This is a genomic window from Stenotrophomonas pavanii (genome assembly GCF_900101175.1).
Lineage (GTDB): Bacteria > Pseudomonadota > Gammaproteobacteria > Xanthomonadales > Xanthomonadaceae > Stenotrophomonas > Stenotrophomonas pavanii.
Window position 1 is genome coordinate 1 of the sequence record NZ_FNFQ01000007.1, and the last position, 53,779, is coordinate 53,779.

General features: G+C 66.6%; 61 protein-coding genes and 1 tRNA gene (1 of these 62 cut by a window edge). 36 read left to right on the plus strand and 26 right to left on the minus strand.

Annotation, left to right across the window (positions count from 1 at the left end; translation table 11 throughout):
* Nucleotides 1-13: 13 nt before the first annotated feature.
* The 4 genes from BLS66_RS12640 to BLS66_RS12655 all read right to left on the minus strand — a co-directional run bounded on the left by BLS66_RS12640 (nt 14) and on the right by BLS66_RS12655 (nt 3,616).
* Nucleotides 14-2,113, minus strand: a complete 2,100-nt coding sequence (locus BLS66_RS12640) for a hypothetical protein (RefSeq protein WP_074725986.1) — start codon at nt 2,111-2,113, stop codon at nt 14-16.
* A gap of 75 nt (nt 2,114-2,188) precedes the next feature.
* Nucleotides 2,189-2,776: a helix-turn-helix domain-containing protein gene (locus tag BLS66_RS12645; protein ID WP_244152990.1), complete on the minus strand. Its 588-nt coding sequence runs from the start codon at nt 2,774-2,776 to the stop codon at nt 2,189-2,191.
* A 1-nt stretch (nt 2,777) separates the two neighbouring features.
* The gene (locus BLS66_RS12650) at nt 2,778-3,089 is read right to left on the minus strand and encodes a winged helix-turn-helix domain-containing protein (protein ID WP_074725987.1); all 312 of its coding nucleotides are present in this window, start codon (nt 3,087-3,089) and stop codon (nt 2,778-2,780) included.
* A complete protein-coding gene (locus BLS66_RS12655) occupies nt 3,089-3,616 on the minus strand; it encodes a phage regulatory CII family protein (RefSeq protein ID WP_074725988.1) in 528 nt (175 codons plus the stop codon). The genes BLS66_RS12650 and BLS66_RS12655 overlap by 1 nt, the downstream gene beginning before the upstream one ends.
* 155 nt (nt 3,617-3,771) lie before the next feature.
* Between BLS66_RS12655 and BLS66_RS12660 the strand changes: the two genes are divergently transcribed.
* Nucleotides 3,772-4,002 carry a hypothetical protein gene (locus BLS66_RS12660; RefSeq protein ID WP_065179348.1) on the plus strand — a complete coding sequence of 77 codons (231 nt, stop codon included), beginning with the start codon at nt 3,772-3,774 and terminating at the stop codon, nt 4,000-4,002.
* A gap of 74 nt (nt 4,003-4,076) precedes the next feature.
* Here BLS66_RS12660 and BLS66_RS12665 read toward each other — a convergent pair whose 3' ends face one another.
* Complete coding sequence (locus BLS66_RS12665; RefSeq protein ID WP_074725989.1) at nt 4,077-4,583, minus strand: transcriptional regulator; 507 nt, start codon at nt 4,581-4,583, stop codon at nt 4,077-4,079.
* Nucleotides 4,584-4,639: 56 nt separating this feature from the next.
* Here BLS66_RS12665 and BLS66_RS12670 point away from each other — a divergent pair, with 56 nt between their 5' ends.
* The 12 genes from BLS66_RS12670 (at nt 4,640) to BLS66_RS12725 (ending at nt 10,926) form a co-directional block, all read left to right on the plus strand.
* Nucleotides 4,640-5,389 (plus strand): LexA family transcriptional regulator, encoded by a 750-nt coding sequence (locus BLS66_RS12670; protein ID WP_244152991.1) that lies wholly within the window; start codon nt 4,640-4,642, stop codon nt 5,387-5,389.
* Nucleotides 5,390-5,401: 12 nt separating this feature from the next.
* The gene (locus tag BLS66_RS20580; protein ID WP_143025160.1) at nt 5,402-5,917 is read left to right on the plus strand and encodes a hypothetical protein; all 516 of its coding nucleotides are present in this window, start codon (nt 5,402-5,404) and stop codon (nt 5,915-5,917) included.
* Complete coding sequence (locus BLS66_RS12680) at nt 5,914-6,666, plus strand: DUF1828 domain-containing protein (protein WP_074725992.1); 753 nt, start codon at nt 5,914-5,916, stop codon at nt 6,664-6,666. Before BLS66_RS20580 ends, BLS66_RS12680 begins: the two co-directional genes overlap by 4 nt.
* Nucleotides 6,667-6,849: 183 nt before the next feature.
* Nucleotides 6,850-7,038, plus strand: a complete 189-nt coding sequence (locus tag BLS66_RS12685) for a hypothetical protein (RefSeq protein WP_074725993.1) — start codon at nt 6,850-6,852, stop codon at nt 7,036-7,038.
* Complete coding sequence (locus BLS66_RS12690; RefSeq protein WP_074725994.1) at nt 7,035-7,250, plus strand: hypothetical protein; 216 nt, start codon at nt 7,035-7,037, stop codon at nt 7,248-7,250. Before BLS66_RS12685 ends, BLS66_RS12690 begins: the two co-directional genes overlap by 4 nt.
* Nucleotides 7,250-7,492 carry a hypothetical protein gene (locus BLS66_RS12695; protein ID WP_074725995.1) on the plus strand — a complete coding sequence of 81 codons (243 nt, stop codon included), beginning with the start codon at nt 7,250-7,252 and terminating at the stop codon, nt 7,490-7,492. Before BLS66_RS12690 ends, BLS66_RS12695 begins: the two co-directional genes overlap by 1 nt.
* A gap of 87 nt (nt 7,493-7,579) precedes the next feature.
* Nucleotides 7,580-7,789, plus strand: coding sequence for a hypothetical protein (locus BLS66_RS12700; RefSeq protein ID WP_074725996.1), 210 nt, complete (start codon nt 7,580-7,582; stop codon nt 7,787-7,789).
* A gap of 336 nt (nt 7,790-8,125) precedes the next feature.
* Complete coding sequence (locus tag BLS66_RS12710; RefSeq protein ID WP_074725998.1) at nt 8,126-8,845, plus strand: hypothetical protein; 720 nt, start codon at nt 8,126-8,128, stop codon at nt 8,843-8,845.
* Nucleotides 8,842-9,426 (plus strand): hypothetical protein, encoded by a 585-nt coding sequence (locus BLS66_RS12715; protein WP_074725999.1) that lies wholly within the window; start codon nt 8,842-8,844, stop codon nt 9,424-9,426. Before BLS66_RS12710 ends, BLS66_RS12715 begins: the two co-directional genes overlap by 4 nt.
* A complete protein-coding gene (locus BLS66_RS12720) occupies nt 9,423-9,731 on the plus strand; it encodes a hypothetical protein (RefSeq protein WP_074726000.1) in 309 nt (102 codons plus the stop codon). Before BLS66_RS12715 ends, BLS66_RS12720 begins: the two co-directional genes overlap by 4 nt.
* Before the next feature lie 11 nt (nt 9,732-9,742).
* Complete coding sequence (locus BLS66_RS20920) at nt 9,743-10,078, plus strand: hypothetical protein (RefSeq protein ID WP_244152992.1); 336 nt, start codon at nt 9,743-9,745, stop codon at nt 10,076-10,078.
* 8 nt (nt 10,079-10,086) lie between these two features.
* Nucleotides 10,087-10,926 (plus strand): tyrosine-type recombinase/integrase, encoded by an 840-nt coding sequence (locus BLS66_RS12725; protein WP_244152993.1) that lies wholly within the window; start codon nt 10,087-10,089, stop codon nt 10,924-10,926.
* Between the two features lie 93 nt (nt 10,927-11,019).
* Here BLS66_RS12725 and BLS66_RS12730 read toward each other — a convergent pair.
* Nucleotides 11,020-11,096 (minus strand) — tRNA-Arg (locus BLS66_RS12730).
* 183 nt (nt 11,097-11,279) lie between these two features.
* Here BLS66_RS12730 and amaB point away from each other — a divergent pair.
* From amaB to BLS66_RS12765, 7 genes are all read left to right on the plus strand, one after another.
* The gene (gene amaB / locus BLS66_RS12735; protein ID WP_014646923.1) at nt 11,280-12,812 is read left to right on the plus strand and encodes an L-piperidine-6-carboxylate dehydrogenase; all 1,533 of its coding nucleotides are present in this window, start codon (nt 11,280-11,282) and stop codon (nt 12,810-12,812) included.
* On the plus strand, nt 12,812-13,651 hold the full coding sequence (locus BLS66_RS12740) for an SDR family NAD(P)-dependent oxidoreductase (RefSeq protein ID WP_074726001.1): 840 nt from the start codon (nt 12,812-12,814) through the stop codon (nt 13,649-13,651). The genes amaB and BLS66_RS12740 overlap by 1 nt, the downstream gene beginning before the upstream one ends.
* 180 nt (nt 13,652-13,831) lie before the next feature.
* On the plus strand, nt 13,832-14,116 hold the full coding sequence (locus tag BLS66_RS12745) for a DUF4190 domain-containing protein (RefSeq protein ID WP_049471284.1): 285 nt from the start codon (nt 13,832-13,834) through the stop codon (nt 14,114-14,116).
* Between the two features lie 4 nt (nt 14,117-14,120).
* Nucleotides 14,121-14,891, plus strand: coding sequence for a class I SAM-dependent methyltransferase (locus tag BLS66_RS12750; RefSeq protein ID WP_074726002.1), 771 nt, complete (start codon nt 14,121-14,123; stop codon nt 14,889-14,891).
* An 8-nt stretch (nt 14,892-14,899) separates the two neighbouring features.
* Nucleotides 14,900-15,955 (plus strand): quinone-dependent dihydroorotate dehydrogenase, encoded by a 1,056-nt coding sequence (locus BLS66_RS12755; RefSeq protein ID WP_049471279.1) that lies wholly within the window; start codon nt 14,900-14,902, stop codon nt 15,953-15,955.
* 8 nt (nt 15,956-15,963) lie between these two features.
* Nucleotides 15,964-17,025: a UDP-N-acetylmuramate dehydrogenase gene (murB, locus tag BLS66_RS12760; protein ID WP_057494519.1), complete on the plus strand. Its 1,062-nt coding sequence runs from the start codon at nt 15,964-15,966 to the stop codon at nt 17,023-17,025.
* Between the two features lie 32 nt (nt 17,026-17,057).
* Nucleotides 17,058-17,945: a DMT family transporter gene (locus BLS66_RS12765; protein WP_074726003.1), complete on the plus strand. Its 888-nt coding sequence runs from the start codon at nt 17,058-17,060 to the stop codon at nt 17,943-17,945.
* A gap of 264 nt (nt 17,946-18,209) precedes the next feature.
* Here the strand turns inward: BLS66_RS12765 and BLS66_RS12770 are convergent, their stop codons facing one another.
* From BLS66_RS12770 to BLS66_RS12785, 4 genes are all read right to left on the minus strand, one after another.
* Nucleotides 18,210-19,217, minus strand: coding sequence for an aminoglycoside phosphotransferase family protein (locus tag BLS66_RS12770; RefSeq protein ID WP_057494507.1), 1,008 nt, complete (start codon nt 19,215-19,217; stop codon nt 18,210-18,212).
* A 99-nt stretch (nt 19,218-19,316) separates the two neighbouring features.
* Complete coding sequence (locus BLS66_RS12775; RefSeq protein WP_074726004.1) at nt 19,317-20,351, minus strand: DUF418 domain-containing protein; 1,035 nt, start codon at nt 20,349-20,351, stop codon at nt 19,317-19,319.
* Nucleotides 20,348-20,938, minus strand: coding sequence for a TetR/AcrR family transcriptional regulator (locus tag BLS66_RS12780; protein ID WP_053462777.1), 591 nt, complete (start codon nt 20,936-20,938; stop codon nt 20,348-20,350). The genes BLS66_RS12775 and BLS66_RS12780 overlap by 4 nt, the downstream gene beginning before the upstream one ends.
* A gap of 97 nt (nt 20,939-21,035) precedes the next feature.
* Nucleotides 21,036-21,818 (minus strand): APH(3')-II family aminoglycoside O-phosphotransferase, encoded by a 783-nt coding sequence (locus BLS66_RS12785; protein ID WP_425513293.1) that lies wholly within the window; start codon nt 21,816-21,818, stop codon nt 21,036-21,038.
* 343 nt (nt 21,819-22,161) lie between these two features.
* Between BLS66_RS12785 and BLS66_RS12790 the strand changes: the two genes are divergently transcribed.
* Nucleotides 22,162-24,108: an EAL domain-containing protein gene (locus BLS66_RS12790; protein ID WP_074726006.1), complete on the plus strand. Its 1,947-nt coding sequence runs from the start codon at nt 22,162-22,164 to the stop codon at nt 24,106-24,108.
* Here BLS66_RS12790 and BLS66_RS12795 read toward each other — a convergent pair.
* Entirely contained in the window at nt 24,105-24,716 is a 612-nt protein-coding gene (locus tag BLS66_RS12795) for a TetR/AcrR family transcriptional regulator (protein WP_053462774.1), read from the minus strand. The two genes, BLS66_RS12790 and BLS66_RS12795, sit on opposite strands and share 4 nt — an antisense overlap.
* Nucleotides 24,717-24,819: 103 nt before the next feature.
* On the opposite strand from BLS66_RS12795, the gene BLS66_RS12800 reads away from it, so the two are divergent.
* On the plus strand, nt 24,820-25,896 hold the full coding sequence (locus BLS66_RS12800; RefSeq protein WP_074726007.1) for an MBL fold metallo-hydrolase: 1,077 nt from the start codon (nt 24,820-24,822) through the stop codon (nt 25,894-25,896).
* Nucleotides 25,897-25,923: 27 nt separating this feature from the next.
* Here the strand turns inward: BLS66_RS12800 and BLS66_RS12805 are convergent, their stop codons facing one another.
* On the minus strand, nt 25,924-26,421 hold the full coding sequence (locus tag BLS66_RS12805; protein WP_049471261.1) for a helix-turn-helix transcriptional regulator: 498 nt from the start codon (nt 26,419-26,421) through the stop codon (nt 25,924-25,926).
* A gap of 513 nt (nt 26,422-26,934) precedes the next feature.
* Between BLS66_RS12805 and BLS66_RS12815 the strand changes: the two genes are divergently transcribed.
* Nucleotides 26,935-30,051, plus strand: coding sequence for a discoidin domain-containing protein (locus BLS66_RS12815; protein ID WP_074726009.1), 3,117 nt, complete (start codon nt 26,935-26,937; stop codon nt 30,049-30,051).
* Nucleotides 30,052-30,108: 57 nt separating this feature from the next.
* Here BLS66_RS12815 and BLS66_RS12820 read toward each other — a convergent pair whose 3' ends face one another.
* The 9 genes from BLS66_RS12820 to BLS66_RS12860 form a co-directional block, all read right to left on the minus strand.
* Nucleotides 30,109-31,086 (minus strand): ABC transporter substrate-binding protein, encoded by a 978-nt coding sequence (locus tag BLS66_RS12820; RefSeq protein WP_074726010.1) that lies wholly within the window; start codon nt 31,084-31,086, stop codon nt 30,109-30,111.
* A 16-nt stretch (nt 31,087-31,102) separates the two neighbouring features.
* The gene (locus BLS66_RS20995) at nt 31,103-32,848 is read right to left on the minus strand and encodes an amino acid ABC transporter permease/ATP-binding protein (RefSeq protein WP_074726011.1); all 1,746 of its coding nucleotides are present in this window, start codon (nt 32,846-32,848) and stop codon (nt 31,103-31,105) included.
* Complete coding sequence (locus tag BLS66_RS12830) at nt 32,845-33,396, minus strand: GNAT family N-acetyltransferase (protein WP_064238307.1); 552 nt, start codon at nt 33,394-33,396, stop codon at nt 32,845-32,847. Before BLS66_RS12830 ends, BLS66_RS20995 begins: the two co-directional genes overlap by 4 nt.
* Nucleotides 33,393-34,613, minus strand: coding sequence for a M20 aminoacylase family protein (locus BLS66_RS12835; RefSeq protein ID WP_083348163.1), 1,221 nt, complete (start codon nt 34,611-34,613; stop codon nt 33,393-33,395). Before BLS66_RS12835 ends, BLS66_RS12830 begins: the two co-directional genes overlap by 4 nt.
* Nucleotides 34,614-34,617: 4 nt before the next feature.
* Nucleotides 34,618-35,961 carry an LLM class flavin-dependent oxidoreductase gene (locus BLS66_RS12840; protein WP_074726013.1) on the minus strand — a complete coding sequence of 448 codons (1,344 nt, stop codon included), beginning with the start codon at nt 35,959-35,961 and terminating at the stop codon, nt 34,618-34,620.
* Between the two features lie 18 nt (nt 35,962-35,979).
* Nucleotides 35,980-36,957 carry an MsnO8 family LLM class oxidoreductase gene (locus BLS66_RS12845; protein WP_074726014.1) on the minus strand — a complete coding sequence of 326 codons (978 nt, stop codon included), beginning with the start codon at nt 36,955-36,957 and terminating at the stop codon, nt 35,980-35,982.
* Nucleotides 36,958-36,971: 14 nt separating this feature from the next.
* On the minus strand, nt 36,972-37,334 hold the full coding sequence (locus BLS66_RS12850) for a DUF3088 family protein (protein WP_053462765.1): 363 nt from the start codon (nt 37,332-37,334) through the stop codon (nt 36,972-36,974).
* A gap of 156 nt (nt 37,335-37,490) precedes the next feature.
* On the minus strand, nt 37,491-38,072 hold the full coding sequence (msuE, locus tag BLS66_RS12855) for an FMN reductase (RefSeq protein ID WP_049471246.1): 582 nt from the start codon (nt 38,070-38,072) through the stop codon (nt 37,491-37,493).
* Nucleotides 38,073-38,155: 83 nt separating this feature from the next.
* Complete coding sequence (locus BLS66_RS12860) at nt 38,156-40,732, minus strand: TonB-dependent receptor plug domain-containing protein (protein WP_074726015.1); 2,577 nt, start codon at nt 40,730-40,732, stop codon at nt 38,156-38,158.
* A gap of 428 nt (nt 40,733-41,160) precedes the next feature.
* Between BLS66_RS12860 and ftrA the strand changes: the two genes are divergently transcribed.
* The 3 genes from ftrA (at nt 41,161) to BLS66_RS12875 (ending at nt 43,266) form a co-directional block, all read left to right on the plus strand.
* On the plus strand, nt 41,161-42,162 hold the full coding sequence (gene ftrA / locus BLS66_RS12865; protein WP_074726016.1) for a transcriptional regulator FtrA: 1,002 nt from the start codon (nt 41,161-41,163) through the stop codon (nt 42,160-42,162).
* Between the two features lie 94 nt (nt 42,163-42,256).
* On the plus strand, nt 42,257-42,691 hold the full coding sequence (locus tag BLS66_RS12870; RefSeq protein ID WP_074726017.1) for a BLUF domain-containing protein: 435 nt from the start codon (nt 42,257-42,259) through the stop codon (nt 42,689-42,691).
* A gap of 107 nt (nt 42,692-42,798) precedes the next feature.
* Nucleotides 42,799-43,266 carry a chemotaxis protein CheW gene (locus BLS66_RS12875; protein WP_049471240.1) on the plus strand — a complete coding sequence of 156 codons (468 nt, stop codon included), beginning with the start codon at nt 42,799-42,801 and terminating at the stop codon, nt 43,264-43,266.
* Between the two features lie 11 nt (nt 43,267-43,277).
* Here the strand turns inward: BLS66_RS12875 and BLS66_RS12880 are convergent, their stop codons facing one another.
* From BLS66_RS12880 to BLS66_RS12890, 3 genes are all read right to left on the minus strand, one after another.
* On the minus strand, nt 43,278-43,778 hold the full coding sequence (locus BLS66_RS12880; protein WP_058982594.1) for a hypothetical protein: 501 nt from the start codon (nt 43,776-43,778) through the stop codon (nt 43,278-43,280).
* A gap of 92 nt (nt 43,779-43,870) precedes the next feature.
* Nucleotides 43,871-44,458 (minus strand): TetR/AcrR family transcriptional regulator, encoded by a 588-nt coding sequence (locus BLS66_RS12885; RefSeq protein WP_074726018.1) that lies wholly within the window; start codon nt 44,456-44,458, stop codon nt 43,871-43,873.
* 121 nt (nt 44,459-44,579) lie between these two features.
* Nucleotides 44,580-45,677: an FAD-dependent oxidoreductase gene (locus BLS66_RS12890; RefSeq protein WP_074726019.1), complete on the minus strand. Its 1,098-nt coding sequence runs from the start codon at nt 45,675-45,677 to the stop codon at nt 44,580-44,582.
* 80 nt (nt 45,678-45,757) lie between these two features.
* Here BLS66_RS12890 and BLS66_RS12895 point away from each other — a divergent pair, with 80 nt between their 5' ends.
* The 8 genes from BLS66_RS12895 to BLS66_RS12930 all read left to right on the plus strand — a co-directional run bounded on the left by BLS66_RS12895 (nt 45,758) and on the right by BLS66_RS12930 (nt 50,290).
* Nucleotides 45,758-46,213, plus strand: a complete 456-nt coding sequence (locus tag BLS66_RS12895) for a MarR family winged helix-turn-helix transcriptional regulator (RefSeq protein WP_049471232.1) — start codon at nt 45,758-45,760, stop codon at nt 46,211-46,213.
* Nucleotides 46,214-46,398: 185 nt separating this feature from the next.
* The gene (locus BLS66_RS12900; RefSeq protein ID WP_074726020.1) at nt 46,399-46,854 is read left to right on the plus strand and encodes an SRPBCC family protein; all 456 of its coding nucleotides are present in this window, start codon (nt 46,399-46,401) and stop codon (nt 46,852-46,854) included.
* Between the two features lie 11 nt (nt 46,855-46,865).
* Entirely contained in the window at nt 46,866-47,180 is a 315-nt protein-coding gene (locus BLS66_RS12905; protein WP_005416268.1) for an ArsR/SmtB family transcription factor, read from the plus strand.
* A gap of 2 nt (nt 47,181-47,182) precedes the next feature.
* Nucleotides 47,183-47,641, plus strand: a complete 459-nt coding sequence (locus BLS66_RS12910) for an SRPBCC family protein (RefSeq protein WP_074726021.1) — start codon at nt 47,183-47,185, stop codon at nt 47,639-47,641.
* 134 nt (nt 47,642-47,775) lie between these two features.
* Nucleotides 47,776-48,195 (plus strand): helix-turn-helix domain-containing protein, encoded by a 420-nt coding sequence (locus BLS66_RS12915; RefSeq protein WP_049471224.1) that lies wholly within the window; start codon nt 47,776-47,778, stop codon nt 48,193-48,195.
* A complete protein-coding gene (locus tag BLS66_RS12920; protein WP_057494065.1) occupies nt 48,192-49,058 on the plus strand; it encodes an alpha/beta fold hydrolase in 867 nt (288 codons plus the stop codon). The genes BLS66_RS12915 and BLS66_RS12920 overlap by 4 nt, the downstream gene beginning before the upstream one ends.
* On the plus strand, nt 49,051-49,428 hold the full coding sequence (locus BLS66_RS12925) for a DUF4180 domain-containing protein (protein WP_074726022.1): 378 nt from the start codon (nt 49,051-49,053) through the stop codon (nt 49,426-49,428). The genes BLS66_RS12920 and BLS66_RS12925 overlap by 8 nt, the downstream gene beginning before the upstream one ends.
* A gap of 97 nt (nt 49,429-49,525) precedes the next feature.
* Complete coding sequence (locus BLS66_RS12930) at nt 49,526-50,290, plus strand: COG4705 family protein (protein ID WP_074726023.1); 765 nt, start codon at nt 49,526-49,528, stop codon at nt 50,288-50,290.
* Here BLS66_RS12930 and BLS66_RS12935 read toward each other — a convergent pair.
* Nucleotides 50,287-51,069: a 3-hydroxybutyrate dehydrogenase gene (locus BLS66_RS12935; RefSeq protein ID WP_074726024.1), complete on the minus strand. Its 783-nt coding sequence runs from the start codon at nt 51,067-51,069 to the stop codon at nt 50,287-50,289. The genes BLS66_RS12930 and BLS66_RS12935 overlap by 4 nt on opposite strands.
* A 195-nt stretch (nt 51,070-51,264) precedes the next feature.
* Here BLS66_RS12935 and BLS66_RS12940 point away from each other — a divergent pair, with 195 nt between their 5' ends.
* Both BLS66_RS12940 and BLS66_RS12945 read left to right on the plus strand, forming a co-directional pair.
* Nucleotides 51,265-51,639, plus strand: a complete 375-nt coding sequence (locus tag BLS66_RS12940; protein WP_057494069.1) for a nucleotide pyrophosphohydrolase — start codon at nt 51,265-51,267, stop codon at nt 51,637-51,639.
* Entirely contained in the window at nt 51,636-53,513 is a 1,878-nt protein-coding gene (locus tag BLS66_RS12945; protein ID WP_074726025.1) for a DUF2075 domain-containing protein, read from the plus strand. Before BLS66_RS12940 ends, BLS66_RS12945 begins: the two co-directional genes overlap by 4 nt.
* 69 nt (nt 53,514-53,582) lie before the next feature.
* Here BLS66_RS12945 and BLS66_RS12950 read toward each other — a convergent pair whose 3' ends face one another.
* Nucleotides 53,583-53,779: the 3' end of a hypothetical protein gene (locus tag BLS66_RS12950; RefSeq protein ID WP_074726026.1), read on the minus strand. 538 nt of this gene lie beyond the right edge of the window; the window shows 197 of its 735 coding nt (coding positions 539-735); its start codon lies beyond the right edge, outside the window; it ends in the stop codon at nt 53,583-53,585.

The following is a 53,779-nucleotide window of genomic DNA, read 5'->3' on the forward strand; positions in this document are numbered from 1 at the left end:
GCCTTGTGCGGTTTCAGTTCTCGACCGAGATGATCGACAGGCTCTGCGTGATGGACTGCTGCTGGAAGGAGCCGGACTCGTGCCTAACGTCCTGTTCCGTGAAGCTGGTGATCACCGCGCGGTAGGTCATCGTCTGCGCGCTGGTGCTGGTGTCGTTTACGGTGAACGATCCACCCCAGGTGGAGGTGGCGCTGTCAGGGCCATCCTGTTCATTGAGGATCATCACCGAACCGCTGACGTTCAGGACCTGCCACAGCGATTCAGCGCCCTCACCGACCCGCCGATAGATTTCCACGCGCGCCGTGTTCTGGCCCGCGCCCGCGACAAAGCCGTCACTGCCGTAGGTGGTCTTGGTCCGGATATGCCGGCGGGAGAAGCTGACAGTGACGCTCCGCACGCGGCCGTTGGTGGCGAACGGGCCGTTGACCAGCTCCACGCCGACGGTCTGCGTGGTGGTCGTCTGGACCGCGTTGCGCAGGATGCCCGCCGACAGCTGGCCGCCAAAGTAGGCACTGCCGCTGGCGTCCATCCACATCACCGCGTTGGCCTTCGACGCGGCGCCGGCGCCGACGTTCGGCCCGAAGTAGTCGACCAGGTTGTCGCCGGCGGCTCCGAAGCTGGCGCCGATGATGCGCTGCGCCGCTCCCTTCCATACACGCAGGTAGCCGTTGCGCCACTCCATGCCCTCGCTGGCACCGTTGGGCGCGAGGATCTCCATGCTGTTGGTCAGGAACCGCAGGCTGACCACATTGCCGTCGTTGCCCAGCTCCATGCCACCAATCAGCGGACCATTCCCGGAGTCGGCGATCAGGTGCAGGAATGCCTTGGCCATGACCTGCGCCAGACCGCCTTCGGTTTGAGTGACCCGGGCCTCCATGCCCTGGACGACCTGCGCACTCGCCTTGCCGGCTACTTCAGCCTTTACCGAGGCGAGCTGGCCAGTAACCGCTTCGATGCCATGCTCGGTCACGTTGACCCGGGCGCTGATCTCCTCGACGTAGTCCGCCGATGCTTTCCCGTCCAGCTCGACGCCCAGGTGCTGGATCTGCACCGCCTGAGCGCTCTGCTCCGTTGCGATGACCTCGATGGAACGCGTGGCCGTGGCCTCAAATTCCCCCAGCTCGGCCCGGACCGAGTCCACCTGTTTGGCGACGGCGCGGTCGCCTTGGGCGATCACGGACTGCCAGGTTTTCACACCCGCGCGCACGTCGCGGTCACCGGCGTTCCAGTCCCGGTCGCCGGCGTGCTTGTACGTCACCTGAGCTTCCAGCGAGGACGTTCTGTCGCCGACCGCCCGGATCCCCTCCTCAGTTTCTTCCACACGGGTCGTGACAGCATCCAGCGCTTCCGCAGAGGCCACCTTGCCGTCGCCGGCGGGCATCCTCGCAGACACCCGCCCGATCGCCTCAGCGTTGGCGCTGTCGCCGTCTGCGCGCGCCTGGCGCTCCTCCGTGACGCTGGCCTCCGTGGCAACCGTGCCATCGCCAGTGGGCATTCGCGCTTGGATCACCTCGATGGCGCTGGCGTTGGCCTCATCGGCCGTGACCCGCGCATCGCGCTCCGCGGCAAACAGGCCGCTCGGAACCTGGGACAGGTCGCTGCCTTCGTAGTCGCCCCGCAGCTGCACGGCCAGCGTCTCACGCTTGCTGGCCTCGGCCACGTCCGCCGCTACGCGGGCGCGGGCTTCCTCTTGGACCAGCGCCCCACCGGCACCGGGCGTCGGACGCCCGATGGCCACCCAGTCGGTCATGAAGTAGCTGGCGACGGTCTGGGTCGCGCCGAACTGCAGCCGGATGGCGTCGACCTCACCCGGCCACCAGGCGATATCGGCCACGTCGACCGTGCCGACGCCATTATCGTCCCACCGCGGCTCCGGGATCGCCGCCCGCTTGTTCACGTCCCATGCCAGGTCGGCCAGCGTGATCCACTGCAGGAAGCCGTCCCACGCTGCATCGCCAACGCGCTTCACCCTCAGCTTGACGAAGCGGTAGGCGCTGCCGTCGACGGTCAGAGCAGCCGGCGATTGAACATACGGGTTCTCGGTGCCATTGGCCGGCCGCAGCCAGCCATCGACCACCGTCGGTGGCGCACCGTTGCCGGTCCACTCCTCCACGGCGGTGTCGAAGTACCAGATGCGCAGGCTGTCGAACTGGGTCCCACTGCCGTCGCCGTCGCCGGCGGCGCCGCGCTACTCGAACTGGTTCCCGGTCGTACTGGCGTAGGCCGCCCAGGTAGCACGGCACGCGGCCTGTAGGTCGGTCTCGGAAACCACCTCCAGCGGCGCGGCCGGCAGGCCCGCCGGAAATGACGGTTCTCCTGACGGTTCATTGAGGGCTATATGACGGTTAGGCGGCACGGGGCGCACCCCTAGACCTGCGCCCGGTGCATCCCCCCCTGCATGGGGCGCATCCCCTCCTGCAGCGGGCGCACCCCCTGCATGGGGCGCAGCCCCTGCGCCCGGTGCAGTACCTGCTTTTCCAGACTTGCGGCCGGCCTTCGACGGCGCAGCGGCCTTGTCGAAGCTGGCCGGAGTGACCCTGTAGACCGTGCTGCTGTTGAACCGGCGGTCACGGGTCAGCAGGCCGACGGCCTCCAGATGATCCATTGCCGTACGCACAGCGCGCGCCGACATGCAGCAGCGCGCGGCGATGGTGCCCACCGCCGGCCAGCACACACCGTCGTCGTTGGCCTGATCAGCCAGCGAGATCAGCACAGCCTTCTGCGTGACGCTCAGCCCCTGCAGCGGCCAGCACTGCGACATGATGATGGTCGACATGTCAAAGCCCCAGCGTCAGGTTCTCGCCCGGCGCAACCGGCCACCAGGTGCATGCGGGCTTGCCGGTGGTTGCGCACGGCGCGGTTGGGCCGCGCCAAATGCGTCCCTCGCGGGCCAGCTCAGGCAGTCGGCGACCCAACATGTGGCGATCAAGGCCAGTCACCGTCGACAAGTGCAGGCTGCTCTGGCCTGGATGGCGGATCACCGCAGCCTCGGCCTTGGCATGCTGGACACGAAGCGCGCCGCTTTCAGCGAGCGCGGCGGCGGCAATGTGACTGGACTGCGGATCAGTGGAGCGGGCCGGATGGTTCATTAGCGTGCCCTCCCCTTCGCTGCAGCGCGCGACACGTTACGGATCAGCCGGTGTGCCATCGTGATGAGCGAGTTGGCCTCCTCCACCATCAGCTTCGCTTCGTCACTGTCGATATGGTGATCGGCCATCGCGTCCACGGCGGTGCCAGACAAGCGCCCTACCCGTGTGGTGATCTCCAGCAGCTTGGTCTGGATGGCCCCGATCTCGTCCGACCAGCCACCCTCCGGCGGAGGCGGAACAGTGGCCACCGCCATACCGAACTGCCCGGCCAGCGCCTGCATCCAGTCCAGGGCGTAATCGCTGCCGCCTGCCTTCTCCTGCATCCACTCGGTCAGCAGTTCGGCTATCTCCATCGTGACGGACTCACCCTCCAGCCCGCGCAACTTCGCGCGCAGGGTCTCCGGGTGCATGGACTTGCCACGGCGGTCGGCCAAGAAAGCGGCTGCGTCCACGACACCGCCGGGCGTCTTGCGCACGGAGTTGTAGAGAACGTCGAGCCAGTAAAGTGCGGATGTACGGCAGGTCATGGGTCACCTTGGGGTGGACTGCGTTTCAAGGTTTCGGGCTGGGCCCGGGTGGCGCACGATGGGCGCCATGGAAATCAACAACTCACGGACGACGGGCGTCGCCCTCCTTGCGCTACGCTGGCGTTTCCACACGAACAGCCCGCAAGGAGGGCAACATGGAAGACACGGAAGCAACTGCTGCGCTGATGGCAATTGCGGCGCTCACCAACTGTTTGATCGAAGCTGGAGCGGTGGACCACCGCGAGCTGACCAGCGCGCTGCGGCTGGGTGTGACCAACCTTCGGGACGACGGGAAGCCAGTCGCAGCCGAAGCGCTGGAAGACTTTGTCGAGGGCGCCTCGCTGGCTTGGCGAGTAGCGAGCACGGCCGGCCAAGCGCCAAACTGAGGGCAAGCCAGAACCAGTTGTTGAAGGCGCGCTGGCGACGATGGATCGCCAAGCGCTGTTTCAGCGCGCGCATATCAGGCCACCTCAATTGGGGTGATGCGGTCTGCATCGGGATCATCGTTTGCCGGCTTGGCCGGCTCCTGCTGCTCGGAGTGCCCAAGCAGTTGCAGTACCTGGGGCAAGGCCGGGACCATGTCCTCGTCCGCCCAGGCGCTCACTTCTTCCACAGGCAGCTGCAGCACCTTTGCCAGCTGCTTGTCGGTGCTCAGGCCCAGCTTTGCGCGCAGCGCGCGCTTACTCATCCGGCTGTCAACAAGCGCCCCGAACCCGGTGGGAGCCGAATTTGCTCCAGTAAGCACAACGGGCGACGGGCCAAATACGTGAGGAAGGAGGTCGTAACGGGAAACCACTCCCCCGGTCGCAAGCTCGATCTGGATAGCGCGCTCTGCGCGAATAGCGGTAGTCCTGTTCTCCCACTGCGAGACCAGACCCTGCGTGGCGGCGGCGCCAGTGCCCGTCAGCAAGGCGGCGAACGCCGCCTGGGAGAGGCCCTTCTCTTTGCGATAGGTGACGATGTCCATAGATCCAGTATGAGCGCCCCTCATATTAGCGTCAATAGCGCCACTATTGGACTGCCATGAACGCGTTCATTAGCGTTCCTGATATGGAATCGTCTCGCAAAGCCAAGCCCACCAAAGCGGACGTCGCGGCGGCGGCCCGACTCAAATCCGTCTGGAACGCCAAGGCGAGGAAGTTGGGGATCACTCAGGAGAAGGTGGCACTGGAACTGGGCATCACCCAGGGCGCCGTGAGCCAGTACCTCAACGGAAAGATCCCAATGAACTTCAGAACGCTGAAGGTCTTTGCGGCTTCGTTAGGCATTGAGGACACGGAAATTAGGAACGACCTCCCAGAACAGCAATTCTCAGCAGCCAAAACCAAGGAAGACGACTACACCGATGTACTCGGCTACTCTCAGTCTGCCGGTCTAGGCTCAGGCGCTGAGGCTGTGGAGTACGCGGAGACTCACAGCCTTAAGTTCAAGAAGACAAGTCTTCGCCGGCGTGGGATCTATGGTCGAAACCTTGCCGTCTACTACGGTAAGGGCGATAGCATGGAGCCAACCATTAAAGACGGTGATGCCATCCTCTTCGATACGTCTGACACCCGAGTTGTGGATGGCGTTCTTTACGTCATTCAGGTGGATGGCTATGCCAACCCCGAGTTCTATGTAAAGCGAGCTTTGGTACTCGATGCTGGCATCTACTTCCAGAGTGACAACCCACGTGGCGATCACCAGTGGCAGAAGCCAAAGCCCATGGCGTCCAAGCGGCATCCGATCACGGTGATTGGCCGTGTCCACTGGATTGGCAGCTGGGCCGACTAAGGACCACATTGCATGGCAAGGAACGCGCCACCTGATCCGGATCAGGTCCTACAACTAACTGGGATGGTTCAGATTCCTAAGAGGTGGATCTCAGCCGGTGCGATCCCTTGGGTAGATGCTGGCGGCAAACCAAAGGGATGGAAGTTCCGCGAGCATTTAGCGCTTGAGGGAGGTATCCAGCCTGCTACGCTCTTCATAGAAGGGTACTTCAAGCCCGCGTCGGTGCCTGGCGCAGACGACAAGCTGAGCCTCTCTTTGTTCTACAAGAACGTGCGGATCCTCGGAATCGATGTAGACGGAAGCAGCCATCACAGGAACTCGGTGGGCATCGGCCGACAGTTCTATCAGCAACTGGTAGGCCATCCTCACCTGCATTCCATTAGTGACGATGCACTATACGGGTATGCCGAACCCATCCCTGCAAACGACCCCGCAGGGTACTGGGCACAGTTTATTGATCTTGCTTCGATCCACGGCGCGCCACAGTTCAACCTCCCACCTGCCCAGCAAGAGCTGCTTTTGCGATGAACCACAACGCCATTGCCCACGCTCTATGCGGTCGGTACACGCCCCTGACAGAGCACTCCGGCTACATTGAGTCCCCCTTTGAGTATCCCGTTGACGGGACACTCATCGGCGCTTACGTCGTCGACGCCGGAGGCGGAACGGTCCGCGTCACGGACGATGGTGATGTGGCATTCCACGCTGCTGTCGCGGGAGCGGAGATCACTTCGCCAAGAATTAAAGCTTACCGCTCAGTTGCGGAGATGTACGGTATCTCCATGAGTGACGATGGTGTGCTGGCGGCTGTTTGCAGAGAGGATGAACTGACTGAGGTTCTCGCTCGTTACATGCAAGCTGCCGCGATGATCGCCGAGAAGGGCGTCCGTCATAGACCCCGTGACGACGAGCGCTTCGAACGCATCGTCCACCAGGTGCTGTTGGCTCGCTATGGCGAGCGCTTGAGTCGCAGACCCGAAGTCGTGGGGCTGAGCGGGCACATTCTTCGATTCCCATTCGCGATAGCGACTCCCAACGGCCGACAAGCGTACATCCAGACCGTTGCCGCAGAAGCTGAGGTAATCCAGTGGAAGGCAGTGTACGAAGCTGGAGGCAAGTTCAAAGACGTGAGAGCTGCCCGGGGTGATGCCCCACTGGTTGCGATCTTGGAGCAATCTAGAGACGCGGACCGCGCGAGCCGCTTCTTCGCCGATACAGCCTCTGTAGTTGTGTACGAAGGAGGAGCATTGGACTTGGACTTCGCTCTGGCTGCATAGCGATCGCCCCAGCGTTAACGCAGACCCCCGCTACGGCGGGGTTTTCTTTGACCCGATGACACGGATGAACGCGTTCACTCATTTTATGAGCGGCCCTATTGACTAGGGATATTAGCGCCCCTAATCTTTCTCACGAGGCCCAATGCAAACCCCGTCCCGGGGCCGGGCGCAGGAGATCAAGCAATGGCAACCCTGTCCCTCGGCGTCAGCAAGGCGCCGCCTTCCGTAGTAGCAATGCCCGCAGTCGGCATGGTCGCCATCAAGGTGGGCGCCGCCAGCCTGTACGTTGAGCAGGAGGAGGCTGATCGCCTCGCCCTGGATATTCAGCAGGCTGCGCTGGAACTGCGCAGTAGTGCGGCGGTCGCCGCATGAGCGCCGTCGTCGCCCACCACTCCAGCGCTCAGCGCGCCGCTGCCGCCGCCGGCATCGTCGCCCGCGCTGGGCGCCGCTGGGGCCTCCTCCCCTATCAGGTCGTCATCGCCTCCAGCATCGCCGCCAATGCCGTCCTGCGGCAGGGCAAGAGCGCAGCCGGGGCTGTCGCTGCGGCTCGCCGCGCAGCGCGCGCACAAAGCGGAGCAGCCTAGTGCGCCACCTGGCCCTGCCCTTCTACTGCGCCGTCGTCGTCAGCCTGCTGCTGGCGCTGCTCGCGCGCGCCATCTACACCGGTGCCGGCTCCCTCCTCCCGCCCTTTGGTGCTGGCGTTGTCTTCTTCACCTGGTGCGTGGTGCGCGACCTGCGGCGCAACTGGCCCGCGTTCCGCGACGAGATGCGCCAGCGCTCGGCAGAGCGAGCGCGCACACAGCTGCCCGCCGACGACACCCACTGACCCCCTGCCCTGCGCTCTCCCCCTGTGGCGCAGGGAACCCGCGCCGGCCGGGTTCCAACAGCCGGCAACCCATTCCAGGAGTCCAGCGTGCGTAACCAGCTCGACATCTTCGATCACGACCCGGCCCGCATGGCAGCGGCCAATCGCGCCGCCGCCGAGCGCGCACTGCACGACGTGCAGTTCACCGCCACCGTCCGGCAGGAACGCCACGACTACTACGTGGGCGAGGCCGAACGCTGGGAACACCTCGCCGGGCACAGCGCGCGCTCCACCAACAGCAAGGACATGCAGGCATGAGCAATGCCAACAAGGCTGCGGCGCCGGCGAGCGCCACTTCAGTACCAGCTCGAGCCCATCAGATCGCTAAGCAGAGCTTCGGCTTTCTCCATGGCGTCCTTCTGCGAAGTCACCGGAATGGCCAGGCCGGTCTGGCTGGGACCGTAGATCACGTGGATAGCAGTCACCTCGCCCCTGCCAGGGCCATCGGTAGCGACACGGACCGTCACGTCTCTTCCCCTGATCTTGAAGTTCCAGTCCTCGTGCCACCGCGCTCGCTCGACCACTTAACTCCCCTGTCACAACGATCCCATTTCTCAGCATACAAGACCTCGTCGGCGTGGAGCGCGTCGTCCAATGACTAACCAGCTGCTCACCGCTGCACCAGGCAAAGGCGTCATCGATCAAGATCTGGCGTTCAAGGTCGCCGACGGTATCGTTTCGCGGAGACTGGTCAAGGGATGGTCGCGTCAAGCCATCCTATCCAGCATCGAGGGAGGTCCGTCGCCATGCGGGCGTGCGTTCTATCTGATGCGCGGTGGCGTCATCGTCGTCGCCCTCTTTCCGATGACGCAGCTGAGCGATATGAACGGTCGCGGGTACTGGTACTCAATCCGCGACCTGTTCCCGCCGCTTCCAGATCGCACCCATGCAGGTACTGAAGATCTGCAGCCGTTCCAGGTCGGTGACAAGGTCTGGGCTTGGTACAAGGACGAGCCCAGGGCTGATTATGGCCAACCCGATCAGCCGGGCGACGACACACGCTGGAGTCGGTGCTTTCCGCTGTTCACCGTCAAGAGCGTGACGGGTCCACACCTCGAACCGGCAAAGTTCGCCGGTCGATCGCACTACCAGGTGCAGCTCAGGTATCGCGAAGGGCCGCCCGCCACCCACTACGACGCGGGCTACCACGACGTTTGCCCGATCAAGGGGCGTCCCTGGCAGATGCGCGGAGACGGCGACTACCTGCAGTTGGTGCACCGTGCACCGCCTGCGGCAAAGCCACGCCGTGCTGCTGCGGTGCCAGCCCCCACCCTGCCGCCGCCGTTGCCGGCCCAACTGGATCTGTTCGCATGACCGCACCACTGCCCGTTTCCCCGGCCACAGTTGTCGAGGCCACCAAAGCATCGTCGCGTGTCGCAGCGGTCGTCACCACCATGCTCCGCCTGGGCGCCGCCGGCGCGCCAATCTCTGCCGACCAGGTTCGCGAGTGGGGCGAGACCCTCCTGCAGGAGCTGTACTCGCAACCGCCCGTGCGCTGGGAGTACCGCAACAAGAACGACCTGGGGCCCGGATGCTGGGTGACTGCCACCTCTGAGCACTTCTATCACGCCGCGAAGCGCGGCTGGGTCGTGCGAGCCCTGTGGGAAACCCCGCGTGTCATCCAGCCGGAGCGCGACCACGCGTTCAAGGCAGGCGTGTGCACCAGGTGCGGCGATTCCGAGGACTGGGCCGGCCCTGATTGTTCCCCGCTGGTCGAGAAGGTCGACCCGCGCACCCTGCTTCCGTTCGACCCGCAGTGGCTGGTCGAGCCGCTGGAATGGCTCAGGGATGCCCGTCCGAACCTCAACCCGTACGAACGCCGCAGGCGCGCCGAGCAAGCCGCCTTCCTGCTGGAAAAGCTGGTCGCCCACATCGAGGAGTGCAAGAAGCCATGACCCAGGAACATATCAGCCACCCGGAAGGGTTGCCGAACTGCGCCGCCGGCCACCGCGCGCGCCACATCCACGACAAGCGCTGCGCGTCCGCCGGCGGTGGCCATCTGGTCGAGTGCGCCTGCAGGTCGACCAGCAAGCATGCCAGCCCCGACGCGGCCATTGCGGCATGGCGCCGGCTCAACCGCCCGGCGCGCAGCGCGCGGCCAGCAACGGTGCCTGAGGCGAGCGACAACGTCCTGCAGTTCCAGCTCGGCCTAGCCGAGCGCAAACCGAAAGCCCAGCGCGCTGCGCTGGCGGCGAACTGAAGGAGGACCCGATGGGAGCTGCTGAAAAGCTGGACATCGTCGGAAAGGACTGGCTGACCGTGGACGAGGCCGCGCACTACTGCGGCGTATCACGAAGCCAGTTCGATTCGAACATCGCCGACTACGGCATCGAACCACGAAATTTCATGGGCAAGAAGCTCTACGAGAAGGCTGCCCTCTACTCCGCAATCTACGGCTCCAAGCAATGGTCAAGGTCACAGTCTTCTGGCGCGATGGCGCCGCGTACCTCAACTGGCGGGAAGGCGGTAAGCGAAGCCGTGTCGCCATTGGTCGCGTCAGCCCACGCGAGGCTGAGGGCGTACGAGCAGCGAAAGAAGCGGAACTGACCCATGGAGTGCGCATCCTTCCCCGCCTCCCCACGGTCCGCGACTTCCTGGAGCCGTACCTGGAGTGGTACAAGGCCGAGCATCCCACCACGCACGGCAAGGCCAAGAGCGAGGTTCGGTTGTTTATGGCCCGCTTCGGCCATCGCCCCATCGATACGCTGCGTCCGATGGAAATGGAGGCCTACAAGACGGACCGCCTGACCAAGGACAGGGTTTCACCGGAGACTGTGGGGAAGGAAGTGCGCAGGCTGCAGGCCGCGTTCCGGCGTGGGGTGCAGTGGAAGGAACTGGACTTCAACCCGCTGGAGGAAACCCGGGCACCGCGGGGCGTTCGTAGCGTGGCGGTGCGGTTCTACGACCGGGCCGCGATGCGCAAGCTGTACCGGGCGAACCCCGCCCGGGCACCGCTGTGGCTGTTCATGGCCCACACGGGTCTGCGCCGCGGTGAGCTGGTTGGACTGGGCAAAGATTCGGTGGCAGGGAGCAGACTCAGGGTCGAGAGCGAGCCAGACGAAGATGGCCAGGGACGCACGAAGTCGGGCAAGTGGCGCGAGGTGCCGTTGAACCGGTATGCGCGCTGGGCGCTGCGCCACCTTCCCGATCCGCTGGTGGCCGTGCACAAGGACACGGTATCCGACTGGTTCGCCTCGGATGCCAAGCGTGCGGGAATCGGCGGCAGCCTCCACCGGCTACGGCACACCTTCTGCGCCCACATGGTCATGGCCGGGGTGCCGTTGCGAAGGGTGCAGATCCTGGCCGGGCACGCTGATTACGCCACGACCGAGAAGTTCTATGCGCACCTGACGCCTGAGGGCGACGATGGCGCCGTGGCAAAGCTCAGGTACTAGGCGGGACCGCTGGGACCACTGGGACCAAATCCTGTGGATATGCGGGAAACAGTGGGAAATCCCGCCCGCTGCGTTTGCCTAAGTTATTGATTCTGGTGACCCCGGCCCGATTCGAACGGGCGACCTTCCCCTTAGGAGGGGGACGCTCTATCCAGCTGAGCTACGGGGCCATGCAGCCGGGAAGTTTACAGGCAACGTGCCCTGCCCTCCAAGCATTCATGTCCGGCCCGGTTCGGCTGGCGCGTTGCACCATGGCCGGTCGGGGCGCTCTGCTACCATCGGCGATTCAGTTCATCGCGTCCCCCACCTGCCCGCGATGGCACCAAACAACGTAACGAAACACAGGAGTCTGCATGTCTTCCGAGCTGCTCAAGTCCCTTGGCCTGGACGCGATCAACGCTGGCACGTACCTGGGCAACGGGGAGTGGTCGAGCGCGACCAGCGGTGAGCTGATCACCCCGGTCAACCCGACCACCGGCGAGCCGATCGCGCAGGTCCGCGCCACCACCGAGGCCGAGTACGAGACCGTCGTCGCCCGCGCCCAGGAAGCCTTCAAGGTCTGGCGCACCACGCCGGCACCGCGCCGCGGCGAAGCCGTGCGCCTGTGCGGCGAAGCACTGCGCAGGCACAAGGACGCCCTGGGTTCGCTGGTTGCGCTGGAAATGGGCAAGAGCAAGCCGGAAGGCGATGGCGAAGTGCAGGAGATGATCGACATCGCCGATTTCGCCGTGGGCCAGAGCCGCATGCTGTACGGCTACACCATGCATTCCGAGCGCCCGGGCCACCGCATGTACGAGCAGTACCACCCGCTCGGCCTGGTCGGCATCATCTCGGCCTTCAACTTCCCGGTGGCGGTGTGGAGCTGGAATTCGTTCCTGGCGGCCATCTGCGGCGACGTGTGCATCTGGAAGCCGTCCAACAAGACGCCGCTGACCGCCATCGCCTCGCTGAAGATCTGCAACGACGCCCTGCGCGAAGCCGGCTTCCCGGACATCTTCTTCCTGATCAACGATGCCGGTACCGCGCTGTCGGAAAAGATGGTCGATGACCGCCGCGTGCCGCTGATCAGCTTCACCGGCTCGACCCAGGTCGGCCGCACCGTCAACGAGAAGGTCGCGCGCCGCCTCGGCCGCTGCCTGCTGGAACTGGGCGGCAACAACGCCATCATCCTGGACGAAACCGCCGACCTGAAGCTGGCTGTGCCGGGCATCGTGTTCGGCGCCGTCGGCACCGCCGGCCAGCGCTGCACCACCACCCGCCGCCTGATCGTGCACCGCTCGATCTACGCCGACGTGCTGGCCACCCTGGTCAAGGCTTACAAGCAGGTGGAAGGCAAGATCGGCGACCCGACCGATGCGGCCAACCTGATGGGCCCGCTGAACAGCGAAGGCGCCGTGCAGCAGTTCCTCGATGCGATCGCCCAGGCCAAGGCGGCCGGCGGCACCATCGAAACCGGTGGCAGCCGCATCGACCGCCCGGGCAACTTCGTGCTGCCGGCCATCGTCTCCGGCCTGAAGAACAGCGACGCCGTGGTCCAGCACGAGACCTTTGCGCCGATCCTGTACGTGATGCCGTACGACACCCTCGATGAAGCCATCGACATGCAGAACGGCGTGCCGCAGGGCCTGTCGTCCTCGATCTTCACCCAGAACCTGAAGACTGCCGAGAAGTTCCTGTCGGCCGCCGGCAGCGACTGCGGCATCGCCAACATCAACATCGGCACGTCGGGCGCGGAGATCGGCGGCGCATTCGGCGGCGAGAAGGACACCGGCGGTGGCCGCGAGTCCGGCTCGGATGCATGGAAGGTCTACATGCGCCGCCAGACCAACACCATCAACTATTCGGATTCGCTGCCGCTGGCGCAGGGCATCAAGTTCGACCTGTGATGGCAAACGACGCCGACACGCCTGTGGGTCAGAGCCCTTCCGGGGTTCTGGCCCAGGCCCAGGGCCGGATCCCCGCAGGGGCTCCGATCCTCGATTTCAGCGGCCGCCGCGTGCTCATCGCAGGCGGCAGCAAGGGCATCGGCCGTGAAATGGCGCTGGCGTTTGCCGGCGCCGGCGCACAGGTTTCGGTCTGCGCACGTGGCCGGGCCGGGCTGGATGCCCTGTGCGCCGATGCCCAGGCACAGGGCACGCCAGTGCACGCGTTCTCCGCCGATCTGGCCGACCCCGGCCAGATCCAGGCCTGGCTGCAGGCCGCCGCCGATGCCCTCGGCGGTATCGATGTGCTGGTCAACAATGCCACCGGCTACGGCATGGCCGACGACGAGGATGGCTGGGCCGCGAGCCTGCAGATCGACCTGATGGCAGCCGTGCGCGCCTCGCGGCTGGCGCTGCCCTGGCTGCGCGCATCCGGCGACGCCTGCATCCTCAACCTCTCTTCGATTGCCGCGCAGCAGCCCCGTCCCGGTGGCGCACCCTATGCTGCTGCCAAGGCCGCTCTTTCGCACTACACCACCTCGCAGGCACTGGCGCTGGCCAAGGACCGGATCCGGGTCAATGCCATCGCACCCGGCTCGATCGCGTTCGATGACGGCCTGTGGGATCGCCGCCGCGTCGAAGACCCCGACCTGTACCACGGCACGCTGGCGAAGATCCCGTTCGGCCGCTTCGGCCACCCGCGCGAGATCGCCGATGCCGCCCTGTTCCTGTGCTCGCCGCTGGCGCGCTGGGTCACTGGCAGCGTGCTCAACGTGGATGGCGGCCAGGTGTTGATGGGCTGATACTGGCACTTCGGTAGCTGCCAACCTGGGTGGGCACGCCTTTCGTCGACCAAGGCCGACGCCTGCCAGGGCCGAAATCCCATTCGTCGACCAGGGGGCGACGCCTGCCCTCACATCCGCCGGGCATGGGATTGCCCGGGCAGACGCACTATCATGTGCACACTGCCAAGGAGGACCCCGATGAGCGTGGCACCCCGACAGACAAGCGCCCTGGCCGTGGTCAGCCTGGTCATGGGCATCGCCAGCTGGACCGTCCTGCCCTTCGTGGCCAGCATCGTCGCCATCATCACCGGCCACATGGCCCGCGCCGAGATCCGCCGCCGCCCGCATGAGTTGGAAGGCGATGGCATGGCACTCACCGGCCTGGTGCTGGGCTGGGTGATGGTCGGCGCCGTGGTAGCCGCCATCCTGGTCTTCATCCTGTTCTTCGGTGGCCTGGCGTGGCTGGCGGCGGTGTCGAACTGACGCCATGACCGCCTCCGACAGCACTGAACGCTTCAGCAGCCGCGTCGCCGACTATGTCCGCTACCGGCCCGACTATCCGGCCGCACTGCTGGACTGGCTGCACGGCCCGATGGGTGTCAGCCACCAGGCCCGTGTCGCCGACATCGGCGCTGGCACCGGCATCTCCAGCCGCGCGTTTCTCGCCAGCGGCCATCCGCTGGTGGCGGTCGAGCCCAACGCTGCCATGCGTGCTGCCGCCGAACAGTGGCTGGCGCCACAGTACCCGCAGTTCTCCGCCGTCGATGGCCGCGCCGAGGCCACCGGCCTGGCGGACGCCAGCATCGATCTGGTCAGCGCCGCGCAGGCCTTCCACTGGTTCGACACCTTGGCGGTGCGCGCCGAGTGGCAGCGCATCCTGCGTCCCGGTGGCCTGGCACTGATCTACTGGAATTCGCGCCTGCTCGATGCCAGCCCGTTCCTGGTCGGCTACGAACAGCTGCTGCTGGACTACGGCACCGACTACACCGCCGTAGCCGAGCGCTACCAGGACGATGCCACCATGCAGGCCTGGTTCGGCGCTGGCCTGCGCGGCAGGGTGGAGCTGGCGAACGTGCAGTATCTCGACTTCGACGCCCTGCGCGGGCGCCTGCTCTCCTCTTCCTACGCCCCGCAATCCGGTCATCCGCGCCACGCGCCGATGATCGACGCTCTGCAGCACCTGTTCGCCGCCCACGCGGCGGACGGCCAGGTTGCTTTTGAATATCGAACCCGAGCCTTCCTCGGCACGCTGGACTGAACCGACGCATGTATTCGCTTGCCCGCCCCTTCCTGTTCTCGCTCGACGCCGAGCGCGCCCACGGCCTCGGCCTGTCCGCACTGGACCTGGCCTATCGCACCGGCACCACGCCGCTGCTGGCCGCCCGCATCGCGCCGATGCCGAGCACGGTGTTCGGGCTGACCTTCCCCAACCCGGTCGGCCTGGCCGCCGGCCTGGACAAGAACGGCGAGCATATCGATGCACTGTTCGCGCTGGGATTCGGCTTCGTCGAGATCGGCACCATCACCCCGCGCCCGCAGGCCGGCAATCCGCAGCCGCGCCTGTTCCGCCTGCCGGAACACAACGCGATCATCAACCGCATGGGCTTCAACAATGCGGGCGTGGACGCGCTGGTACGCAACGTCGAGCGCGCGCGCAACCGCCGCGGCCTGCTCGGCATCAACATCGGCAAGAACAAGGACACCCCCAACGAACAGGCCGTGGACGATTACATCGCCTGCCTGGACAAGGTGTACCCGCTGGCCGACTACATCACTGTCAACATTTCCTCGCCCAACACCGCCGGCCTGCGCGAACTGCAGGAAGAAACCGCGCTGCGCCAACTGGTCAGCCAGCTGCGTGACCGCCAGGAAGAGCTCGCGGCCCGCCACGGCCGCCGCGTGCCGATGCTGGTGAAGGTGGCGCCGGACCTCAGCGAGCGTGACATCGATGCCGCCGCCCGCGTACTGGGCGAGCTGCAGGTGGACGGCGTGATCGCCACCAACACCACCATCGACCACAGCAAGGTGGCCGGCGACCCGCTGGCCAACGAGGCCGGCGGCCTGTCGGGCGCGCCGGTGCTGGAGCAGTCCACGCTGGTGCTGCGCCGCCTGCGCTCGCGCCTGCCCGAGTCGGTACCCTTGGTCGGCGTCGGCGGCATCCTGTCCGGTGCCGACGCGGTGGCCAAGATGGCGGCCGGTGCCGCGCTGGTGCAGTGCTACAGCGGCCTGATCTTCCGTGGACCGGCGCTGGTTTCCGAATGCGTGGAGGCGATCCGCCGCCGACGCGAAGCGCCGAGCCGCGGCGCGGTGGCCCCCCTGTGAGCGCGCCCATGGATAGCACCGACGGCAACGCCCCGCTGCGCTGGACGCTCACCCGCAATGCGCCGCTGCAGGCACTGAACACCTTCCACGTGCAGGCCAATGCGGAACAGCTGCTGGAACTGCACGATGCCGCGCTGCTGCCGGACGTGCTGGCACTGCCCGAGGTGGCCAACGGCCCGCTGCTGGTGCTGGGCAGCGGCAGCAACGTCCTGATCGCCGAGGACCTGCCGGGCACCGTGCTGGTGTTCGGCAACCGCGACATCAGTTTCCTTGAACACCGCGCCGACCATGCCGTGATCCGCGCCGGCGCCGGCGTGCCCTGGCATGGCCTGGTGATGTGGTCGCTGCAGGAAGGCCTGTCCGGCCTGGAAAACCTGGCGCTGATTCCCGGCACCGCCGGTGCCGCACCGATCCAGAACATCGGCGCCTATGGCGCGCAGGTGGGCGAGTTCATCCAGGCGGTCGAAGCCTGGGACTGCCAGGATCAGGCCTGGGTGCGGCTGGACAACGAGCAGTGCCGCTTCGCTTACCGCGACAGCGTGTTCAAGCAGCAGCCCGACCGCTACCTGATCACCGCCATCGAACTGAAGCTGCCGCTGCTGCACGACCTGCGCATGGACTATGCCGGCATCCGCGAGGAACTGCAGGCACAGGGCGTGGAACTTCCCAGCGCCGTGGACGTGGCCAATGCGGTGATCGCGATCCGCCGCCGCAAGCTGCCCGACCCGGAGGTACTGGGCAACGCCGGCAGTTTCTTCAAGAACCCGGTGCTGCCGCTGGAACAGGTCGACGTGCTGCTGCAGCACTTCCCCGACCTGCCTGTGTTCCCGGCCGAGCAGGACGACAGGCGCAAGGTCTCTGCGGCCTGGATGATCGAATCCTGTGGCTGGAAGGGCTTCCGCGAGGGTGATGCCGGCGTGGCTCCGAGCCACGCGCTGGTGCTGGTCAACCACGGCAATGCCAGCGGCGCTGAACTGCTGGCGCTGGCGCGCCGCATCTCGGCCTCGGTGCTGGAAAAGTTCGGCGTGCCGATCGAACCGGAGCCCCGCCTGCTCGGCGCACAGTGGTGAACAGCCCCGCCCTTTCCCCTGGCGCCACCCCGATGCGGGCGGCGCTGCTGATGCTCGGCAGCACGATGGCATTTGGCCTGATGGCGGTGGCCATCCGCTATGCCACCCGTTACGTGCCGACGCAGGAAGTGGCGTTCTTCCGCAATGCCTTTGGCCTGCTGGCCCTGCTGCCGATGCTGCTGCGGCCGGGCCGCGCGCCCTTGAAGACGCAGCAGCTGACACGCTATTTCGTGCGCAGTGCAATCGGCCTGGGCTCGATGCTGTGCGCGTTCTGGGCGCTGGGCCACCTGCCGTTGGCGCAGGCGGTTTCGCTCTCCTATTCCACGCCGCTGTTCGTCACCATCGCCGCCGTGCTGTGGCTGGGCGAAACCGTGCGCGTGCGCCGTTGGGCGGCAGTGGTGGTGGGTTTCATCGGCGTGCTGGTGATCGTGCGCCCCGGCACGGCCGGCTTCACCGCCGGCAGCCTGGTGGCGGTCGCCGCCGCGGTGCTCAGCTCGCTGGTGGCGATCCAGATCAAGCAACTCACCCGCGTCGACAGCGCCGATACCGTGGTGCTCTACACGTACGTCTTCTGGGTCCCCCTGTCGCTGGTCCCGGCGTTGTTCGTCTGGGTCTGGCCGACCGGGTTGGCCTGGCTGTGGCTGCTGGCCACCGGCGTGCTCGGCACCGTCGGCCAACTGCTGTGGACCCGGGCGCTGCGGCTGGGCGAAGTCTCGGCGCTGACACCGATCAGTTTCCTGCAGCTGCCCCTGGTGACGCTGTGCGGCTGGCTGTTGTTCAACGAAAGCGTGGACCGCTGGACGATCATCGGCGCCGGCATCATCCTGGCCTCCAACGCCTACATCGCCCATCGCGAAGCCGTGCTGTCGCGCCGCGCCGCAAGTGCGGCCGCCTCAGCAGCGGCCAAGCCTGCAGAATGAAAACCACCTGCACGGACCATGGGTAGAGTCGACTGTCAGTCGACTGCTCTACGATTGGGAACAGGCCAAGCCCGCGCTGCGCGCGGTAGAGTCGACTGTCAGTCGACTGCTCTTCGTCTGGAACAGGCAAACCCCGCGCTGCGCGCGGTAGAGTCGACTGTTAGTCGACTGCTCTTCGTCTGGAACAGGCAAAGCCCGCGCTGCGCGCGGTAGTCGACTAACAGTCGACTCTACCCGGGGGCGATCCTGGTAACAGCCCGGGAACTACCCCAGCGCGCGATACACCCGCTCGGCGGCGTCGAACACGTTGCCCGGCGCGAACTGCTCGCTGAGGAAATGCAGCGATTGCCGGCGCAACGGCGGCGAACGCTCCTCGCCATCACTGCCCAGCAGCACCTGCTGGAACTCGATCAGGTCCTGCAGGATGCGCCAGTGCCGGTACCAGGCAATCCAGCGCGGATCACCGCGGTCGCTGCCATAGCCCTCCTCGAATCCCAACGGGTTCTCGCGACCCCAGCGCCCGCCAACCGCGCCGCCGATGAACATCAGGTCGCGCTCGCGCGGTGCCAGCGACAGGCCATCCCAGTCGATCAGGTGCAGGCCACCGTCGTTGCCCATCAGCAGGTTGCCGGCATGCAGGTCGGTATGGCACAGGTGCAGCCCCCTCGGCACGCCCTGCAACGCCGCATGCAGCTGCACGGCCTGCGCATGCAACGCGGCGATGCGTGCGTGCTGCTGGTCCCAGACCGACACGAACGCACGGCCCAGTCCGTCCTTGGCGGCCGCCAGGCCCTCGCCAGCCAGCCACTGGCCCACCGTATCAAGCGCCGCGGTTTCCATCCGCGCGCTTGGCAGCGCCTCCTGCAGCTGCAGCGGCGGGCGGGCCTCGTGCAGACGACGCAGCACTTCACCCAGCCGTTGCCACTGCGTGCGGCTCAACGCCGCCTCGAAGCCGGACTGGCCTTCCACATAGGGAAACAGGGTGAACTGCAGGCCCCAGCGCTGAACCGAAGCGCCACCGGTCAGTGCCGGCCAGGGTGCGACGATTTCCTCGATGCCCAGCGTGCCGCGCAGCCAGTGCAGGGTATCCCAGACGGCAGGGTCGACCTGGTAGCTGCGGCATTTCAACCACCATTGCCCACGCCGTGCATCGATGCGATACACGCTTGCGTTGGCGTCGGCGCCAACCGGGCGTGGCACCACGGCCGTGGCGGTGATGCCATAGGACTGCAGGAGGACTTCGCCGAGGTGCTGCGCCGAAGCGGATGACATGGATGCAAGCGGAAAGTGTTACCTGCCGCCACTATCGCAGATGCGCAGGCCGCGACACAGACATGTCCGTCACAACATCACGCCTGCGCGACCAAAGTGCTAGCCGGCGACGCGCCGCATCACCGCTTCCAGTGGCCCCCGCGCGAACCGCAACGACCACAGCCACGCGGCGGCCGTGGCCAGCATCAGGAACAGCAGCGCGCACCACAGCACCGCCGGCAATGACGCGCGGCCATCGAGCACGCCCAATCCTTCCAGCGCCCCCATGCCCAGCAGGATGTGGCCGACGTACAGGCTGAGTGTCATCCGCCCTGCCGCAGTGAGCGGCGCCCGCCAATTCCCGGGATACCGGCGGCTGACCCACAGGCACGCGGCGATCACACTGCAGGCCGCGCCCGAACCGGTCAGCACGTAGGCCGGTCCCGGCGGCATCGGCTGCGTTCCCAGCCACACCTGCCAGGGCGTTCCCAGCGCAAGGTGCTGCACGCCCTGGCCGGCGCCGATCAGCAGCACGCCCAGCAGCAGCAAGGCACGCTGCACGCGCGGCTGTGACAACTGCAGGCGCGCCAGCAGCATGCCCAGCAGGAAGAAGCACATCCACGGCAGCAGGGGATGGAAGCCGTTGAACAGCAGGTTGCGCGCGGCACCCGGCCACTGCCAGAGACCGGTGTACTCCAGCGTCTGCCAGTTCCAGCCCTGGCTGTAGTCCCAATGCAGCAGTGCCCAGAACGAACCGGCCGCCAGGCCCACGATGCTGGCCAGCAGCGCCCGTGGCGACGCACGCAGCCACAGCACCGCCAGCGCGAAATACACCGCGTAGTAGTGCAGGATGTCGGCCGGGAACAGGGTCAGGTTGAGCAGGCCCAGCACCAGCAGAAACAGCGCGCGCCGCCAGGTCTGCACGCAGGCCTGCCTCCGGCCCAAGCGCTGCGTGGCCAGTACCAGGCCAAGCCCGGCCAGGGTGACGAAGGTCGCCGAAGCCTTGCCTTCCAGCAGATGGAAGAAGCCGGCCAGCCAACCCGCGCGCTCGGCAGGTACGGCCATCGCCAGGCGGAAGTTGACCAGCACCATGCCGGCCAATGCGAAGTAGCGCGCCAGGTCCAGGCCGTGCAGCCGCCGATCATCGGCGCTCATGCACGTGATCCCAGCAACCGTGTTAGCAGCTCGAGATCCAGCGCGGCGTTCTCCGCGTTACCGGCTTCACCCAGGCCCTGGCGCAGCGCATCGCTTTCGATGGCATCCAGCAACACCTGCGCCTGCAGTGCCGGGGCCAGCGCAGGGCGCCGCCGCTCGCGCCGCGCAATGCCCTGCAGTGCATCGCCCAGCACCTGTTGAAGCTGCCTGCGGTTGGCGGCGAAGGCCTCGGCTACGGCGGGGTTGCGTGCACTCTCGGCCAGCACCTCGGCCGCGAGCGTTGCCCACTCCGGTTGCCGGCACAACGCATGGAAGTCCTGCAGGAACGCCAGCACCTGCGCGCGCTCGCCGTCGGCCGCCGCCAGCCGCTGCAGCATCGGGGCCAGTTCCTCGCTTTCGGCCGCGGCCACCGCAAGGATGATCGCCTCCTTGCCCGGGAAATGGTTGTAGAGATTGCCCAGGCTGACACCGGCCGCCTGCGCGATGTCGCGCATGCTGGTCTGGTGGAAGCCCTTGGCCAGGAAACACTGCAGGGCCGCCTGCAGGATCAGGGTCACGCGCTGCTCATTGCGGTCGATTCGGCTCATGCCACACATGGTGAACGAACGTTCGTCCATTTTGAAGAATGGAGAAGTCCGTCGGCAGGGCAGCATTCAGCCCTGCCCTGCGCTGCCCGGCGCGGTTTCAGAAGAACTCGTCGAGAAGACGGTAGAACGCCAGCCGCCGTTCGTCGGGCACAACGCCATAACTGCGGAACAGCGACGCGACCCACCGGGTGTCGCCGAAGTTGTGGACCAGGCTGCGCGCGGCCAACGCCAGATCCTGGTAGCGATCGGCCACGCCCAGCCGGCCACAGTCAATGAAACCGCTGAAACGCCCCTCGACGGCCAGCAGGTTCGGCAGGCAGGCATCGCCATGGCTGACCACCAGATCCTCGTGATCAGGCCGGGTAGCGCGCAGTTCGGCGAAGACCTGCTGTGCGCTCTGCCCCAGGCGCTCGTCATCGAAGTCATCGGCGTCGACCCGGCCCGCCTCGACACGTGCCTGTGCGGCCTGAAGCCGCGAAGCCAGCCGCTGGTCGAACGGACAGGCCGCCACCGGCAGGGCATGCAGGCCCCGCAGCGCGTCGGCCAGCAGTTGCACCCGGTACTGGGGTGCGAGCGCCGGCGACGAGGCCAGATCGTGGCCGGGCAACGCACTCATCAGCAGCCAGCGGCGCCCTTCCTCCTCGGCGGTAGCGATCACCGTCGGCGCCGGCTGGCCCTGCGCCTGCAGCCAGCGCAGGCGCGCGATCTCGTCGCCCAGCTCACTGAAGGCGTCGATCACTTCCGATTTCAGGAAGGCATCGGCCTGCCCCGGACGATGCACGCGGGCAACGTCCGCACGCGATACGCCGATCGACTGCCGCTCGATGCGCGCATCGGCCAGTGCTTCCTGCCAGGCGTGAGGCAGGGGCATGCCCTCCATGCGTGCGCGGGGTGCTTCCATGCCAGGGGACGCCTGTAACCGATGACTGCATGGATTCTCGCTCATCCGGCATTCCTCCCGTCAACAGCAGTGATGCCGGGCAGTCGTCGCTGCAGCAGCGCCCACGGATCCGTCACCGTGGAACGCCGGCGCCGATCGCCCCTGCATTCCCGCAATGTCGCGCTGAACATGCGCATCGCCGATGCGCTGCGCGAGGGCTTCCGCGATCGCCGGCCCGCGCTACTGACCCCGCCGGCCGCCGCAGGGCATCGTCAGTGGCCGCGCGCGCGGCCGTGGTTTACCCTGCTCGTCACCGGCCGTCGGTCACAGGCGGGAACCTGCTATGGATGCGCTTTCACGGGTCTCGGCCCAGGTCCTGGACAGTGCCCTGCCCAGCCTGCCGCTGTACCTGCTGCAGGCCACCGCGGTGATCGGCATGATCGGCGTGCTGCTGATCGCCACCCGTCGCGCCGGGCACGCCATCGAGGGCCGTCGCCTGTATGTCGGCGTGACGCTGGGGCTGATCTACCTGTTCAATTCCTGGTTCGTGGCCGGTTACACCCAGGGCGTGGTCAAGCTGCACCTTGGCTTCGACATCCTGCTGGTCAGTGGCCTGCTCGGCGGGTGGCGCGGTGGTCTGGCCTGCCTGGCGGCTGCCGTGCTGGCCCGCTACCAGTTTGTCGGCACCCAGTTCTTCCTGCCCGCCAGCCTGGAGGCCGCGCTGCAGATGATCACCGGTGTCTGGCTGCGCAGGCGCCTGCACCCGCGCATGCTCAACGAGCTGTCGCTGCGCATGATCCTGCGGGCGTGGTCGGCGCGCATCGCCGCGACCGCGGTGGGGCTGGCACTGGGCGTGGCGATCATCGGCGCCGACCAGCTGCCGGTGGCCGAACTGGCGATCCAGCGCGTACTGGCACTGCCGGTCTCGCTGCTGGTGCTGGGCGCTGTGTTCGCGCTGGTCTACAACGACGCCCAGATCGACGCGCAGCGCCAGCGCGAGCAGGCCTGGTTGCGCATCGACCCGATCAGTGGCCTGCCCAACATGCGCGCGCTGGGCGAACGGCTGCAGGACTTCTGGTGCGGCAACGACGGCCTCGGCAAGGCCTGCCTGGTCGTGGTCGAGATGGGCAACCTGCGCGATCTGCGCCTGCGCTACGGCCCACTGCAGGACAACGGGCTATGGCATCGCGATACGGCGGCGGACATCCATCGGTTGCTGCCATCGCTTCGCGCCGATGCCTTGGAGATCTATCAGTTCGGTGACGCGGCGCTGGCCCTGCTGGTGCGCGGCATGTCGTTGGCCGAGCTGCGCAGCCAGGCCCATGTCACCGCGTTGGCCTGCAATCTCACTGAGCGCGTCAGCCGCGACTGGCCGGGCTTCCGGCCGCTGTTCCGCTGCGCCGTGGTCGAGCTGAAGCCTCCGGCCAACGCCGATGAAGGCCACTTGCCGTTGCGGGCGATCACGCTGGCGCTGAGCGCGATCGAGTCGGGCGTGGTGTTCTTCGATGACCCGATCCAGCGCGACAGCGAAATCGATGCCTTGATCGAGGTCGCGCTCGAACGCTGGCTGCGCCAGGGGGATGCACCGCTGAGCTACCAGCCCAAGCATCGCCTGCGCGACCGGCGGCTGGTCGGTGCCGAGGCACTGCTGCGCATGCGCGATGGCGAGGGCCGGCCGATCACACCGATGCGGGTGATCTCGCTGCTGCGCCGGCAGGGCCGGCTGGCCGACCTGGAATGGGCCACGCTGCAGTCGGCGGTGCACTTCCTGCAGTTCTGCCGGCAGGATGGCGCTTCACTGACCATCGCGGTCAATGTCTCTGCCGAATCGCTGCGCCTGCCCGGATTCGGCCTGCGCCTGCACGAGCTGCTGCAACTGCACGACATCCCCGGTGCGATGCTGCGCCTGGAAATCGTCGAATGGACCGAGATCGTCGAGCGCGACGTGGTCGATGCCAACATCGCACAATTGCTGGCGGCCGGGGTCACGCTGTCGCTGGATGATTTCGGCGCGGGCTACTCGACCCTGATCCTGCTTTCGCAGCTGGCCATCGCCGAGGTCAAGATCGAGCAGGCGCTGATCGCCACGCTGTCCGACGCCAAGTCACAGTCGATCGTGCGCTTCATCGTCGAAGTCGCGCACCGCTGCGGCGCGATCGTCGTGGCCGAGGGCACCGAGACCCTGGCGCAGGAACAGCACCTGCGCGCGCTGGGCGTGGATGTCGGCCAGGGCTATCTGTACTCGGCCGCCCTGCCGGCCGACGAGTTCCGCCGCTTCGCCGCCGGCTAGGCCGCGTAGAACCCCAGGAACATCGCCACCGCCGACTCGGCCACGCGCGCGCGCTCCTGTTCGTTCAGTGGCGGCTGCCCCATCGTCACCTGCGGCCAGAACGCGAAGCTCTTCACCAGCCCGTGCAGCTGGTGGCCGGCAAATTCCGGATCGACCTCGCGCAGCCGGCCATCGGCGATTGCCGCGCGGATCCACGCACTCTCGCCACTTTCCTTCTCGCCCATGCGGCAGACGATGGCCTGCGCACGCTCCGGCGAGTGGATGATCTCGGCCATCGCGACCCGCGCCAGGTCGATGAAGTTGGCATCGCTGAGCAGGTCCAGCTTCTGCCCCAGCAACTGCAGCAGCTGCCCCTGCAGCGGCTGGTCGGGCCGGTACGGCAGCGCGTCGCTGGCCACGCTGCGTTCCCACAGCTCCTCCAGGATCATCGAGAACAGCGCTTCCTTGCTCGGGAAGTGGTTGTACACGGTGCGCTTGGAGACGCCCGCCACCTCGGCGATGCGGTCCATGCTGGTCGCCTCGTAGCCCGACGCACGGAACTCCTCCACCGCAGCGCGCACGATCGCGTCGCGTTTGCGGTCGGTGAGGCGCTGCGGGGTACGGGACATGGCGGGAACGGATGGCTGAACGGATGCACGCATTTTACACCCGGTAGTGTACTTTTGAAAAACAGGAAACTACACTGTGCAGTGTACACAGCGGACGTCACCCATGAAGCGCCTGCTCCTTGTCCCCCTGCTTGGAATCCTCGCCGTGACCGCCTACACCTTCTGCACCTCCTGGTCCCTCCCCGACTACCCCGAGTCACCGCAGTACCGTGATGGCAAGTTCCGCAATGCCCTGCCCCGTCCGGCAATGAGCCTGCGCGACGGTGCGGAGATCTGGTGGACGTTCCTGTTCAACAAACCCAAGGGCACCGTGCCGACCCACCCGATTCCGGTGAAGCCGCTGGACCGGGCCACGCTGGACGCCGCGCCGGACCGCAGCCTGTTCCGGCTCGGGCACTCCACGATCCTGCTGAAGCTGCGCGGCCAGTACTGGCTGACCGACCCGGTCTTCTCCGAGCGCGCCTCGCCGGTGCAGTGGATGGGCCCTGCGCGCTTCCATGCGCCGCCGATCAGCATCGATGCACTGCCGCCGATCGCCGGCGTGATCCTTTCGCACAACCACTACGACCATCTCGACCACGCCGCAGTGATGCAGCTGGATCGCAAGACCTCGCGCTTCATCGCCCCGCTCGGCGTGGGTGACCAGCTGATCGCCTGGGGTGTGGACGCTGGCAAGGTCGAACAGCTGGACTGGTGGCAATCCACCGAGGCCAATGGCCTGCGCCTGACCGCCACCCCGGGCCAGCATTTTTCCGGCCGCGGCCTGGGCGACAGTGACCGCAGCCTGTGGGCGTCATGGGTGATCCAGGACGGCGACTTCCGCATCTTCTTCAGCGGCGACACCGGCTACTTCGATGGCTTCAAGGCGATCGGCGAAAAGTACGGCCCGTTCGACCTGACGATGATCGAGACCGGCGCCTATGATCCGCGCTGGGCGTTCGTGCACATGCAGCCGGAGCAGACGCTGCAGGCGCACCTGGACCTGCGTGGCAAGTGGCTGCTGCCGATCCACAACGGCACCTTCGACCTGGCCCTGCACGCATGGCAGCAGCCGTTCGACCGCATCACCGCATTGGCGGCCGCGAAGCGCGTGCCGGTGGCCACGCCGATGATGGGCGAAGCAGTGGACATGCAGGCGCCGCAGCCGGGCACGCGCTGGTGGGAGACGGTGGAGCTGTAATGCGGTGGGCTCCGGTTCTGGCCGCCGCTACGTCTTCGGGTGAAGCCTGCGCCCTTCCCGGGCCAGATTGATCTGCAGCGCAGCGGCGGCGAGCTCGGTCATTTCCGTCGTGACTTTCCCGCTGCCGCGCGCTCGCAGCCAACCGAGTATGTCGACGAGATGCCAGATCGAGGTCGAGCCGTCATGCACGGGGGACGGAAACGACTGCAGGTTGGCCAGCATGAGCTTCCGCATGTTCTGGCGCGACATTCCGAGCAGGTCTGCGACGTCAGTGAGCCCCACCAGATCGGGGCTCACTTCAACCAGTTCGGCACCGGGCACAGCCCGCTGCACATCGTCGAGCGCCGAACGCAGGGCAACCCCTGCGCTGTCTGCTTCCCGGCAGAACGCCAGGGCCAGCCGTCCCGGCAACCCAAGGCCCACAAGCGCGTCGTCACAGCCGCCTTCGGCCAGGCGCTGCTCGAGGACGCCGATTTCATTGCCTGTGTCCGGCAAGCGGTACTTCAGGGTGAAGTTGAATTCCATGATTGACCCCTTCGCTTCTGACGAAGCCTGATCTCATTGCTCACGACTGCAGTTCTCGACCACACGCCGCAAGGCACTTGCATGACGGCTGCCGCTTCGCGGCGTGCTCCAGATGCTCACGATGCAGAACTCCCCGCATCGGCAATCGGTGTCGTTGTAAGGGCAATACATCCGGCCCCACGCATGGCCGCCCGCCATACGGAGCCTCCATCCACGATCCTCCGCGAACTGCAACGCCGCTTCGATGTCCTTGTCTGGATGACGCGCTCGAGACATTCCTTCTTCTCCATAGTCTCCACACGGCTCACACGGGTTGTCAAATGACAACTCTCTTAAAAGACGCTCGATGTGACCCCAGCCAATCCGCGCTACACGTCCAGAGCCACATCGGTCAGCCCTCCCGTGATGGCAGCGCCAGCGTCCAGCGCCGCTGCAGTGCGTCATGTAACCGATTACATCCCTTGCTAGCGTAGCGCTCGCCCGATCCCGGCCGAACCTGCGAGGCAGTCCGTAATGACGTTGCGCGCCGAACGCTCCAAGGTCTCCACCCTGCTTTTCCCATTGCGCCCTGCCGCCCTGCTGCTCGTCGCCCTGGCGTCCTCCGCACAGGCCCAGACGCTCCCGCCGCGCAGCCAATGGCAGGCCAGCAGTTCCTCGCAGCAGGTGCCGGCAATGGCGATCGGCCACCTGATCGACGGCGACCCGAAGACCGTGACCGGCGGCGCCTTCAGCCCCGGCCACTGGTTCCAGATCGACCTGGGCACGCCCACGCTGCTGGCCGGCGTGCGCCTCACCTGGGATGTCTCCAATCCGGAAGGCTATTCGCTGCAGACCTCCCTGGACGGCACGCAGTGGCAGACCGCATACACGATGGCCGATTCACTGGGCGACGTGGAAACGCTGTACTTCGCGCCGCGCCAGGCGCGCTACGTGCGGCTGGCCAGCCCGCAGCGGACCTCCGACTGGGGCGTGTCCCTCTTCGAGATGGAGCCACTGGACAGCACGCTCAGCGCACGCGTCAGCGGTGTGGATGCAACGCAGGCAGCCGCGCTGTGGCAGGGCGGCGCTGCCGTCGCGATTCCCGTCGGGAAGGCAGGCGCCCATGCGCTCGAGATCACCTTGCCCCGCGCCCAGCCCACTGCCGGCCTGCTGGTCGAGTGGGCCGATGGTGCGCGTGGCGCTGCCCGATTGCAGGCGCAGGACAGCAACGGTCGCTGGCACGACTGGGCACAGGATGCGCAGGCCGCCAACCATCGGCAAAGCTGGCTGGCCGCCACTGTGGCGCAACCGGTGCGTGCGTTCCGGCTGAGCGTGGACGGCGCTGCACCCCGGGCCGCGCGGTTGCGCCTGCTGGGCCCGAAGGCGGTGATGACGCCCATGAAGCAGTACCAGATCGCCGCCAGCGGCGCGCAGCGCGGGCTGTTCCCGGCGTCACTGCAGATGCAGCAGACCTACTGGACCGCCGTCGGCGTGCACGCCGGGCGACAGAAATCGATCTTTGACGAGTACGGCAACATCGAAGCCTACAAGGGCGCACCGCTGGTGCAGCCCATCTGGCGCGGTGCCGATGGCCGCGCGGCGGGCGCCGCCGAACGCCCCGTGCACCACGCCCTGCGCGATGGCTGGAAGCCGATGCCTTCGGCCACCTGGTCGCCGCAACCCGGGCTGGAGCTGCGCAGCGAGGCCTTCGCCCTCCAGCGCGACGGGCAACCGGTCACCTTCGTGCGCCATCGCCTGCACAACACCGGCAGCAGCCGGATCGATGGAACGCTTAGCCTGGTCGTGCGCCCGATGCAGATGAACCCGCCGTGGCAGAACGGCGGGCTGTCGCCGATCCGCGAGGCCGCCGTCGATGGGCAGGCCGTGCGCATCAACGGGCGCACGCTGCTGCAGTCGCTTACGCCAGTGACCGCATCCGGCGCGGCGCCGTTCGGCGACGACGGCGCAACGGAAATCACCGCGAACATCGCTGCCGGCCAACTGCCTTCCACGCAGCAGGCGCGTGATGACCAGGGCCTTGCCTCGGCTGCGTTGAACTACCGGGTGTCGCTGGCACCGGGCAGCAGCGACGCCATCGTGGTCGCGTTCCCGCTGGGCACTGCCGCCGCCGATGCCAACGGCATGCTGCCCGAAGCACCCGCGCTTGATCTGGCTGCGCTGCCCGACGATGCCAATGCCGCGTTCGACGTGCTGGCCACGCAGGCCTCCGCCGACTGGCAGGCACGGCTGGGCCAGGTCGGCCTGCGCCTGCCCGATCCCTCGCTGGTCGACATGCTGCGCGCGCAGGCCGCCTACATGCTGATCAACCAGACCGGCCCGGCCATGCAGCCGGGGCCGCGCAACTACAACCGCTCCTTCATCCGCGACGGCATGGCCACCTCGGCGGTGCTGCTGCGCATGGGTGAAGCACGTGTCGCGCGCGATTACCTGGCCTGGTACAGCGAACACGGCGTGCATGCCAACGGCCTGGTCTCACCGATCCTCAACGACGATGGCAGCGTCAACACCGGCTTCGGCTCGGACATCGAGTACGACAGCCAGGGCCAGTACGTCGCACTGGTGGCCGACGTTGCACGCCTGGATGGTGGACCAGAAACGGTGCGCGCCTACCTGCCCAAGGTGAAAGCCGCGCTGCGCTTCCTGCAGGAACTGCGCGAGCGCACGCTGGTGCCCGGTTACAAGGCTGACCAGCCTTCGCCGGAACGGTTTGCGGGCATCCTTGCGCCGTCGATCAGCCATGAGGGCTATCCATCACCCACCCACAGCTATTGGGATGACTATTGGGGCCTGAAGGGCTGGCACGACGGCGCGTGGCTGGCCGAGGCCCTGGGCGACCACCAGACCGCTGCCTGGGCGCGCGAGCAATACAAGCTGCTGTACGACGCACTGCATGCCTCGATCCGGGCAACGATGGCGTGGAAGGGCATCGACTTCATTCCGTCGTCGGCCGATCTTGGCGATGGTGACCCCACCGGCGTCTCGATTGCATTGGACCCGACCGGCGCGCAGAGCGTACTGCCGGCCGAGGCACTGCGGACCACCTTCGCACGTTATCTGGATGACGTGCGCAAGCGCAGCCAGCCCGGTGCGCTGTACGCCTATACCCCGTACGAGATCCGCAACGTGCTGAGCTATGTGCATCTGGGCCAGCCGCAGGCGGCCGATGAGCTGCTGCAGGGGCTGCTGCATGACCGGCGCCCGCTCGAGTGGCAGGTGCTGGCCGAGGTCGTGCATTCACGCCTGCGCTTCCCGCGCTACCTGGGCGACATGCCGCATACCTGGATCGGCGCCGAGTACGGCCGCACGCTGTTCGGCATGCTGATGCGCGAGGACGATGACGCACTGTCGCTGCTGCCGGGCACGCCCCCCGCGTGGGTGGCGGGCGATGGATTGGCAGTGGAACGCCTGCCGACGGCGTATGGCACCTTGCAGATGCAGGCGCGGCAGCGCGACGGCGTGTTGACGGTGGCGCTGGGCAAGGGCTTGCGCAGCAGGACGGCGGTGAAGGTGTGGTGGCCGCAGCGGACGATGCCGAAGACGGTGCGTGTGGATGGGCGCAGCGTTTCCGATTTCGATGCCGAGGGCGTGCGCCTGGCGAAGCCGTTCAAAACGCTGGAGGCGCGTTGGTGAAGCAGCCGAGCATGGCTTGGCTCTACGAAGCGGGGATCGCCCGGGCCACGCCCGGTGTCATTGCAGCGTCGGCAACCCCGGCGGATTGGTCTGCGACTGTGGCACGGCTTCATCGGCCACATTCCAGCGTGCCAGCGCCTGCGCGTAGGTGCCGCTGCCGATCTGGGTGTTCAGCGCCTGCGTCACCGCGTCGGCCAGGCCGCTGCCCTTGCGCGTGGTCACCGAGATCGCTGCGGCATTCGGCCAGCCACCAGGGAACAGGCCCACGCGCCGCACCTTGCCGTCGCGCGCCGAATAGGCGCCGGTAGCATTGGGCTCGAACGAGACATCGGCGCGGCCGGTGATCACCGCCAGCCGCCCGACCACCGCGTCATCGAAGTACTGGTATTCCACGGGCTTCAATCCCGCCGCGATGTTCTGCTGGTCCCACTGGCGCAGGATCTGGTCCTGGTTGGTGCTGGCACCGACCACCACCTTCAGCCCGGCCACATCGGCGGGCTTTTCGATTTTCTGGATGGGCCCGTCGCTGCGGGTGTAGATGCCCAGCAGGTCGTAACGATAGCTGGAGAAATCGAACTTCTTCTTGCGTTCCTCGGTAACCGTCACGTTCGACAGCACCGCATCGTACTTGCCCGACTCCAGCCCCAGTGGCCAGTCGGCCCAGGCCACCGGCACGATCACCAGCTTCAGGCCCAACGCATCCGCGATCAGCCGCGCGATGTCCGGTTCGATGCCGACCACGTCCTTGCTGTCGGCGCCGTAGTCGGCCAGCGGTAGCTGCCCCGGGTGGGTCGCCACGGTGAATGCGCCTGGCGTGACGAAGCGGTAGCCCGCAGGAATCAAGGCCTGCGCCTTCGGGTCGAGCGTGCCCTTCAGCACGGCGGTGTTGGTACCGGCCAGGCTGGTCGCGGCCACAGCGGCAGCCTCCGGGGCCTGGCGCACGCGCGAGTAGACGATGCCGGCGATGCCGATGACCAGCACCCCCACGATCAACAGGGTGCTGCGCGAGGGGCGACGCGATGCTGCAGGGCTCATGGTGTTCCTTCCGGGGTTACAGAGTCTTGGCCAGGAAATCGGCGGTGCGTTGCTGGCGCGGGCGCTCGAACAGGGCCTCGGGCGTGCCCTGCTCGATCACCCGTCCCTGGTCCATCATCACCACGTGGTCGGCCACGCGGCGGGCGAAGCCCAGTTCATGGGTGACGATCACCAGCGTGGTGCCGGAACGGGCCAGCTCTTCGATCACGCTGAGCACTTCGGCCACCAGCTCCGGATCCAGCGCCGAGGTCGGCTCATCGAACAGCAGCACCTTTGGCTGCAACGCCAGCGCGCGGGCGATCGCGATGCGCTGCTGCTGGCCACCGGACAGCTGGCGCGGGAAGGCATCGGCCTTGTCGGCCAGGCCGACCCGTTCCAGCAGCGTGCGCGCCTGCTGCTCGGCCTGCGCGCGCGGCACATCGCGTACTGCGATCGGCGCTTCGATGATGTTCTCCAGCGCGGTCAGGTGCGGGAACAGGTTGAAGCCCTGGAACACCATGCCCACTTCGGCGCGCCGGCGGCGGATCTCGCGTTCGGGCAGCTCGTACAGGGTGTCGCCATCGCGACGGTAGCCGATCAGCTGGCCACCGACGGTCACGTAGCCGCTGTCGGCGCGTTCCAGGTGGTTGATCAGCCGCAGCGACGTGGACTTGCCGGCGCCGGACGGGCCGATCAGCACGGTCACGCTGCCGGCACGCAGGTCCAGGTGCACGTCTTCCAGCACCGGCTGATCGCCAAACACCTTGCCCACGCCGTGCAGCGACACCGCCGCCCCGTCACCCGCTTCCACCTGGGTGGCGATGCGCGGGCGGTTGATCACGCGGGGCGCAGCATCACCGGACCGGCGCTGCGGCGATGACACCCGCGACACCGAACGTTCGCGTTGCAGCTGGCCGCGTGCGAAGCGCTGCTCCACGCGGCGCTGCAGCAGCGACAGCGCGGTCAGGATCACCAGGTACCAGACCGTGGCCACCATCAGCAGCGGCACTACTTCCAGGTTGCGCCGGTAGATCACCTGGACGGTGTAGAACAGCTCCGGCAGCGCCAGCACGTAAACCACCGAGGTGCTCTTGGCCAGGCCGATCACATCGTTGAACGCGGCCGGCAGGATCGAACGCATCGCCTGCGGCAGGATGATGCGCCGCACCTGGCGCGCACGCGGCAGCCCGAGCGCGGCGGCCGCCTCATACTGGCCATGATCGACCGAGAGGATGCCACCGCGGATCACTTCGGCCGAGAACGCGGCCTGGTTCAGGGTCAGCCCCAGTACCGCGGCGGTGAACACGCCGATCAGCTGCGTGGTGGGGTAAGAGAACAGGCTGATGCCGGTGAACGGAACGCCCAGCTCGATGGTGCTGTACAGGTAGCCCAGGTTGTTCAGCAGCAGCAGCAACACCAGCAGCGGGATCGAGCGGAACAACCACACATACCCCCACGACACCGCTGACAACAGGGGTGAGCCGGACACCCGTGCCAGCGCAAGCAGGGTGCCCAGCGCAAAACCGAGGCCGGTACCGAGTGCGGTCAGCAGCAGCGTCCGGCCCAGGCCTTCCAGCACCGGGCGTGCGAAGAACCACTCGGCGAAGGTGCCCCAGCCCCAGCGCGGATTGCCCAGCACCGATTGCAGCCCGATCAGGATCAGCGCCAGCGCCAATACCGTGCCGACCACCTGCAGCGGGTGCCGGGCCGGCACGATCTTCAAGGCCGGTGCGGGTGCCGGCCGTGTGCCGATCCCATCCAGCGCCGTCGAGGGCGTGCTCATGCATGGACCCCGTGCAGTACCGCCTGCACAGGCGCAACGACAGGCGCGGGCGCCCGCAGGTGTTTCTCGAACGGCAGGTGCGCGATGGATTCCGGGTCCGCGTCCAGGTCGAACAGCGCGGTGTAGCCGTGGCTGAGGTAAAGGCCGACCGCCTCGGGCTGGCGGAAGCCGGTGGTCAGGAACACGCGCCGATAGCCCTGGCGCGCCGCCTGCTCTTCCAGTTCCTGCAGCACGCGCCGGGCGATGCCCTGCCGGCGCAGCCCGGGCAGCGTCCAGATACGCTTGAACTCGGCGGTGTCCGGATCGCGGTGCGGCATGAAGGCACCGCCGGAGATCGCCACACCGTCGCGCAGCAACAGTACGAAGGCCCCTACCGGCGCGGCAAATGCCTGCGCCGGGTAGCGCTGCAGTTCCTCGCGGGCGCTGCCGCCGATGCGTCGGCGCACATCGGCGTAGCGACTGTCGTATTCCTGCTCCAGGCCATCGAACAGCGGCCGCGCCAGCGGGTCATCGACCGAGGTATAGAGGAAGCGTTCGTCGTGGCTCATGTCGCGTCCTTCACCAGGTAGTCTTCGGCCAGCCGCGCCCACAGGCTGGCGGCGGGGGCAATGGCCGCGTCGTTGAACACATAGCGCGGGCTGTGCAGCGGTGCACTGTCACCATTGCCGACGAACACGAAACTGCCCGGCCGCGCCTGCAGCAGGAACGCGAAATCCTCGCTGGCGGTGCGCGGCGCGAAGTCGGGCACCACCTTGCCGGCGCCGAAGCCCTGCACCGCCACCTTGCGGACGTAGGCGGTCTGCTGCGGGTGGTTGATCACGCTGGGGAAGCCGCGCGGGAATTCAATCTCGGCGCGCGCGCCGAACGCAGCGGCGGTGTGCTCGGCAAGTTCCGTGACCCGGCGTCGCAGCGTGTCGCGCACCTCGGGCAGGTAGGCGCGCACGGTCAGCTTCAGCTCGACCACGTCCGGAATCACATTGGCGGCCTGCCCACCGTGGATCGAACCGACGGTCACCACTCCCATCTGCCGCGGGTCGACATTGCGCGACACCACACTCTGCAATGCCGTGATGATGTGCGCGGCAACCAGGATCGGGTCCACGCTGCCCTGCGGCTCGGCCCCATGGCCGCCCTTGCCGATCACTTTCAGCCGCGCCCAGTCAACCGACGCCATCGCTGGGCCGTCGACGAAACCGAAGTGGCCGACCGGTACGCCAGGCCAGTTGTGCAGCCCATAGATCGCATCCACCGGGAAGCGCTCGAACAGGCCGTCGGCGATCATCCTCGATGCACCCGAACCGGTTTCTTCCGCAGGCTGGAACACCAGCTGCAAGGTGCCGTCGATATTGCCGTGATGGGCCAGGTAATGCGCGGCGGACAGCAGGATGGCGGTGTGACCATCGTGACCGCAGGCATGCATCAGCCCGTCGGTCTGGCTGGCGTAAGCCAGCCCGGAGTCTTCGTGGATCGGCAAGGCATCGATGTCCGCACGCAGCCCCAGTCGACGACTGCCCTGCCCGCGTTGCAGCGTGCCGACCACGCCGGTGCCACCGAGGCCGGTGGTCACGTCATAACCCCATTGCTGCAGAAGTTCGGCCACGCGGGCGCTGGTGCGATGCTCTTCGAAGGCCAGCTCCGGGTGCCGGTGCAGGTCATGGCGGATCGTGATGGCAGCCTCGGCGCGTGCCGCGATCTCCGGCAACACGCCAATCGCTGGGGAACTCCGCCGGGCCTGGCCCGGTGCTACCGCAGTTTCTCCGCTCATTGCCCTACCCCACCTTCCGCGCCGGTTCGGCGTCGGTCGCATACCGGCTGGCCTTGTACGGCAGGCCCAGATGCTCGCGCAGGGTCTGCCCTTCCAGCTCGCGCTGGTGGTAGCCGCGCGCCTGCAGGATCGGCAATACCTGGGTCACGAAATCGTCCAGGCCCTCGCGCTGCGCGGCAAAGCCCAGGATGAAGCCATCGCTGGCACCGGCATCGAACCAGCGGATCAACTCATCGGCCACGTGCTCCGGTGTACCGATGAAGTTGGGTCGCGGGCTCACTGCTTCCAATGCCACCTGGCGCAGGCTCAGCCCCTTCTCGCGCGCATCCTGCTTGATGCGATCAGTGGTGGAGCGGAACGAGTTGCTGCCGATATCGCCCAGTTCGGGGAACGGTGCGTCAGGGTCGTACTGGCTGAAATCATGGTGGTCGAAGAACCGGCCCAGATAGGCCAGCGCATCCTCCAGCGTTGCCAGTGCGGCAATTGCCTGGTACTTGGCCTCGGCCTCCTCGGCCGTGCGGCCGACGATGGGGCCGATACCCGGAAAGATCTTCACGTCGTTGCCGCTGCGGCCATGCGCGATCGCCGAGTTCTTCACCTTCTGGGTGAACGCGCGGGTTTCTTCCAGCGACGGCGAATGGGTGAACACCGCATCGGCGTACTTGCCGGCCAGCGCGATGCCGTCATCGGACGAACCGGCCTGGAAGATCACGGGTTGGCCCTGCGGCGATCGCTGGATGTTGAGCGGGCCTTCCACCTGGAAGAAGCGGCCCTTGTGGTCGAGCCGGCGGAATTTCTCCGGTGCGAAGAACGTGCCGCTGTCGCGCTCGCGCACGAACGCGTCGTCATCCCACGAATCCCACAGTCCCTGCACCACCTCCAGGTATTCATCGGCGATCTGGTAGCGCAGCGCATGCTCCGGATGGGGGCGGCCGTAGTTGCGGCCGGAACCTTCCAGTGGAGAGGTCACCACGTTCCAGCCGGCGCGGCCGCCGCTGAGCAGGTCCAGTGAGGCGAATTGACGGGCGACGGTGAACGGATCGCTGTAGGACGTCGACAGCGTACCGGCCAGGCCGATCTTCTTCGTCGCCGTGGCCAACGCCGACAGCAGCGAGATCGGCTCGAACCGGTTGAGGAAGTGCGGGATCGACTTTTCGTTGATGTACAGGCCGTCGGCCACGAAGCCGAAGGCGATGCCGTTGTCTTCGGCGGTGCGCGCAATGTCGATGTAGAACTGCAGGTTGACGCTGGCGTCGGCCGGATTGGACGGGTGCTTCCAGGCATGCATGTGGCTGCCGGGGCCCTGCAGCATGATGCCGAACGGAATGTGGCGCGGGGTCGTGCTCATGGGAATCGCTCCTGCGGGTCAGGCCACCGCCGCGCGAGGCGCAGGCGACAGCAGTTCGAGGGATGTCAGGCGTGCATCGAGGTCGGCCACCGGCGCATCGAGGATGAACTCGCCCACGCCGAAGCGTCGGTGCAGCGCATCCAGTTCGCCGCGTACCTGTTGCGCATCGCCGGACAGCACGCTGGGCCGTGTTTCCTCGATGCGGAAGTCCGCCACGCCTACCTGGCGCGCGTACTCGGCAGCCGCCTCGGGGCTGGGCAGGTTCACCGTCTGCCCCGGGCCAAGGTGCAGCTTGTAGACGCGCAGTGCGCCGATGTGACGTGCAGCGGCTTCGGCCGTCGGGGCAGCAAAGGCCACCGTGGCCAGCAGCGGGGGCTGCGTAGCGGCACTGCGATAGGCATCGAACGCGGCCTCGATGTGCTTCGGGTCACCATCGAAGTGCGCGGCGTACACGAAGCGCCAGCCCAGCGCGGCCGCCTGCCGCGCGCTCTGCGGACTGGCACCCAGCAGGAACCGCTCCGGTGCCTGTTGTGGAACCGGCCGCGCCAGCACCTCGCTTTCGGCACCGGAAAGATAGCCTTCCAGATCGCGCAGTTGCTGGTCGAAGTCGGCAAACGCCGGGCGCCCTGCCGCCAGCGCGGCGGTCGATGCCGGCAGGCCGCCGGGCGCCTTGCCCACGCCCAGGTCCACGCGCCCCGGCGCCAACGCTGCCAGCAGGTTGAAGTTCTCGGCCACCTTGTAAGGCGCGTAGTGGCGCAGCATGACCCCGCCGCTGCCGATGCGGATGCGCCAGGTCTGCGCCAGCACCCAGGCGGCCAGCACCTCCGGCGCAGGGCTGGCCAGGGTCGGCGCGGCGTGGTGTTCAGCAAACCAGTAGCGGTGGTAACCCAGCTGCTCGGCGCGCTGCGCCAGCAACAGGCTGTTGCGCAGTGCCTGCTCCGGCGAGGCCCCGTCGGCCACCGGGCTCTTGTCCAATACGCTGATCAGGTAGCTCATTGACGCGTCCTCGCTCAGGGATGGGCCACGGGAATGCCGAGCAACCCGTTCAGCGCCGCCAGGATCGGCTCGGCACCGGAGACGTACTGGCGATCCTCGTGGGCGCCACTGGCCAGCGCGCTGTGCACGCCCTGCGGCAGCACCAGCTTCGGCAGCGACTGGTCCTGCTCGCCAATCTCCGCGATCACCTCGCGACGCGGCCGTGCGAAGCCGATGCGACGTACGTCCAGCTGCGCGTCGAGGCCCTCGATGCTCGACAGCGCACCTTCCAGCAGCAGGCTGTGCCGGCAGAAGAAACGCTGGCCGGGAATCTGACCGTCCTCGAACTCGCGGTCCAGCAGGAACAGGATGGGTTTGCTTGCTGCGTCGAGCGTCACTGGGGGGTCCTCATCTGGGCCGGCAATGCGATGCCGCTTCGATATCGATGCTAGAGATGCCAGCGGTCGCGGCGGCGATGCCTGGCGACAATCGGCGGTCAGATCCGGCCATGCAGATGCGCCTTCGCCATAAGAAAAGCGCCGCCGGTTATGGCCTCAGGCAATGCGCCGCAGCGGCGTCGGCGGCGCCAGTCCCTGCGTGGCCAGATGCGCGGCGGCACGCTCGGTCGCCAGCGCGATACGCGCCTGCAGGGCCGCGCTGCTGACGTGCTCGCCGTCGAAGTCAGCCGGCGTGGCATACACCCCGATCGGCAGCGTGTGCGCCTGCAGGAAACTGAACAACGGCCGCAACTGGTGGTCGATCACCAGCGCATGGCGCTCGCTGCCCCCGGTCGCGGCCAGCAGCACCGGTGTATCCACCAGCGCCTCCAGCCCGATGAAGTCGACCAGGTGCTTGAACAGTCCCGGGTACGATCCGCGGTACACCGGCGCGGCCACCACCAGCAGGCCGGCGCCCTCGATGGTCTGCAGCGCCTGCTCCACCGCCGGCTCCGCTTCATCGCGCGACAACGACTGCCCCAGCGAGCGGGCGATCGGCGCCAGCTCCACCCGCTCCACGCTGGCGTGCACCCGCTGCTGCAGCGACGCCAGCAGATGCCGCACCAGCAGCAGCGTGCGCGATGTCGCCGAACTGGCCGGTGAGCCCACCAATGCAACCACCCTCAATGCAGAAGACATGAACTGCTCCTCGATGATGGCGGACCCTGTCCGGCCGCCTTTCGCGTTATGTAGAGCCGAGCCATGCCCGGCTGCGTCCCGCCTCAGAACCGGTAGTTGATCCGCCCGTACCAGAACGCACCGATTCGGCTCAGCACGTCGCCCGAATCCCAGGTCGTCTCGATGCTCGCCACATCGGTGGCACTGCGTGCATACGCGGGCACCTTGCGCGTGCGCTTGTCGAACACGTTGTTGATGCCCAGCGCCGCACTCCAGCCTGCGCCCAGCTCCACGGCGCCGGAGAGATTGGTCACCAGCACCGGCGGCTGCTTGTACTCCACGCCGTTGTTCAGGCGCTTGATCGGTCCGTAGTAAGTGAAGTCGACATTCGAGCGCCAGCGCCCGTTCTGCCAGCCCAAGCCCGCCACCTGGGTGTAGCTGGGCGTGCGGAAGCGCAGCGCGTATTCGCTGCTCTTGGTCAGCAGGTTGATGTTCGGCAGCCCCTGCAGCGCCGCCGGAATGTCGCTCACCTTCTGGATGGTGGTACGCCCGACGTTGGCCGCGTAGCTCCAGCGCAGCTTGCCCCACGCGGTGTCCTGGTTGGCTTCCAGGGTCAGCTCGACACCGCGTGTGCGGGTATTGCCCACATTGGTGAAGTAGCTGGCGTAGAACGCATCACCCGGCAGGATGCTGATGCCGGCGGAACCCAGCAGCGCATCGATGGTGTTCTTCTGCGCCGCACTCAACACCGTACCGCTGTTGTCGGTGATGCGCGCCGGGTCCTGCGCGTTGTAACCGATCTGGCTGGACTGGCCGAGCTGGCCGCGGATGTCGATCTGGTAGGCATCCACGGCCAGGTGAAATGCAGGGCTCGGGTCCCAGGTCACGCCCAGGCTGTAGTTGGTGGCTTTCTCGGGCTTCAGCGGCGTGGCACCCAGCGCAATCGCTGCCGGCGAAGACACCTGCGCCACCAGCGTGGTACCGCACGGGCAGCTGCCGGTGGCCTGGTAGTACTGCGCGCCGAGGCTGGGCGCATGGAAACCATTGCTGACCGTCGCGCGTACACCGAACGCGTCGGTGAAGTCGAAGCGCGTGGTCAGGCGGCCCGTGGACACGCTGCCGAAGTCGGAATGATCTTCCCAGCGTGCAGCCGCATCCAGATACCAGCGCGAGGTGATGTTGCTGGCCGCGCCCACATAGACCGCCTTGCTGTTGCGCGTCGCCTTCACCGCATCGGCGGTGGAGTAGCCCACGAACGCGGCGGCACCGAAGCCGGTGTACGACTCCCACTGCCCGGCCCCGCGTTCGTATTGTTCGTGCTGGTACTCGGCGCCTGCGCTCACTTCCAGCGGTGACGCAAAGGCGGCCACCTCGAAGCCACGGCGCAGGTCCAGGTTGGCGATGCCCTGCTGGTAGTCCAGCTTGCCGTCATAGAAGTCGGTGGGCGATCCGGGGTACGGCAACGAGTAGTTCACCGAGTTGCGGGTATAGGTGCGCACCGTGCTGCGGTTGCCGGTCAGGCTGGCGTCGTAGTCCCAGCCTGCCACCTGCCCTTTCACGCCCGCAGTGCCGGTGTACTGCTTTTCCTTGGTTTCCAGCACGGGCAGGAAGCCGTCGGGGAACACGCTCAGCACCCCGGCCGCCTTGTAGGTGGTGAAGATGGTCGCCGGCAGGCGCAAGTTCTGGATCGCCTGCGCGGTGCGATCGCTGGCCGTGGCGTTGGCGTAGAACTGCGCGCGCTCGCCCAGGCCATGGCCCGCATTCACTGCGAAGGCCTTCAACGCGTACGACGGCGAGCTGAGGATGATGTTGGCCTCCGCATCGCGGCTGGCCTCGGCCGGGTTCGGCGACGCACCCGCGGGCAACCGGTTGTTCGGGCGCAACGCCACCCGATTGCCATTGGCATCCACCGCCGGGTAGCTCAGGTAACCGTCGATGTAGCGGCGGCTGCGGATCGCATGATGCTGGCGGGTGGTTTCACCGGACAGATTGACGAAGCCGTCCTGGCCCCATGGCAGGCCGACGTTGGCGCGCACACTGGTACGCGAACCGTCGCCATCGATGCTCTGCCCGCTCTCAACCGACAGGTCACCGCCATGCGCCTGCGACTTCAGGATCACGTTGACCACGCCGGTGATCGCGTCCGAGCCATAGATGGCCGACGCACCATCGCGCAGCACTTCCACATGGTCGATGGCCGACACCGGGATCAGCGCCAGGTCGGCCCAGGCGTGGCCCGGAAAGCCGCCGCCGTTGGCCCCACTCACGTACGCGCTGGCATTGCGGCGCTTGCCGTTCACCAGCACCAGCGTGTAGCCCGGTGACAGGTTGCGCAGCTGGTAGCCACGGATCAGGCTCTCCTGGTCGCTCTGGTAGCCGCCGATCTGGCTCAGCGACGGCAGCGCACGTTGCAGCGCTTCCAGCAGGTTCGCCTGGCCGGTGGCGGCCAGGTCTTCGGCAGAGATCACATCGATCGGCGTGGAGCTGTTCTTCACGGTGCGCGTGCTGGTACGCGAACCGGTCACCACCACCGCATCCAGCGTGGACGCAGCCACGTTGGCTGTCGCGGCGGTGGCAGCGGGATCGGCATCGGCTTCGGCCGCGTGGCCAGGCGATGCGGCCAGAACGGCAGCGATCAGGACAGCAAGGGTGCTCAGGACAGGGGCGTGGGCGGCAGGCATGGGGGCTCGTGGGGGTGGGCCGGAAACACGCTTCCATTCAAGGGCCTGTTCACCCGCGGCAACAGGCGGGATCGCGTCACCCAACCGTCATATCCGGCCAGCCACATGATTGCTGGTAATGACGTTAGGCAGGCCTGCAGGGCACGCGCATGGCACGGCGATGGGCAATCGACGTTGGATGATGTGCGGCGGGTGGTGGGCGACCGGCGGCGGTCGGCAACCGACGGGGTAGAGTCGACTGTTAGTCGACTGCTGTTGGCGATACCGCCTGGAAGCCGGCGCTGCGCGCGATAGTCGACCAACAGTCGACCCTACCCCCGTCGGCCGCCCCAAGCCAGACGAATGCCCCTCGTGCACATGCTCCACAGGCATCACCTCATGCCCGCGCGCCACTCAGCGCCACGCACCGCCACCCGTAGCATCTAGCCATGCCCAGCCCCTCCGCCGATCCCAGCGCACCGCTCGTCGCCATCGTCGCCTGCCACGGCCAGGGGCTGTTCGAGTTCGGCTGCGCGGTTGGCCTGTTCGCGCCGGTGCGGCCGGAACTCGGCGTGGCCTGGTACCGCACCCAGCTGTGCGCGGGCGAGCCCGGCGCGCTGCGCATGCTCGGTAATGCGCAGGTGCAGCTGCCCTACGATCTCAGCACGGTCGATGACGCCGACATCATCGTCATCCCCGGCTGGCGCGAGCCCAGCGAACGTCCGCCACAGGCGCTGCTCGATGCACTCGTCCGTGCGCATGCCCGTGGCGCGCGCATCACCTCGATCTGCTCCGGCGCCTTCGTGCTGGCTTGGGCCGGGCTGCTCGATGGCCGCCAGGCCACCACGCACTGGCGCCTCACCGAAGCACTCGCACGCGACTTCCCGCGCATCGATGTGCGCGAGGATGCGCTGTACGTGGATACCGGCAGCATCATCACTTCGGCCGGCTCGGCCACCGGCATGGACATGATGCTGCACATGGTGCGCAAGGATTACGGCGCGCGCGTGGCCAACCTGGTGGCCGAACGGCTGGTGCTGGCACCGTGGCGCGACGCCGGGCGCAGCCAGCGCGTCAGCCGCGCCATTCCCAACGGCGAGCCCACGCGGCTGGCGAAACTGATGGAATGGATGCGCCGCAACCTGCGCGAGCCGCACTCGCTCGGCAGCCTCGCCGAGCAGGCGGCCCTCAGCCAGCGCACCCTGCAGCGGCAGTTCCTGGAAGCCACCGGCCTGTCGCCGATCGACTGGCTGATCCGCGAACGCGTGGCCTTCGCGCGCGAGCTGCTGGAAACCACCGACCGGCCGCTGCAGTGGATCGCCGAGCAGGCCGGCTTCGGCTCGCAGGAATCCTTCCGCCGGCACTTCCGCGGCCAGGTCGACGCCAGTCCTGCCGAGTACCGCAACCAGCACCGCAGCGGTCTCGGTGCTGACCGCCTGGTGGGCTGTTGACCCAGTGCGCGGTCCCAGGCGTGGCGTGAGCAAAGCCTCACGACGGTGCGAGCTTGCGTGCGTATAGTGACGTGCGTCACAAGAAGCCCCTTCCATGCTCCATGCATTTGCTTACTCCAGCCGCATGTCGGCTGGGCTGTCCAATCACGCCCTCCGCCAGATCGTCTTGCAATCTGCCGCGTTCAATCGCCGGGTGGACGTTACCGGTGCGCTGATCGTCGACGGGCAGCGGTTTTTCCAGTACATCGAAGGCCCGCCCGATGGCCTGGCGGCGGTCAGGCGCCGCATCCAGGACAGCCGTTCGCACGCGGCCGTCGCCCCGGTACTGGACATGGCCATCAGCGCGCGTGCCGTTCCGTACTGGGCGATGACCCACATCGAGACCGGGCAGATCGTGGTGTCCGGCTTGGTGAATGCGCGCTGGGACGAGTTCGGCCACGCCATCCCGGGCATGGACCAGCTCGTCGGCCTGCTCCGTCCGCATTTTCCACGCGTCGGCAGCGTCGGCGCGCCACCCGCAAACACCTGATACACACTGAACCGTCGCCTTGCACGCGCACGCCGCCGCGGCCGCGCGCTGCGTTCAGGCGTCATCATCCAGATCCCCCTTCCCATCGTCTTCGCCACGCCCATCGCATGCCCGTACCCGCCCACCCTGCAACGGAAACACGCGCATCGCCTGCCGACCTGTTCGAGGTCATCGTCGTGCGTGCAGGCACCGTCCTGTTCGCCATCGACGTCCAGGCGGCGGTCGAAATTCGCGGTCCGGAGAGATTCGGCCCTGCAGACCTCCATGGCAGGGCGACCCTGGAGGTCCGTGGGCAACCGTTACCCGTCGTCGACCTGCGCCGCATGAGCGGCCAACCGGCATTCGAGGGTGGCAGCCCGGCCATGCTGTTGATCAACGCCGGCACCGCCCCCCTGGCGCTGGCCGTGGATGAAGTGCTGGAGATTGAGGCACCCGACGCGACCGCACGCGTCCCCGAGCGTGCCGCGGGCCAATCGTTCGGCTTCTGCAGCGGGCACATTCAACTTGACCCGGCACGCTCGGCTGCACTGATCGAACCGGTGGCACTGCTGGCCGCACTCGCCACGCAGGGGTGACCGGCGGCGTCTCAGGATCGTCCTGCCAAGGCACGGTTTCGCAGCCTCCAGCACTGCGCGGCAAAGCCGATCACGAACACCACCAGGCAGGCCAGCAGGGTGTGCAGCACCACCGGGGCCATCGGCGCCGCTGCAATCGGATGCGCTGCCGGCAAGCGGGTCAGCGTTTCGTTGACGCCGGGCACCAACGAGAGCAGGAAGCTGAACGACAGTGCGAAGGTCGACAGGTAACGCGCGGCGCGCCCCAGCCAGCGCAGCCGCGCGGCCAGAACGCCGCCGAATGCCACCAGCAGCACGACCACCCCGAACGCGTGGCCCGGATTGAGCCCCCCGGTGCTGGAGACGGTGAACGAGGTGGCCACCGACAGCACCAGCCCCACCAGGTACAGCTTGCCCGCGCGCGTGGCGGGATCGATTGCGCGATGGCGGATGAAGGCATACAGGCCGCTCAACACCGGGATCAGGCTGACAGCGGTATGGATCACGCCAAGCGTGGACAGGGGGTGGGACATGGACGTATCTCCGGGAAAGTATGAACCTACTAGTAGGTAGGTATTGGACTCAAAAAGAAGGCCCGCGTCGCCGCAGGCCCACCACACATCGTTCAGGTCGCCGCGCTCACCCGCGCGATGGCCAGCCGTGCCAGCGCAGCGAAGGTCGCCGCGTCACCAAAACCGCGCGCGGCCAGCATCGCGCCATGCACCGATGACATGAAGGCCTTGGCCTCGTCCGCCGCCGACCCCTGCAGGCGCAGTTGCCCAAGCGCCGCACCCTTTTCCAGGGTGAGGGCCAGCCAGCCACTCAGGTCCTCGAAATGTCCACGCACTTCCTCGGCAATTTCCGACGGAATCATCGGCGCCTCGGCGGCCAGCATCGCGCAGATGCAGAACGAGGACGTCCCCCCTGCAATACAGCTGGACCAGTACTCCACATATGCGTTGAGTTCCTGCAGCGGGTCGTCGAGCTGGCGATCCAGCAGCGCCAGGCCCTCGCGCGCCTCGGCCCGGTACAGTTCAACCACCGTGCGCACCAGGTCCGCCTTGCTGGGGAAGTGGTGATGGATGCTGGCCTTGCTGATGTTCACCCGCGCCGACACGTCGGCGTAGCTGAAGCCGTTGTAGCCACCGGCCTCCAGCAGCGCGCGGGCGTGGGCCAGGATTTCCTGGGCCTTGGGCGAGAGCGATTCCTTCATGCATTCAATCTACTAGTTGGTAGACTCGCCTGTCAAGCCCCCGGGAGTTCGCGCGGAAAGACCGGCACCGCATTCGCACGACCTGGGCACTGCGGCAACCGGCCGACTGCCAGTGAAGCGATCAGCAACCGCCGTCAGCAGCCCCTTCGGTAATGAACCAGCGCTGGAACCCCTCGATCGCATCCGGCATCAGCGCGCGGGCGCGTTCGCAGACCAGCGCTTCCGCTTCACGGAGGGCGCTGATCGCATCCGGCTGCGCACACAACGCCATCGCCACATCCGACGCGTCCAGCATTGCCAGGTTCACGCCCACGCCCACCGGCGGCATCAGATGCGCCGCATCGCCGACCAGGGTCACGCCATCGCGCGGGGTCCAGCGGAAATCCGCCGGCAGGCTGTAGATCGGCCGCCGCACGAAGTCTGCGCAGGCGTCCAGCACGCGCCGAAGATTCGGGGCCCACCCGGCATAGCTGCCTGTCACCAGCGTCCGCATGCCGTGCTGCGCGATCCGTGCATCGAGCCACTCGGAGGAGCGCTTCAGCGCCGCATACACGCAGAGCCGATCACGGCTGTTGCGTTGCACGAACAGGGCCTCCTCGCCGCCAAAGCAGAACAGGCTGCCCTGCCCGACCATCGCTGCGATGTCGGCTGCTGGCCGCTCGATCCAACCCTCGAAAAAGGTAATGCCGGTTGGCAGCGGCTGGCACGCACTCAACGCCGCGCGCACTTTCGACCACGCGCCATCGGCACCGATCACGATGTCCGCCTCGTGCTCCACGCCGTTGGCGAAGCGCAGGCGGTGGCCGCCCGCCTGTGCAGGGACGAGCTCGGTCAGGCGGTGGCCCCACTGCACCGCGTCCGCCGGCAGCGCATCCATCAGCAGTTGGCGCAGATCGCCACGGTCGATCTCTGGCTTGTCCTTGCTCCCTTCCGGCCCGAACCCACCGGTGGTGATCAACCCGGACCACGGATCGCCCGTTCGCGCCTCCTGCCCCTCGTGGCGCGCCACTGCGCGGAAAGCCTCCAGCAGGCCCGCGCGCTGCAGCGCCACCTGGCCGGAATCGTCGTGCAGATCCAGCGTGCCGCCCTGCGTGCGCTGCTGCCCGGACGCTTCGCCCTCGTACACGCGCACGCGGTGGCCGCCGCGATACAGGATCAGCGCAGCGGTCAGGCCAGCGGGGCCTGCGCCGATGATGGCGATGCGGGAAGGGGGTTGCATGGCGCGATCCAGATGAGTTGACACGTCAACCCTAGACCCGGGTTGTTGACATGTCAACCCTGTCGCGGCAACGTGGGGCCATGAGCCCTCCCCGCATCACCCCCGACGAATGGGCCGCCTGGCGCGGCTTCCGGCGCATGGCCGAGATCACCTCCGGCCGCATCGTCCAGGACATCACCCGCAGCACAGGCCTGTCCAAAGCGGACTTCATCGTGCTGATGGAGTTGAGCCAGGCCAAGGATCGCTGCCGCCGCCAGCGCGAACTGCTGGACTACCTGGAATGGGACAAGACGCGCCTCTCGCACCAGCTGACCCGCATGGCCGGGCGCGGGCTGATCGAGCGCGATACCGACAGCGACAACGTCGTGCTGATCCGCATGACCGCAGAAGGTCACGCACAGCTGCGCGCGGCACGGCCGGTGCACGTCGCCGGCGTCCGCCAGTACTTTCTCGACCATCTCTCCGCCGATGATCTGGCCGCCCTGCAGCGCATCACGGACAAACTGCATGCCGCCCTGCAGGACGCGGAGAGCTGACGCATCGCCCCGGTAGTGCCGGCCGCTGGCCGGCAACTGCAGTCACCCAACGCCACTGGCATGCCGGCCAGTGGCCGGCACTACCACGGTCGCAACGCCATGGGCTGGATTTGACATGCAGGCATTTACCTGCATATAGTCCGTCCCAAGGGCGGCGCCTGCCTGCCCATCGCGAGGAACCTGCAATGGTGGATATCGCACACCGGGTCGGCATCAAGGCCCCCGCAAGCCAGGTGCACCGGGCCCTGGCCACCCCCGAAGGCGTGGCGGCCTGGTGGGCTGAAGACACCCACGGCGACCGTGAGACCGGCGGCACGGTCAAGGTCCGTTTCACCAACAACGGCCAGGAAATCGGCGCCATGGAAATGCAGCTGGAACAGCTCATTCCCGGCGAGCTGGTGCTCTGGAAGTTCCTCGCCGGCCCCGCCGAGTGGATCGGCACGCATGCGCGTTTCGCACTGAAGCAGGAAGGCGACTACTGCATCGTGCTGTTCACCCACGAAGGCTGGAAGGAACGCGTGGAGTTCACCTCCCACTGCAGCACCAAGTGGGCGGTGTTCCTGATGAGCCTCAAGGCCCTACTGGAAACCGGCAAGGGCCAGCCCAACCCGCACGACATCAGGATCGACAACTGGAACTGAAGACATCCCGCATGAATGCAGACAAGGTGTTCAAGGCCTTGGCCGACCCTACGCGCAGGACGCTGCTCGACCTGCTCTGCGAGGACAACGGCCAGACGCTGGGCCAGCTGTGCGAACACCTGGACATGGCCCGGCAATCGGTCACCCAGCACCTGGGCCTGCTGGAAGACGCCAACCTCATCAGCACCGTACGCCGCGGCCGCGAGAAGCTGCACTTCATCAACCCGGTGCCGCTGCATGAAGTCTACGAGCGCTGGGTACGCAAGTTCGAGCAGCAGCGCCTCAGCCTGCTGCATGACCTGAAACGCGAACTGGAAGGAGAATGACGATGTCCGCAGAGACTACCCGCTTCATCCACGTGATCTATATCGCCTCCACGCCACAGAAGGTGTTCGAGGCCATCACCCGCCCCGAGATCGCCAGCCGCTACTGGGGCCACGAGAACGTCTCGGACTGGAAGCCCGGCTCGCGCTGGCAGCACGTGCGCGCCAACGAAACGCGCTCGGTCGAGCTGGTCGGCGAGGTGGTGGAGAGCACCCCGCCCTCGCGGCTGGTCATCACCTGGGCCGCCGCCTCGCAGGCCGACGACCCGGACGCCTACAGCCGGGTGACCTTCGAGATCGTGCCCTACCAGGACATGGTGCGGCTGACGGTGACCCATGAGGAGCTGGAACCGGGCAGCGGCATGGATACCGGCATCCGCCAGGGCTGGCCGATTGTGCTGTCCAGCCTGAAGTCGCTGCTGGAAACCGGCAAGGGATTGGATGTGTTTGCGAAGCCAGCGTAGCCGTCGGGATGGTTGGCCCGCGCGAGCGGCACCGGGCAGATGGCCCCCGGTCGCCGCCGCCGTCCAATACCCAATCACTCCCACAAATTGCATTTCATGGAACAATAGGGAGCAAATGGTTCTCGAGTTCCGATATGTCCCCCGCGTTGCTAACCGTCGAACAGGCTGCCCAGCAGCTCAGCCTGCACCCCAAAACCGTCCTGCGGCATATCCGTAGCGGCCAACTGCGCGCGACCCGCATCGGCAAGTCCTATCGCATCACCGCTGAAGACCTCGACATGTTCACCGGCACCGTGCGTGAGCCCTTCGCTGCGCGCCCACAGATGACCACGGTGGTGGATATTCCCGGATGCGGTGCGGCACGTGCCGCCGACCTGGTCCGTGCCCTGCATGCGCGCGTCACCGGCCGAGAGGCCGACGATGAGCCGCTGCGCATGGAGACGATCTATTCGCCTGAGCACGATGTGCTCAAGCTGATCGTGATCGGTGGCCTGGCAGGTTCCACGGCACTGCTGGTCAGCCTGCAGCGTCTGCTGCAGGACCGCAGCGCATGAAGCGGCAGCGCCCCGGCATTCCCACCCAGCGCGTACTTGCCGCCTACCGCCAAGTGCTTTCGGACTGGCCGGTACCACACGAATCGCACCATCTCGCCACCCGCGCCGGTTCGACATTTGTGGTCAGCTGCGGCCCCGAACACGGCCCTGCCCTGGTGCTGCTGCATGGCACCCTCAGCAATGCCGCCAGCTGGATGTTCGATGCCGCACGTTGGAGCGAGTACTACCGCGTGCATGCCGTCGACATCATTGGCGAACCGGGTCTCAGCGAAGGCACGCAACCTGCGCTGGACAGCGATGCGCATGCGCAATGGCTGGATGATGTCCTCGACGCACTCGGCGTGGAAAGCGCTGCATTCGTGGGCCTGTCCTTCGGCGGTTTCCTGGCAATGGATTACGCGTTGCGAAGGCCTGCCCGGGTTAACGCACTGGTCCTGGTCAGCCCCTCGGGTATCGGGCGCCAGCGTGCATTCCTGCTCAAGGCGCTCCCACTGTTGCTGCTTGGCCGATGGGGGCGTGAGCGCCTGCGCCGTGCGGTCATGGGCCCCGCGCCACTGCGTGCACCTGCACGTGCGCAGCCGCTGCTCGACCTGCTGGCATTGATCCGTGCCGAGGTCCGGCCACGTCCGCTGCGCATTCCCCGCATCAGCGACGAGCGCTTGGCTACGTTGCATCCACCGGCAGCCCTTGTCATGGGCGCGCGTGATGCCCTCATCGATACCCCTGCCGCCGCCGAACGCATGAAACGGCTCGTCCCGACGGCGGACGTCACCCTGCTGGCAGACGCCTACCACTACATCCCCGGCCTGCGCGAAGACATCCTCGCCCGGCTGCGTCGACTGCAGAGCCTCCGGCATGAATGATTCCATTGAGTACATCGGCACCATCCGTCTCCTGCGCATCGAGCCGCAGGGCCCGACACTCGATGCCAACGCCCTGCGCGACCTGGTCGGCGATGCCCTCGGGCACCAGGCCGAGTGGATCGCCATTCCGGTGCAACGCCTCTCTCCGGACTTCTTCGAGCTGCGCTCCGGGATGGCCGGGCAGTGGCTGCAGATGCTGGTGAACTACCGCCTGCACTTCGCCGTAATGGGCGATGTCAGCCGCTACCGCGCGCAGAGCGAATCGCTGGACGCCTGGATCACCGAATGCAACCGCGGCCGCGACGGCTGCTTCGTGGCCGACTGGGACACCCTGCTGGCGCGCCTTTCGGTCTCGGCCAGCGCGGGCTGAACGCCAGCCCCACGCTCACCCTCACCGAACCCGGTTCCGACCGCGCTCCGACGCCCGCCACCACAGCATCGCCCGCAGGCTCCCCAGGCGACGTTCCATGAGTGCTTCAGACGCAGACTCCCTGCACAGCAAAGTGGCGGCGGTCACGCTCGGCTTCTGGGTGATGAAGATCGCCGCCACCACCCTCGGCGAGACTGCGGGCGACCTGCTGTCGATGACGCTCAACCTGGGCTACGTGGCCAGCTCGGCGATCCTGCTGACGATCTTCGCTGGCCTGCTGGCACTGCAACTGTCGGCGCGGCGCTTCCACCCGGTGCTGTTCTGGTCAGTGGTGCTGGCCACCAGCACCGCCGGCACCACCATGTCCGACCTGCTCGACCGCACTCTAGGCCTGGGCTACGCCACCGGCGCCAGCCTGCTGGCCGGCTGCCTGGCGCTGGTGCTGCTGGCCTGGCGCATGTCGGAGAAATCGATCTCGGTCAGCAACATCGAATCGCGCCGCGCCGAAGGCTTCTACTGGACCGCCGTGCTGTTCTCCAACACACTCGGCACCGCGCTGGGCGACTTCCTCGCCGACGATTCCGGGCTGGGCTTCACCGGGGGCGCACTGCTGATCGGCAGCCTCATCGCGCTCACTGCACTGGCCAGCCGCATCAAGGGCATCAATCGGGTCATCCTGTTCTGGATCGCCTTCGTGCTCACCCGTCCGTTCGGCGCCACCTTCGGCGACCTGCTCACCAAGCCGCTGGAAAAGGGCGGCCTGGGCTTCGGCACGGTCGGCTCGTCGCTGGTGTTGTTCACCATACTCGCCACACTGGTGGCACTGCCGATGCTGCAGCGTAAGGCGCAGCCAGCCAGCTAGCGCGCCGTCCAGCCCCCATCCACCGGTAGCGCCGTTCCGGTAATCTGCGCCGCCGCGTCCGAAGCTAGGAACACCACCATCTCACCCAGCTGCTCGGGCGTTACGAACTGCAACGACGGCTGCTTCTCAGCCAGCAGCGCACGCGCGGCCGACTCCTGATCCGTGCCCTCGCGCTCGGCCAACGCGGTGATCTGCTGCTCGACCAGCGCCGTCCGCACCCAGCCCGGGCAAATGGCATTGGCGGTGATGCCGGTGCCGGCGTTCTCCAGCGCGGTCACCTTGGTGAACCCCACCACGCCATGCTTGGCCGCCACATAGGCCGACTTGTTCACTGACCCGACCAGCCCGTGCACCGATGCGATGTTGATGATGCGACCGGCGCCCTGCTGCTTCATGTGCGGCAAGGCCGCCGCCGTGGCATGGAACACGGCCGAGAGATTCAGCGCGAGGATCGCATCCCACTTCTCGACAGGAAACTCCTCTATCGATGCGGTGTGCTGGATGCCGGCATTGTTCACCAGGATGTCGATGCGGCCCATCGTCGCGACAGCGCGGTCGATCATCCCGCGCACCGCCTCGCCACGAGACAGGTCGGCCCCATCGTGCGCCACCCGCACGCCGAACTCGGTTTCCAACCGGGAACGAATGCGTTCGATTTCCGCCGCATCGCCGAAGCCGTTCAGCACGATGTCCGCGCCCTGCCGCGCCAGCGCGGTGGCGATGCCAAGACCGATACCGCTGGTGGAGCCGGTGACCACCGCAACCTTTCCACTGAACATGGGTGAGCTTCCATCGGGGGTAGGCCGTGAGTGTAGCCGCTGTCGTGGCCCCGACTAATGGCCTTCGAATGCAGGCTTCGCCGACAAGGGCTCTTCTACGCCCTCACTACCCGCCAGATGTCACTGGGCGAAATGTCGCTTACGCCCCAATGGCATGGGTAGAATTGGCCCAATTCTGTCGTATAAGGCCATGCCATGGAACACCCTCTCGTCGAGGTTCGGGGCGCTGCCCAGGCGCTCAGGGAGTTCGCCGAAGCCCGTGATTGGGCACAGTTCCACTCCCCCAAGAATCTTGTCATGGCCCTCTCTGGTGAAGTTGGAGAGCTGAACGAGATTTTCCAGTGGATGACGGAGGCCGACTCCTTCAAGGCAGCGTCCTCTGAAGCCACCGCCAACGCCGTACGCGATGAAATCGCCGACGTAGCGCTGTACCTCATCCGGCTGTCGGACGTACTCGGGATCGACCTGAATGAAGCCGTCAGCAGCAAGCTGGTTATGAATGCCGCCAAGTACCCGGTGGACCTCTCGCGAGGTGTCAGCACCAAGTACAACAAGCTGTCGCAGCCATGATCGTCTACCAGGCAGACAAGGCGTCCTTCCTTCGTCAATGCAACGATGAAGAGATTGAGGAGGTCATCCGCGCCAGTTTCAAGGCGGCGACAAAGGGCGACGTAGGCGAGTCCGAGATACGTTCCTGGCGCGAGTCCCTTCGGTACGTCGCGCGCGCGCTCACCCACCACTCCGTTCCCGACGACGTCGGCGTGGCAGTGGAGTTCATTCTTCCTCAGTCAAGGAAGCGCATCGACGTCGTCTTGACCGGTCGCGCCGAGGACGGGGCGCCCCATGTCATCATCATCGAGCTCAAGCAGTGGTCTGCCATCAAGTCGACCAAGCGCGATGCCATCGTAGAGCTTCGTGAAGGGCAGCCACTCGTCCACCCCAGCTATCAGGCGTGGTCCTACGCTGCGTTTCTCGAAGGTTTCAACGAAGCGGTCCATGATGGAAAGCTCCAGCTCCATCCCTGCGCCTACCTGCATAACTATGTGCCGGACGGTGTCATCGACTCGCCGCACTACCGGGCCTACATCGAACGTGCCCCACTCTTCCTGAAGAGCAGCGGGGATCTGGAAAGGCTGCGTGGCTTCATCAGTCAGTACACCTGCAAGGGCGATGGCGCGTCTGTGCTTGCCGAGCTGGAGAATGGCCGAATCCGCCCGTCCAAAGCGCTCGCCGACGATGTACACAGGCTGCTGAGGGGAAACAGTGCCTTTGCGCTGCTCGATGAGCAGAAGCAGGTATTTGAAGCCGCCAAGGCTGCGTGTGCCCAAGCGCACGCAAGCGGAAAGCCCCGTGTCGTCATCGTTGAAGGTGGCCCAGGCACGGGCAAGTCGATTGTCGCGGTGAACCTGCTCGCGGCGCTCCGCGATGGGTTGACCGTCAAGTACATCTCCAAGAATGCCGCGCCTCGCGCCGTGTACAGCAACACGCTCATCCAGAAGCCCGAGAACGCCCATCTGGTGCATCTTTTTGGCGGCTCCGGCTCGTTCACCGAATCGGCGCAGAACGCGTACGACGTGTTGGTCGTGGATGAGGCACACCGCCTTACCGAGAAGAGCGGGTTCTACGGCAACCTCGGTACGCACCAGATTCAGGAATTGATCAACGCCGCACTTTGCAGCGTGTTCTTCATTGACGAGGACCAGCGCGTCACGCTGAAGGATGTCGGTACCAAAGAAGCGATTCGAGACTTCGCCATCGCCCGTGGCGCGACAGTGGAGGAGTACGTCCTATCCTCGCAGTTCCGTTGTGCAGGCTCCGACGGCTATCTCGCATGGCTGGATGACGTGCTGCAGATCAGGCCCACCGCAAACACAACGCTGGACGAGAACAGCTACGACTTCCAGATCTTCGATGATCCGTCCGCGCTGCATGCCGCCATCGAAGCCAGGAACACCGGCAACCGCGCCCGCGTAGTGGCTGGCTATTGCTGGCCGTGGAACAGCAAGAAGAACAGCAAGGAGATGGACATTGTCATCGGCAACTACCGGCGGCAATGGAACCTCAACGACGACGGAAGCCTCTGGATCATCTCGCCAGATTCGGTTGTAGGCTGCATCCATACCTGCCAGGGGCTGGAAGTCGACTACATCGGGGTGATCATCGGGCCAGACCTGGTCATGGAAGACGGCGCGCTCAAGACCGTGCCTCGCGCGCGGGACCGGCACGACAAGACCATGAAGGGATTCGTGAAGTTGTCAACGGCTCATCCCGCACACGCCGCCGAGCTTGCGGACACCATCATCAAGAACACCTACCGCACCTTGATGACCCGAGGGATGAAGGGCTGCTACGTATACGCGACCGATCCGCAGGTTGCCGCCTACTTCAAGGCCCGACTGCAGCGCGTGGAAGCGGGTGAACAGGCTGTAGAGATGGAGGCCTGAGCGCCTCCACCTGATGGCTGGCCAGCGGAGGATCCACGCCGCACGTGGATCCTCTTGCTCAGCTCCCCATCACTTCCAGTGATCCGGCGCCAGGAACGGCAGGCTCAACACAAACACCGGAACCGCTACCGGCACCAAGGCGGCGCCCAGCACTTTGCCGGCCGCCGAACCGACACCCGGCTTGTCCTCCCTCTCCGGTAGGATCCGCTGCGCCCGCGCATTGATCGGCTGTGTCAGCTTCCCCTTCTCTGCCAGTGCCGCAGCAT

Bases quoted from the DNA above. Each gene is read 5' to 3' on its own strand.
- BLS66_RS12665 (WP_074725989.1), bottom strand. From the start codon at position 4,583: ATGGACATCGTCACCTATCGCAAAGAGAAGGGCCTCTCCCAGGCGGCG.
- BLS66_RS12870 (WP_074726017.1), top strand. From the start codon at position 42,257: ATGCTCCATGCATTTGCTTACTCCAGCCGCATGTCGGCTGGGCTGTCC.
- BLS66_RS12820 (WP_074726010.1), bottom strand. From the start codon at position 31,086: ATGAGCCCTGCAGCATCGCGTCGCCCCTCGCGCAGCACCCTGTTGATC.
- ftrA (WP_074726016.1), top strand. From the start codon at position 41,161: ATGCCCAGCCCCTCCGCCGATCCCAGCGCACCGCTCGTCGCCATCGTC.
- BLS66_RS12785 (WP_425513293.1), bottom strand. From the start codon at position 21,818: ATGGAGGGCATGCCCCTGCCTCACGCCTGGCAGGAAGCACTGGCCGAT.
- BLS66_RS12655 (WP_074725988.1), bottom strand. From the start codon at position 3,616: ATGACCTGCCGTACATCCGCACTTTACTGGCTCGACGTTCTCTACAAC.
- BLS66_RS12775 (WP_074726004.1), bottom strand. From the start codon at position 20,351: ATGAGCGCCGATGATCGGCGGCTGCACGGCCTGGACCTGGCGCGCTAC.
- BLS66_RS12830 (WP_064238307.1), bottom strand. From the start codon at position 33,396: ATGAGCCACGACGAACGCTTCCTCTATACCTCGGTCGATGACCCGCTG.
- BLS66_RS12715 (WP_074725999.1), top strand. From the start codon at position 8,842: ATGACCGCACCACTGCCCGTTTCCCCGGCCACAGTTGTCGAGGCCACC.
- BLS66_RS12765 (WP_074726003.1), top strand. From the start codon at position 17,058: ATGCGGGCGGCGCTGCTGATGCTCGGCAGCACGATGGCATTTGGCCTG.
- BLS66_RS12795 (WP_053462774.1), bottom strand. From the start codon at position 24,716: ATGTCCCGTACCCCGCAGCGCCTCACCGACCGCAAACGCGACGCGATC.
- BLS66_RS12890 (WP_074726019.1), bottom strand. From the start codon at position 45,677: ATGCAACCCCCTTCCCGCATCGCCATCATCGGCGCAGGCCCCGCTGGC.
- BLS66_RS12905 (WP_005416268.1), top strand. From the start codon at position 46,866: ATGAATGCAGACAAGGTGTTCAAGGCCTTGGCCGACCCTACGCGCAGG.
- BLS66_RS12900 (WP_074726020.1), top strand. From the start codon at position 46,399: ATGGTGGATATCGCACACCGGGTCGGCATCAAGGCCCCCGCAAGCCAG.
- BLS66_RS12845 (WP_074726014.1), bottom strand. From the start codon at position 36,957: ATGAGCTACCTGATCAGCGTATTGGACAAGAGCCCGGTGGCCGACGGG.
- BLS66_RS12925 (WP_074726022.1), top strand. From the start codon at position 49,051: ATGAATGATTCCATTGAGTACATCGGCACCATCCGTCTCCTGCGCATC.
- BLS66_RS12875 (WP_049471240.1), top strand. From the start codon at position 42,799: ATGCCCGTACCCGCCCACCCTGCAACGGAAACACGCGCATCGCCTGCC.
- BLS66_RS20920 (WP_244152992.1), top strand. From the start codon at position 9,743: ATGGGAGCTGCTGAAAAGCTGGACATCGTCGGAAAGGACTGGCTGACC.
- BLS66_RS12740 (WP_074726001.1), top strand. From the start codon at position 12,812: ATGGCAAACGACGCCGACACGCCTGTGGGTCAGAGCCCTTCCGGGGTT.
- BLS66_RS12790 (WP_074726006.1), top strand. From the start codon at position 22,162: ATGGATGCGCTTTCACGGGTCTCGGCCCAGGTCCTGGACAGTGCCCTG.
- BLS66_RS12940 (WP_057494069.1), top strand. From the start codon at position 51,265: ATGGAACACCCTCTCGTCGAGGTTCGGGGCGCTGCCCAGGCGCTCAGG.
- BLS66_RS12755 (WP_049471279.1), top strand. From the start codon at position 14,900: ATGTATTCGCTTGCCCGCCCCTTCCTGTTCTCGCTCGACGCCGAGCGC.
- BLS66_RS12680 (WP_074725992.1), top strand. From the start codon at position 5,914: ATGAACCACAACGCCATTGCCCACGCTCTATGCGGTCGGTACACGCCC.
- BLS66_RS12690 (WP_074725994.1), top strand. From the start codon at position 7,035: ATGAGCGCCGTCGTCGCCCACCACTCCAGCGCTCAGCGCGCCGCTGCC.
- BLS66_RS12840 (WP_074726013.1), bottom strand. From the start codon at position 35,961: ATGAGCACGACCCCGCGCCACATTCCGTTCGGCATCATGCTGCAGGGC.
- BLS66_RS12935 (WP_074726024.1), bottom strand. From the start codon at position 51,069: ATGTTCAGTGGAAAGGTTGCGGTGGTCACCGGCTCCACCAGCGGTATC.
- BLS66_RS12645 (WP_244152990.1), bottom strand. From the start codon at position 2,776: ATGTCGACCATCATCATGTCGCAGTGCTGGCCGCTGCAGGGGCTGAGC.
- BLS66_RS12745 (WP_049471284.1), top strand. From the start codon at position 13,832: ATGAGCGTGGCACCCCGACAGACAAGCGCCCTGGCCGTGGTCAGCCTG.
- BLS66_RS12885 (WP_074726018.1), bottom strand. From the start codon at position 44,458: ATGAAGGAATCGCTCTCGCCCAAGGCCCAGGAAATCCTGGCCCACGCC.
- BLS66_RS12815 (WP_074726009.1), top strand. From the start codon at position 26,935: ATGACGTTGCGCGCCGAACGCTCCAAGGTCTCCACCCTGCTTTTCCCA.
- murB (WP_057494519.1), top strand. From the start codon at position 15,964: ATGGATAGCACCGACGGCAACGCCCCGCTGCGCTGGACGCTCACCCGC.
- BLS66_RS12800 (WP_074726007.1), top strand. From the start codon at position 24,820: ATGAAGCGCCTGCTCCTTGTCCCCCTGCTTGGAATCCTCGCCGTGACC.
- BLS66_RS12920 (WP_057494065.1), top strand. From the start codon at position 48,192: ATGAAGCGGCAGCGCCCCGGCATTCCCACCCAGCGCGTACTTGCCGCC.
- BLS66_RS20995 (WP_074726011.1), bottom strand. From the start codon at position 32,848: ATGAGCACGCCCTCGACGGCGCTGGATGGGATCGGCACACGGCCGGCA.
- BLS66_RS12780 (WP_053462777.1), bottom strand. From the start codon at position 20,938: ATGAGCCGAATCGACCGCAATGAGCAGCGCGTGACCCTGATCCTGCAG.
- BLS66_RS12750 (WP_074726002.1), top strand. From the start codon at position 14,121: ATGACCGCCTCCGACAGCACTGAACGCTTCAGCAGCCGCGTCGCCGAC.
- BLS66_RS12720 (WP_074726000.1), top strand. From the start codon at position 9,423: ATGACCCAGGAACATATCAGCCACCCGGAAGGGTTGCCGAACTGCGCC.
- BLS66_RS12895 (WP_049471232.1), top strand. From the start codon at position 45,758: ATGAGCCCTCCCCGCATCACCCCCGACGAATGGGCCGCCTGGCGCGGC.
- BLS66_RS12945 (WP_074726025.1), top strand. From the start codon at position 51,636: ATGATCGTCTACCAGGCAGACAAGGCGTCCTTCCTTCGTCAATGCAAC.
- BLS66_RS20580 (WP_143025160.1), top strand. From the start codon at position 5,402: ATGGCAAGGAACGCGCCACCTGATCCGGATCAGGTCCTACAACTAACT.
- BLS66_RS12670 (WP_244152991.1), top strand. From the start codon at position 4,640: ATGAACGCGTTCATTAGCGTTCCTGATATGGAATCGTCTCGCAAAGCC.
- BLS66_RS12660 (WP_065179348.1), top strand. From the start codon at position 3,772: ATGGAAGACACGGAAGCAACTGCTGCGCTGATGGCAATTGCGGCGCTC.
- BLS66_RS12835 (WP_083348163.1), bottom strand. From the start codon at position 34,613: ATGAGCGGAGAAACTGCGGTAGCACCGGGCCAGGCCCGGCGGAGTTCC.
- BLS66_RS12650 (WP_074725987.1), bottom strand. From the start codon at position 3,089: ATGAACCATCCGGCCCGCTCCACTGATCCGCAGTCCAGTCACATTGCC.
- BLS66_RS12685 (WP_074725993.1), top strand. From the start codon at position 6,850: ATGGCAACCCTGTCCCTCGGCGTCAGCAAGGCGCCGCCTTCCGTAGTA.
- BLS66_RS12910 (WP_074726021.1), top strand. From the start codon at position 47,183: ATGTCCGCAGAGACTACCCGCTTCATCCACGTGATCTATATCGCCTCC.
- BLS66_RS12930 (WP_074726023.1), top strand. From the start codon at position 49,526: ATGAGTGCTTCAGACGCAGACTCCCTGCACAGCAAAGTGGCGGCGGTC.
- BLS66_RS12710 (WP_074725998.1), top strand. From the start codon at position 8,126: ATGACTAACCAGCTGCTCACCGCTGCACCAGGCAAAGGCGTCATCGAT.
- BLS66_RS12770 (WP_057494507.1), bottom strand. From the start codon at position 19,217: ATGTCATCCGCTTCGGCGCAGCACCTCGGCGAAGTCCTCCTGCAGTCC.
- amaB (WP_014646923.1), top strand. From the start codon at position 11,280: ATGTCTTCCGAGCTGCTCAAGTCCCTTGGCCTGGACGCGATCAACGCT.
- msuE (WP_049471246.1), bottom strand. From the start codon at position 38,072: ATGTCTTCTGCATTGAGGGTGGTTGCATTGGTGGGCTCACCGGCCAGT.
- BLS66_RS12860 (WP_074726015.1), bottom strand. From the start codon at position 40,732: ATGCCTGCCGCCCACGCCCCTGTCCTGAGCACCCTTGCTGTCCTGATC.
- BLS66_RS12915 (WP_049471224.1), top strand. From the start codon at position 47,776: ATGTCCCCCGCGTTGCTAACCGTCGAACAGGCTGCCCAGCAGCTCAGC.
- BLS66_RS12805 (WP_049471261.1), bottom strand. From the start codon at position 26,421: ATGGAATTCAACTTCACCCTGAAGTACCGCTTGCCGGACACAGGCAAT.
- BLS66_RS12880 (WP_058982594.1), bottom strand. From the start codon at position 43,778: ATGTCCCACCCCCTGTCCACGCTTGGCGTGATCCATACCGCTGTCAGC.